The following is a 57,159-nucleotide window of genomic DNA, read 5'->3' as shown; positions in this document are numbered from 1 at the left end:
GTCCCGGAGCGTATTCCTCCGCACTGTATCCATTCGAGCGCCGGCACGTACGAGCTCAATCCGCTCCTGATCCTGGCAATCCTCAAGGTCGAGAGCAATGGCCGCACCGGGATCGTGTCCAGGAATACCAACAACACAGACGACCTGGGGCCGTCGCAGTTCAACACCCAGAGCTGGGCGAAGGTCCTGATCGAGAAATACAAGATCCCCCGCGAGGCCCTGATCAACGACATGTGCCAGGCGGTTCGCGCGCTCGGTTTCGCGCTGCGCACTGAGATCAACGGCGCCGGCGGAAATCTCTGGAAGGGTGTCGGCAACTACCACTCGCGCACGCCCAAGCATCACAACAAGTACATCAACCTGGTGTACGGCGCATACAAACAGATGACCACGAAAGGCAAATTCTGATGGCACGCAGTTCACAAACGCCCAACGCCGACGTCTCAGGGATTTTCGTCATCCCGCTGCTGATCATCGCCCTGTTCGTTATCTGCTGGTTCGCCATGGGGAACGGGCTGTTCTACGGCTCCGCGAAGATGGCCTACTACATGCTCTGGCCGTTTGACATGTTCGACGCTGTGCACGCGTATCGGATGGAGATCATCCGTGACGTGGTGCAGCCGCCGTCGGCTGGCAAATTCTTCGAGTGGACCAGTAATGCATGGCGCGTGCCTTCGATCCTGCTGGCTTGCGTTGCGTTTCGCTTTGCCTGGACGGCAGGGAAGCACCCGATCAGTAGGGAAGCGGGTGGCCTACGCGGGCGACTGACGGTTGACGCCTTGCTGCGCCACCAGGCAACGATCCACTCGCCTATCGCGCCGATCGTGCCGATCGCAAAGAAGCTCTACAAGAATGAAGACCCGCGCTTTCACCCGCCGTGGCATCCGCATGAGGTGGTCGAGCAGTTCGGGCTGGCCACGGAAAATGGAGACCTGGACCTGGAGAAGGCGGAGCGCTACCTCCTGTCGCAGCTGGGAACGCGCGTCTACCGCCCTGGGATCGACCCTTCCGACATGATTTTCGCGGACCGCTTGAACGACTGGGAGAAAACGGTCTTTGCGCTGCTGGCGCCGGCGGCCGTGCATGGTAAGGAAGGCCTGCGCGAGTACCGCGAACTGCTCGACAAGCTGAACTACTCGGCCGTGAACGAGACCCAGACTCCGGACCTGCGCCTGGCCAACGAACAGTACCAGAAGTACCGCGCGCACCCGCTGCTGAACAATCTCTGGCGCTCGCACCATTTCTCGGTCACGTATCTCATGCAGGTGTACAAGCTGTGCAAGCGCGCCGGCAAGGTTACAACCGCCGAATTTGTGGGCTGGCTCCGCCCGAACGCCAATCCCCTGTATGCCGCGCTCAACAGCGTGGGGCGGCAACGCACGGCGTTTGCCGAGTGCGCCGGCGCGCATGAGCACTGGGAGCACGAGCAGAAGTGCCAGCGCCTCAACAGGATCCCGATCCTGCCTGTGGTCGTGGCCTCGCTCAAGAGCCTGCAGGACGAATACGACTTCTGGCGGTCGGCAAACCCAGGTGAGACCCCTGAGACCCTGTGGGGGCGCATGACGGAAGAGCAGTCGCGACTGGATGGAGAGCTGTTCCGCCAGCACGTGGTCGACCTGCTCAACCCTGGTAACAAAAATTCTCCGCCTCCAGGCGCCGAAACCGAGTTCGACGCAGCTGAAGCTGTGGCGCGCCGCGATTTCGAGAACGAGCAGATCACGAAACTGATGTCCGGCGCGAAGGGCGCTTTCCCGCAACAAGAGGAGCAGCAATGACCGACATGACCCAGCCGCTGGCAGACGCCCAAGGCTCGCAGTTGAGCGCAACAATGTCGGGGCATCCCGACACGCGTGGTAAGTACGCGGCATCCGTTTCATACCACGATGGCATGGTGGCGCTCACGCTGCGATACGTCGAACGCCCATGGTTGCCGCTGGGGCTGTTCGGCCGCGTAATCCAGACCAGGCTCGTGCACCTGGGCGGCGAGGGCGTGCGCGAAATGAGCATGGTCAACGACGCACAAGGCCTGGTCTGCACGGTGGCGCGGCCGGGAGGCGTCGAGCGCATCACATTGCTCGGGGTGGAGTGGCCCGGTGCACTGCGCGAAGCGGTGCGCAGCGAGCTCGATGCGTCCCTGCACCGCAAGCCGCGTGGCCTCTCGCTCCAATTCAACAGACGCACGACGGTGGTGGCGACCCTGCTGATTGGCTATGCCGCAATCGTCAATATCTCGGGACCGAACTCGGCTCCGGCCACGGCCCCTGTGGGTGTGTCGTCGCCCGCTGGCGCTGCAGAGCCGTTGACGACCGCGCCGGTGCTCTCGACCATAGAGGCGGACGGGATGTCGTCGGCCGCGGTAGCGCAGGCGGCTGTCGATCGTCAGGCAAGCCCCATGAGCGTCAAGGAAGCGCTGTCGAAAGCGTCGTCGATCGAGCTTCGCGCCCCGGGCGCCGGCGGCAAGGGCCTGATCATCTGGTCCGATCCGCTGTGTCCGAACTGCCGTGATTTCGACCAGAAGGTGCTGGCCAAGCTGCCGGCCACGGTCGGATTGGCTGTCATCCCGGTCTCGTTCAAGAATGGCTCGCGCCCGCTGGTGTCGTACGCGAGCTGCGCCAGCACCGCCCAAGAGCGCGCCGCGCGCTGGGCGAACCTGATGGCCGAGACGCCGAAAGACCTGGACCTCTCACAGCAGTGTGAGGCGGGGCCAGCAACGGCCGACGGCAATACCGTCTTGTTCGCGCGCGTCGGCCTGACGCAGACGCCGACCCTGATGAAGCCCGATGGGCAGATCTTCGACGGCGACCTGCGCTCGGCCGAAGCGATCGCGAGCTGGTTGGCCAAATGAGCACCGGTACCGTATTCAAAGCAGTGACCGGCTGGTTCGCCAGTCGGACAGCGCGCGCCATTCGTCCGACCTATCTTCCGGCGTTTTGCGCGCCCGAGGGACACAAGCTGGGCGACGAGCTGCAGCTGGCCTACCAGCACTCTGTCGTCCATGGCTACGGGGCGATGCGTGAGCTGATGCAGCAAAAGCCGAAGAAGGGCGCAAAGACACTTCGCACCGGCGAGATCACGCGCAACGTGACTTCCGTGGGCGAGCAGTTTGCCAAGGCTGCGGCCACGATGGACCCGGACGGCCTGGCCAGCGAGATCATTCGTCTGTTCTGTGTCGGGGTGCCGCAGATGAACAAGCTCGACAACCAGCGCCGCGTCGCCACGGTCTGGTCGGCGCTGCTGGCGCCGGCCGTCGTACTGCGCGAAAAGCGCGGGCGTGAGATTACCGTCGAGGACCTGGTCGATTTCGGCGCGCAGTGGATGCGCTCCGGGACGACCGATCTTGCCGTCGAAACCCACGAGTCGCCCGATACGCGCTTCGTGAGCGCGCACCCGGCCAGGGTCTACGAGCTGCTGACGGATGCCGCGAGCCAGCACGAAGTCGACCACATGCGCTTGATGTCGAGCGTGATCGAACCGGTCGTCAAGCCGGTGGGGGAGTATGTCGGCGCGCGCCAGGCCGCCGGCAGCGTGGTGGTCACGGTCGAAGATGAACAGCCAGAATGCGAGGCGCCCAAATGAAGCACGGTCGTTACACCACCATCGAAGGCGGCCAGGAGGTATCGGCCAAACGGGTCATTGTCGACGTCCGTACGAACGGCCAGTTGATGAAGGACTGGATTGTCTACCCGAGCAATTTCAGCAAGGTCATGGTCGGCCTGGGCCTGGTCTGCCTCGTGTTCCCCTTCGCTCTCCCGATCATGCTGTTCGTGTTCCTGGCATTCCTGGACGAGTATCAGAAGACTGCCCAGTATGCCCCCATGCGGTACCCAGCATGGTGCAAAGTTCCCGATCCGGGCCTTCTCCACCCTGGTACCGACAAGCCGATGCAACCGACCGGGATCATGTATTTCGGGTTGATCGACGCGCGCGACCCGTATGAGCGCGGCAAGCAGGTCTTCCTGTCCGCCGACGACCTGACGCGCCATATGCTTGTGCTTGGGACCACTGGTAGCGGCAAGGCGCAGCCGCTCGACGCAAAGGTGCATACACCGTCTGGATGGCGAACGATGGGCGATATCGCAGTTGGCGACCAGGTGACGACTCCTGCCGGGGGAAGCGCCGCCGTTGTAGCCGTGTTCCCGCAGGGCGAGCTGGACATCTACAGGGTGACATTCGCAGATGGCCGCACGACGGAAGCTTGTGGCGACCACCTGTGGGAAGTGCACCATAAACATTGGAACGGCAAGTACAAGCCTGGCGTTTCCCGCGCAGGGAAGGCCAAACCGAGAACGCTGACGACGAAGCAGGTGCAGGAGCTCCTGCAGCGCAACAAGGGTACCTTCTGTGTGCCGCTGAGCGAGCCGGTAGAGAAGCCGCGCCAGGAGCTACCGTTGCACCCTTACCTCCTGGGCCTGCTCATCGGCGACGGTAACATGAACAAGTATTTGCGCATCTCCAGTGCTGATCAGGACATCCTTGACGCATGTGCGGAACTGCTTCCTGCGGAAACCGAACTCGTCCAGTACGAATCGGATGGTCCTTACAGCTACTGGATCCGGTCCAAGCCAGAGCACTCATTCGTCGGCCGGCACCCTGACGGAAGCTACGCACGCAACCCTGTGAAGGCGATCCTAGATGGTCTCGCTTTAATGGGGACGACGAGCGAGACAAAATTTATCCCTGACATCTATCGGGAGGCCTCGATCGAGCAGCGCAAGGCTCTGTTACAGGGGCTGATGGATACGGATGGCTTTGCTAACAGAGACTGTGCGAACGCCTCTTATACTACTGTAAGCGCGATCTTGGCTAGGCAGGTGCAAGACCTTGTCCGCTCCCTGGGTGGCATCGCATCAGTGTCCACGAAAAGACCTACATACACACACAAAGGTGAGAAGCGAACCGGGCGACTTGCTTACACGGTCAATATCCGGCACCCGGAGCCTGCAAGTCTCTTCAGGCTCGGCCGTAAGGTGGACCGAGTTCAGTCCTATCAATACAGTGACACGCTCAAGCTCAAGATTACGCAGGTTGAAAAGATCGGTCGCAAGGTGGCCAAGTGCATCATGCTCGACGATCCACGCCACCTTTACATTACCGACGATTACGTAGTTACGCACAACTCTGAATTCCTGAAGGGCATGACCTTCAATGTATTGTGCTGGGCGAGCGGCTTCTTCGTGGCCGATGCGAAGGCCGACAACAAACTGCCGACGGACATGTATTCCCAGGTGCGCATGTTCGCGCGCGACTACGACTACCTGGTCGTGAACTACCTGCTTGGCGGCCTGTCGCCAACCCAGATCGCCAGTATCCGTGAGCGCCTATCCAACGGCCTGCAGCCGGCAACCGCCGCCGACGCGGATACCCTGGTGCAGATGACCTCGAACATCATGGTCAAGGCATCGGGCGACTCGAAGACATGGCAAGACCGCGGCCTGAACCTGTTCCGCGGTATTTGCCGTGCCCTGACGCACAAGCGCGACCTGGGCGAGCTGACGCTGTCGATCGAGACGATGCGCGAGTACCTGGCGCTGGACAAAATCGAGGAGCTCTACGTCGAGGGTTGGAAGCAGGCGAACGGCGGGGCCTGGCCAACGCCTTATCTTGGCGTGAAGTCCTATCTCGAGGTCGGCCTCCCTGGCTTCCAGATCCAGAACATGCTGCGCAAGCACGGCTGCCTGAAAGAGGAGGCCGAGGATGAAGCTGCGGCCCTGAACCAGGCATTCGGCCGGCCTCCGGCGCCGACGAAGAAGCCGCCGACCAACCAGACCAACGAAACCTTCAACCAGCACGGCTACCGTGCCGACCAGGTGTACCCGGCGCTGTCGCTGCTGATCGACACTTACGGCCACATCTTCAAGCGCAAGCATCCCGAAGTGGACATGCAGGACGTGGTCGTCAACAACCGCATCTGCATCTCGCTGATCCCGTCCCTGGAAAAGGGCGCGCAGGAGCAGGAGAGCCTGGGTAAGCTGAACCTGGCGCTGCTTCGCGTCATGATGGCGCGCGCGCTTGGCTCCTCGATCGAGGGCGACGTGCACCAGAACGTCGACGCGAAAATTACCGCGTCGGACACTCCATTCGCGCTGTTCCTCGACGAATTCGCGTACCAGTTCGCGGAAGGCATCGCGCTGACCGCCGCTCAAGCCCGCTCGCTGAACTTCTTCCTCTGCGCCTTGGCCCAGGACTTGGAAAAGCTCACGGAAGGCGACCGCGCGGCCGAAGCCGGCGCCATGATGGCGAACCAGGCGACCAAGTTCTTCATGAAGATCGTCGGTTCCGACAAGACGCACGAGCTGGCCCAGAAGACCCTGGGTGAAGCCGAGGTTGCCGTCGTTGCCGGTTTCGAGACCAATACCGAGTCGCTTTTCAGTGGCGTGCGGCGTGACATCAACTACAAGATGGAAAAGCGCCCACGCATCGGCCGGAAGGTGCTGGAGGAGCTCGCGTCGGGCTTTGCGACGTTCGCCTACCGCGAGCGGGCGCACGTGATGCGTACCTTTTACCCGTCCCCTGAAGTGCCCCGCGTGCGGTACCCGCGGATCAACCGTTTCCTGCAGATCCACGACCTCGGTGAGACCAGCATGCTCACCAGTACCGTCGAGCTGGCACCGAATGCGGACAAGTGGGTGATGGAAAAGATCCGGGGGCTGCTCGAGAGCGGCACGGCGCCGGCCTATCCGGAGCAGGTGACCAGCGACATCATCCAAAGCATCTCGAGTGCCGCGGCCACGATGAACCCCCACACTCCAGCTGTGGAGCGTGGCATCGTGCTGTACCAGGCCGGCATTCAGGCGTTACACAACGCGCGCGCCGGCGCGTCGCTGCTGGGCGCGGCGGGCAGTCAGCGCCCGCCAGTCAATACTGCACCACCAGCTGCTGTGGCGTCGGCCGTGACCGACCAGGCGGTAGCTCCGCCCGTGCCCGCAACTGTCGTGCCAGCATCAGCAGGATCGGCTGGGATGTTCGGAGGCGGCGCCACTGATCCAGCTGCCCAGGTCGCAGCCGAACTCGAGGCGGCAAGTTCATTTGCCGGGGACGAGTTCGACTCGGTGAGCCTGTCCGCCGAGCTTACGGCCGAACTGGCGGCCGAGTCGACGTCCGATAAAGCTGGCGAGGATGTGGCCAGTGAGGAATCGCTGATCGGCTTCGACCCGTTCGACGAAATAATGCGGATCTCGCCTCCAATCATCCGCCGGCCGAAAGAAGACGTGTTTGGCGACGAGATGGGTGTTTCGGCACCGGAGGAGGGCGAGCCGCCAGTAGTCTTGGCCCAGGGCGTGATCGACGGCGATCAGCTTGAGGACGACGTGCAGCTCGACGCTGGACTGGTCGACCTGGAGGACGACGTCCAGCTGGTGATGGATACCGACCCAGCGGACGAGGTTTTGGGCGAGGCCTCTGGCGCCATCGACCAGGCAATCATTGCAACCACGCCTTCTTCTGTGGCGGGTGATGCTTCTACACTTTCGACCGAGGGCTCCGAGCAAATGCGCGCGGGGCTGGAAGCACTATCTCGAACGAAGGTTGAGGCTGCCCTGATCGAACGTATGGGGCCGGAGGTGATTGGACTGAAGGACGCGACCAAGGACGAACTGGTCGGCCTGGAGGTGACCCTTGGATCGACCCCGGAGCAGGCCGCAGACGCGGCCCAGCGAACGGAGAAGGCCGTAGCGAAGGGTCTGTCGCTTCTCGACAATAACAAGACCCAGACGTCCTCAACCGACATCGAGATCCTATTTTCAGAATTGACCAATCTGGTCGATAACAATTAATGGAGAGCACGATGTCTACCGCCACTCAAACTCGAACCGCGCAGCTGCTGTCAGCCCAGCAGTTGCGTGAGCAACAGGAAATCAGCGGCCGCGCTGGTTTAGAAAGTCTCCTCAAGGCTGTTCGCCGTATGCTTGACTGGCTTTTGCTGCCATTTCGTATGATAGGTCGGGTATTATTCAGACCGAAGGCCGGCGCAGAGGAAAATCCCGATGACGCCGGCGATGTTGCGGCCAGTCGTGCGGCCGCTTCGACACTTGCTTCTGACGATGAGATGTCCCTCGGTTCCGTGAATCTGGGGAAAGATGGTGATGCCGAGATCGCCCACCTCGCCAAGCAAGTGTCGGAGAACCCGAATGGGGAGCTCGACATCGAGGTGACCGGCAAATCGGACGACCTCGACGTAGTGGTACCGATGCTGATGCGTCAAATCGATCAGATCCTCAAGACCCAGCTTCCAGCCGACGCGCAGGAGGCGCAAGTTGCGTCCCACCTGGTCGGGCTGGCGGAATCGGCCGAGCGTTCGCGCTATGCGCATCGCCTGGTGTCGCGTGAAGTCGAAAGTGTGATGAAAACCCTTGCGGCTGACCAGGATTACGTGGGTTTGAGCGCAACGACGATCGAGGGCATGTTGCGCGCTGCAGCGAAGTCGCCAGGTGCAGCTGCGCAGATGGGTAACGGATCGCCTGAGCAGCGCCTGCTGGCGCGCCTGGCGGTACGGGACAAGATCGAGGCGGACTACGCGCAGCAGATGCGCCAGATCGCGGTGACCCTGGCGCCGATGTTGGGCAAGGCGAAATCGCTGGGCGAGCTCGACGGCCGTGGCAAGGATCTGCTCGACGCGGCGCTGCGCGCGGCCGAGGTGGCGGGCGCGAAGCTGCGTGTTCGCCACGCGGCACACGGCGAGCTGGGCGAGCTGCCTGAGACGCTGCCGACTGTGCACGATGCGGCGGCGAAGGCAATCAGTAGCGTGGCGATGTCGATCGAAGAAAAGGCCGCGCCAGTGGCAGTGGCGGCGCCGATGGAAGAGCCGCCTGCGCCGGCGGCGACGGCGACGCCAATGCCCGAGCAATCCGCACCAGCAGTGGTGATGGCGGCCGTAGTGCTCGATAAGCCAGCGTCCGACGAGATCCTGGTCGGCGAGGAGCTGGAAGGGGAGGAGTTCGCCGGTCTGGTCAAGGAGGGCGCTGAAGCAGCATCCGGTGTGACTGAGCAGGCGATGGCGCCGGCGGTTACCGTCCCATCCGCTCCGGTAGGGGCTATTAAAGCATTGGCCCGCAGCAGCGTTGGTATGTTCGGTAGCGTTGCTACAGCACAACGCACAGCAGCTGACCTGGAAGCGGAGAACGTGATCGACGACTTATTTGAGATGGAAGCAGGCGAGAATCTCGTCGGCGGTTAAAAAATTGGACACGAGTTGGTTACAATACCGCTCGTGTTGCAAATTATCAATAGGAATGGAATGGCCCGAGCAAAAGCAGCAAGAGAGCCAGCGGCAGGAAAATCGATGGGGAAGCACCCGGCCTTCCAAGCGCGGGCGCTGACTGGATACGACGTTGCAACGTGGCAGATGAAAGAGCATTTAACGAATTGGGACGCTGCGTTTGCGCTTGGGTTCACTTCGTATCAAGCTCTGCTTACTTTCTTGAAAGATTATCAGCAAGGTCCTGTAGACGAGTCGCGGGATATGCTGGTTCGCCTGTATCTGCTTGAGCCATCCTTTCCAACTCATTTCCGTCCGCCAGATATGCAGTCTCTGGTCGACTTTCTTTTCGGGCTTACTGTTTTTGAGCCCGAGTATGCTGCGGAGCGGCGCAAAAAATGCGCATCGCTTCTAGCAAAGCTCCTCGGGAAAAATCGTGGATCGGGCTATCGGTGGCTGCGCGCCGCCGAAAATTCCGAGCAGGCCGTCGCAACGCCGGTGAGAAGGCTTTCTTCAAAAGTATTTTCGATGGACCCCGCAACATCTCGTGCTACTTTCTGGAAAGCCGCGAATGCAATGGCCATCGGACGGGGTTTCGACATGAGCGAGATTTTACAATTCCTTAGAGAGCATGGAGTAGCCATTGACTAAGTCTCTATGCCTGACCACCCCAGTTGTGGGCGAGAATGATGCCTCTAGCGTTACACCAACATCCGAATGGATGTGCCTGGAGGGTACTCATCCTGATCTTATCTATGGTTTCCACGGTAGCACGACATCAAAACAACCATTCCTTTCGTCCGCCTATGACGCGGCTGATAAAAAAGGCGCGCTCACGAAACGTAAGCTGACTTTCTATCTGGTGGACCTGACCTATCGCGCCCCAGAGCCATCCGATTCACAAAGTCTTCTGTATGGCCAGTTGCCGCGAGATCTACTTGAAAAGACGCCCTTTATCGTTTCGCGCCGCCTGTCCGCGGAAGCAGCGCAGGACCTGGGCGAGATCTGGATGGAAATAGCGCGCGATCTCGTCGGTGTGCGAAAGATCAACGATGCAGACGTGAACTGGGCGCAGCCAGCCTCGTATATGCTGGCATACCCGCAGGTGGCCCCCGAGATTTTCGAACGCCTGCCGCTGCTGCGCTGCATGCTCATGCCGATGCGGATGAAAACGATGCCGGCCGGCTCGGACATCTGCCTGGTGGGCGTGGCGCCGAAGTCCAATTCCAAGGGCGTCCTCGCCGATGTTCGATTCAAGCCAGATGTGAAGGTGGACCTCACCTTTGCGTGAATCGCAAAGGCGATGAGCGCGTCAAAATAGAAAGATTGATCGTGATGGGATTTACGGCGAATCAGCTGTCCAGGGCCGGAGCCAGGCCTACGAGACGCATGGCGAAAGCATGCGACGTGCGTTTTGAACTGCAGGCTATCGCCAGTGCGGTCGATTTTTCGGTCTACGGCTACGAGTTCCTGTACCGCGGCGCCTCACGGCCGGAAACCCCGGCGGACTGGGCGCGCGTCGACGAAGGCGTCATTCGTTACCTGGGCGAAGTCGCAGTCGGCATCGAGCAGCCGTGCTTCGTTAATCTGTCTCATGAATCGCTGCTGGCGCTTCCCGAGTGCGCATTCACGGCCGCGGCCATGCTCAATGACCTGCGCTTCGAGATGAGCGAGGCCGTGGCCGAGGGCGATCTGTTCGACCAGGTGTGCACCAAGGTCAATCGCCTGTCTGCGAGCGGCATTCACTTCGCGATCGACGATTTCGGCGCGGGCCTGGACGGCAGCCGGCGCTTATATGCGCTGGACCGTGTAGAGGTGATCAAGGTCGATCGAGGCCTCTTGATCAGCGCCGCCACCCGGCCCCAGGCCGCCCGCATGCTCGCTGCATCCGTCGCGAGCTGGCGCGCCGCTCGCATTAAGACGGTCGCCGAAGGCGTCGAGACGCCAGAGCTTCTGGAGTTTGCGCGCCGCATCGGGTTCGACCTCGTCCAGGGCTGGCATGTTGACACCCTTGCGCCGGCCCAGCAGGCGATTATTAGTCACTCTTTTTTATAAGTGGTAGTTGTTCTGTTTTATGCACATACAACGGACATGTGCAACCACGCCGGTGCCGATCCGGTAAAACGGATGCTCGCCAGCATTCACACACCGTTATCTGGAGCCCTTAATGTCAGTCCCCCTTACCGCTGATCCGAACGTCCTTGCCCGCCTCGCGGTCAAGTCGGCGCCGCGACTGGCGGCGATGCTGATGGCATCGCACCATAGTGGCAAGCCGTTGACGGCCACGCCCCACTGCAGCGGCGCCGCGCCAGCAGCCTCGCTGATCTTGTCGCCGACGAACCCGCTGGCCCGCTGGGCATCGCTCGCAGTCGATGCGGTTGACGCTGCTCGAGCGCGGCATAAGGCCACGCTGCGCGCCGGCATCGTCGCACCGGCGGCGGCGCCAGCCCGGCCGACCGTGCGCACGCCGGTGAGCCCGATCGCGAACCTGTACAAGCGCCTGCTGGGGGAGGGGACAGCCACTTCCCGCCCGCGCGGCATCGACGAGCAGGTCGAGGCCGCGCGTCCGGCAGAAGCGGGGCGTACCGCGCCAGCGTTGGAGCAGGCTGACAACGCGCACACGAGCCGCACGGGCGAGCTGGTGGCGCTGGCCGCTGTCGTCATCGGCGTCGGCTACGGTGATCGAGTAGATCGTGCTGCCACTGGCGGGGAGTTCGACGTCACCGTGTTCCAAAACCTGATGCGCGCGGCTGACGTAATCGCGCCGGGCCAGTCGATCGCGTCGCTCGACCCGGTGCGGCTGCGCGCCGTTCTGACTGCGGGGCTGCAAAGCTCGAACGGCGCCTTCCTGCGGAACATGCCCGAGGGCGGGCGCGCCGTGCAGTCGATGGCGGCGGCATCCAAGTTGGTGCCCGATGGCGCCAAGGCGGCCAGCGAGTTCATCGTCGGGGGCAAGTTCAGCGAGTCGGCATTCCTCCAGAAGACCGCCGGCGTGCTCGTGCCGGCCGCGCAGTTGGCCAGCGCCACCCCGGTCGGCGCCAAGCTGATGCTGCTGCACGCTGCAGCTGAAAAGGCAAAGGATCTGGTCGACGAGCTCAAGCGCGACGACGGCCCGCGCAATGCCCTGCGCTCGCAGATCTTCCGTTCTATTTCCGACCGCCTGGATGAACTCGATACTCACCAGCCGCCCGCCGACAAACCTACTGCACCAGGAGTGCGCTAAATGGCCTTCGATACCCACGATTACGCACCCGACCTGGGTGCACTGCAGGACATGCTGAGCCAGCAGGTGCGTGAAGACGCCGTCGGCGTGTGCATGGAGATGAACTCGCCGGCAGTGAACCGGGTGCGCGCGGAAGTCGCTGAGCCGGCGTCGTATCGCCTCCTGGCGCTGCGCTCGTCCAGGATGAGCAGCGCGCGCCAGCTTATGCAACAGCGCATGCTCGCAGTGGCCGAGCACACCCTTCCGCTGGAAAAAGAAAGCCAGCGCCGCGTCCTGGTGACCGAGGTGGGCCGGGCGCTCGAATCGTGCCTGCGCGTGCTGGAGTCCACCGACTTGCGCGAAACCACCGCCCTGGTGGCCGAGAACGTCGAGGCGATGAGCCACAACATCGGCACCATGTCCACGCTCCTGGCCAACCGCTTCCCGGCGTTGAGCGAGCAGCTGGCCCAGGCATCCTTGCGCGCCACCGAGATCTCCGCCAACGTCGATGGCATCGCAGCTGAGATGCGCGCCGCTTATGAGCAGGTGCGTATCGAGCTGGCCAAGACGGGCCCCCGACTGGAGAGTCTGCCGACACCGGCACCAATCCGGAAGGATGAAGAAGCAGCAACCATGCGCCCGTAAGCGCCGGGAGTGCAGCAACAGAGACACCAGCATTCCGAGATGTCAGGCGACATCTCGGAATGTTTGTTTTATGATGCTGATACGTAACAAGATTCAACAGGAAATTTCATGCGCAAGCACATAAATTCGACGCACATCCGCACTGGCGCGGCCGCTCTCGCGTGTCTATTGTTGCCGGAGGTGGCGCATGCTGGCCTCCTGGATGACGTCACCGACCTTCTCACCGACATTAACCGAGAGACCGACGAATCGTTCGCTATGCTCCGGGCAGTGCTGGGCGACTTCGCACTCGATCCTTTCCGCACCCAAGACGGGTCGACCGGAACGCTGCTGGCGGCGATGTTCAAAGAATTCAACATGTTCATCTTCTCGGCCGCCTGCATCTGGATGGCCTACAACATGATCGCCGGCCTGGCCCAGACGATGCACGAGGGTGTCGTCCTGGGCAAGCGCATGTCGACCGTGTGGGTGCCAGTGCGCGTCGCCTTCGGTACGGCGAGCCTGATGCCAGTCTTCGGCGGATGGGCATTCTGCCAGGCTCTGATGGTCGTCGCCTGCCTTCTGGGCATCGCCGGCGCGAACCGGGTGCAGCAGACCGCGATCGACAGTACCGAAGCGTTTCACACGACCGTCAACCCGATGGGTAACATCAAGCAGGCGGCCCAGCTCAAGAATATGGAGCTGTACATGGCCAAGGCAGTAGCATGTCAGCGCGCCTCACAAGACATGGCCGCTGCGATGCAAACGGCTGGCCAGCCGACGCCAACGGACTTCCCGGTGACGCTCAATACCGATAGCGGAACGGCGATCGTGATGAAGTTCGCTGGGCGGCAGCCGAGTGGCCAGTTCGGTAGCTCGGCATGCGGCGAGATCACGATGAACTTCTCGCCTCGGTCCAACAGCATCACGCAAAGCACGTTCGGGCTCCGTATTGCGGACGTCAATTACGAGGGTATCCGCAAGACGTCGATGGATGCGCACGCTGCGACGCTGCAGTCCACGTACGCTGCGGCCAAGGACCTTATCACCGGCGTCTCGCCCAACAGCAACAAGGAGCAGTTCGACGCATCGGTCAAGACGATTGCTGATGGCTACTTCGGTATTTACACCAACACATTCCAGGGCAAGCTGGCCGCGCTCGCAGCCCAGGCGAACAGCGTCAGCAATTCCGGAGCCATCTCCGATCAGCTTACGCAGCGCATGAAGGATGGTGGTTGGATCACCCTGGGTATCTGGTACAGCGTGTATGCCGAGGTCGGCGAGGCGATGAATGAAATGCTCGACCCAGTCGTGACGTTCGAGAACATGCCGGACGACGAGGACATGCCTTCAACGACGCGAGAACTCCTGGCGGGCCTGGAGGCAGCGGTAGGCGTCGCCAGTGCGCAGAAGCAGGGCATCCTCCCCACCTCCTCCACCGGCAATATCTCGGTTGGCCAGTGGATCCTGGGTGGCGCGCTGAATGGCATGATCGGGTCAAGCTCGACTGGCGCCGGCGAGACTGTCAATCCGATCATCACGTTCAAGAACATCGGCGACAATGCGCTTGCTGCGGCGCAGGCGATGTACTTCGCATACCGTGCGGCCGACTTCGTTGCTGGGACACGTGTTGGTAGGGCTGTGATCGGCGCGGCTGAAAGTGTTGCGAATAGCTCGCTTGGGCAGAAAGTGCTCAGTGTTGTGCCTGGTGGTGGCATCGCCAGCACCCTTAGCAAGATTGCGAAGGATGCCGGCGGGCTGATGCTGCCAGTGCTCGGTCTGATGTTCGTTTCGGCCGCGGTCATGGCCTTCTACATTCCCATGGTGCCGTTTATCCAATGGTTCGCGGCCATCATCCAGTGGTTCACGTCGATCATTGAGTCCTTGCTCGGCTCCTCCCTCTGGGCCATGGCTCACTTCGACTCGGACGGTGAGGGCATGGGCCAGCGTACCAGCTACGGCTACACGTACATGCTGAACAATTTCGCGCGCCCGATCATCATGACCTTCTCGTTCTTCATCGCATCGGCTGCGGTGACGGTGATGGGTACCTTCCTGTTCCGCTACTTCGGCGCGGCCGTGGGCAGCGCCCAGGGCAACAGCCTGACCGGCCTGATGTCGATCGCCGCGTACATGGTGATCTTCACCGTAATGGGTATGACCCTGGTCAACTCGACTTTCTCTGTGATGCTGAACTTGGCTGACCGCATGATCGGCTGGATCGGTAACAACCAGAACGCCGTGACCGGTCACGAGGTCGAGAGCAAGGTCGCTGGCGTGTTCATCAATGCTGCGCGCGGTGGTAGTGGGGCGGTGTCGACCTCGATGAAGATGAAGATGGCGAAAGACCTGAAGAATAACGGGCAGCAAGGATTAGCCGCTGCGGTCATTGATCAGAAGAAGGACTACTAATGAAAACGCCCTGGATAACCAGGGCGTTTTCTTATCATTTACCGAGCGTGAATTCGTATATCTTCTGCGCGACCGGGTCGCTCGGCGCGAACTCGTGGAAGTCAGGGTCATCCGGACGGTTGGCCCGGTTGTAGTTGATCTTCGTCTGGGTTGCGATGTTACCCCGGACGGTTGGTGAAACGACCAGCGGGTGACGCGGGTTAAGCTTGCCCAGCTCGCGGAGAGCAACCGCTTTAACGCCGATGTGGCCGCCCATGTGGTCGATCGGGGCAAGTTTTTGATACTGAACAGGCATGACGCCGGTGCGCTTGGCCTCTTCAAGGGCTTTCGCGTAGCCTTCACGGAATTGCTTTTCTTCCCGCTTCGCTTCGCGCCGCGCGCGCAGAACGCCACCGATCTCGGCCATGTTATCGACCAGGCCGGCGGTGTCGACTGCCCTTTGCGAATCCCAGAAACTCATATGTTGCCTCTTTGTTAGCTTGGCAGAAGAACTCCTGCCCACATCTTCATTTAATCAAGGTGGGTTTGACTCTGTCAAATAACCGGTCGGAAGATGTCCGATCGGCAGGCTGGATCAGCATGGCGCCATCGAGCTCACTACCTCGTCATCGCTTTCTTCGTCATCGCAGTCGGCGGCGGCCGGCGCCGGCGCACTGTAGGAATACCAGATCGGGGCGTCACCGTTCATTCCGGCCAGGTAGGACGCGTGCGTGGCCAGTTCCTGGGCAGACGCGGGGACTATCAGGATCTCCGGCATGTCGCCAGCGATGTCGTTGAGCGCAACAGGTGAGGTGTCTTCGGCGAACACGTCGAGGAAGCTGCGCTGCTCCCTGTGCATGGCGATCAGGGCCTCGGCGCAGAGCACCGCATCGGTGAGGGCGCCATGCTTTTCTCGGTGCGCGGTCGAGACGCCGACGCGCTCGCACAGCGCGTCCAGGCTGGCGGCCTTGCCCGGCCAGCGCTTGCGGCTGTCTTGCATGGTGTCGAATTTGCCAGCGATGAACTGCTCCAGTGGCGGGTAGCGATGGCGCGCCAGCTCGGCGTTGAGCATGTCGACGTCGAACTTGAGGTTGTGGCCGCAGACGATCGACTCGACCATCAACTCGACGATCCTGAGCAGGTAGCCCTTGATGGGCGGCTTGTCTGCCAGGAACTCAGGCGTGATGCCGTGTACCTTCATCGCTTCCGGATTGATCGGCACGTCACCGGGGTTGAAGAACCACTCGATCTTCTCGGTGATCTTGCCGTCGACCAGGCGCACATGGCCGAACGAGATGACCCGATCCTTCTTCGGATCGAGGCCGGTGGTCTCCGTGTCGATTACCGAGCCGATGCCGGCCATCGGGTCGGAGCGTTTTTCGATTGCGCTAGTTGTAGGTTCCATAGCTTTATAACCTTCTGTATCATCTACGTAGTATGAGCATAAAAGAGAACAAAGGCAGGGCAAAGGCGTGATTGCAAATGGTAGTGACGCGACGACAGAAGGTGGGCTTGAAGGGGGCGCGCGCGTGAGCGCGGCGAACCCGGCCGTCCTGTGTCTGCCTCACAACAGGGTGGGACGGGACTTTATCGTCGGCGACGTTTGCGGCGCGTTCGATCAGGTTCTCATGGCCATGCGTGAAGCTGACTTCGAGCCTGGCCGGGACCGCTTGATCTCGGTCGGGCACCTCTTGTCCGGGCGCGAGTCGCTCACTGGCTGCATCCGGTTCTTGCGCACCCCCTCGGTCTTCGCCGTCATCAGCAACGGTGAGCAGGATCTCCTGGATCTCTTTGCAGACGGCCCGCCAGACGACGAGGCGGTTGCCGCGCTCGCCGAGCTGGACTATCACGGTATGGACTGGTTAGCTGGCGCCGGCGAGCAGCAGCGCCAGCAGCTCGTGGCCACCATGCGACTGCTGCCACTGGCGATTTCGATCGGCGACGGCGCGGCGCACCTGGGTTTCGTGCACGCAGGGCTGCCGCCGGCGACGCCGTGGAATGAGTTCCTGGTTGGCCTGCGCCGTGGCGACGAGTGGTGCACTCTCGCGGCCCTGCGCGGCACCGGGAGCGGCAACGAGCATGTCGAGGGTGTCGAACGGGTCTTCGTTTGCTATACGCCCGAGTGGGATCTCGTGCACCGCCGGGCCAATACGGTCGCCGTGCTGCCAGGTCCCGTCCTGCAGCTGGTCGGGGATATGATGGTGCCACCTAAGCTACTGGAGAGCCGTGAGGCTGCGCACACATGACCACCACCGAAACGCACCTGTTCGACAAGAAAGCGCACTGGATCGCAGACCCGATGACCGCGTTCGGCGGCTTCGTCGAGAGCGTGAAGTTCGTCGAGCTGGGCAAGCGTCCGAAACGCGTCACTGCCGATGGCAAGACGCAGGAGCCCCAGCCCCTTGGCGCGCGGTCAATCAAGGGCTACGTCGCCATGTTCTCGAAGTTCGTGCGCTGGATGCATGGCGAAGGTCTGTCCGTGGACCGGGTAACGAAGGACCACATCCTGCAGTTCCTGGACGCTGCGATGGAGCCGCCCAAGAAGGGCAGCACGAAAGACCTGAACAGCGAGATCCGCAACCGGTATGTGCGGCTCTTGGAGCGTGTCTACGACCACCTGCGCATTCAGCCGAACCCGGCGCGCGTGGCGTCAGTCGCGCTTGGGAAGATGCCTGGCGGCCGCGGGAAGGATTTGCCTAAGGAATGGCTGACGCTCGAGCAGCAGGCCGCTTTCATGCAGGCGCTGCCCGCTCGCTCGGCCCAGCTGGCGGAAGACTCCGCCCTGGTTTGGCGCCGCCGGCGCGACCGCGCCATGATGGCCTTGATGATCGGTGCCGGCCTGACGGTGAGCGAAGTCATCGAGCTGTACATCGAGAATATCGGCGCGCCAGATGACTCCGGCTCGGTGCCGGTGACGGTGTGGCCGGTGCCCGGTAGCCAGTTCGGTCGCAAGCACGTGACCATGCTACGGCCATTTGCCGTGCCCGAGGTCAAGAGCTGGCTTGCGGAGCGCGCCAAGATGGACGTGCCTGGCCAGATCCTGTTCCCGGCGATGCCCAGCGGCGGCAAGGTCAAGGCGTTCACTCTCTACCGCCAGGTGCGCACCACCTTCGCCGCGGCCGGCATCACCTTGAAGCGCGAGGGCGGCCGGACCTTGCGTAATACCTTTGCCCAGCGCGAGCTGGAGGCCGGCACGTCGCTTGCGGACCTGGAGGAATACCTCGGTCTGCACGATCGCCGCTCCGCCGAGCGCTACGCAGAATCTGCCCGCGTGCGTATCCCGCCGGCGCCTATCCCTATTACTTAAAACCGCCCGAATCAGGCGGCGCGCAGCGCCGTTGGGCACATCCAGGAAGTCAGATGAAGAAGCACGCAAAACTCGTAACAGCAGCATCCTTGGCCACCATGGTCGTCCTCACGGCATGCGGCAGGCAGGCCATCACTCCCCACGCGCCAGCACCGGCGCCAGCACGTCCGGCTACTGCCGCGGCCCAGGCCCAGGCCCCGGCCCCGGCCGCGGATGACGTGGCACTTTTCGGCTCGCTCAATGACGCTGACTGGTACATGGTCGTGAAGGGGAAGGATGCGGTCAAGCCCATCGTCATCCAGGCCGAGTCGAAGTCTGCTTGCGAGTTGAATGTTGCCGAGTTCAGTCTGAAGTCGATGGCTCCGCACGACGGCGCGGGGCGATCTGCCGCGCGTTGCCTGGTCGGCCGCGACGTGCGATCGCAGCTGGGTGTTTGACATCCCCCACGGTGTATCGAATCCTTAATGCCATAGTTTTCGGGGCGCCAGCGCGCTTTCCATAGGCCTCAACATGACCGATACATCTACCCTTTTTCCTCACGCCGTCCTGGCCGGTACCGGCCACCGGCCCGACAAGCTGGGTGGCTACGGCGCCGCCGTGTCATCGCGCCTGGTCGACCTGGCGCGCGCCGCGCTCACCAAGTACCGCCCGGAAGAGGTGATCTCCGGGATGGCCCTGGGCTGGGATACGGCGCTGGCGCTGGCGGCCATCGAGCTGGGCATACCCTTGACGGCCGCGGTTCCATTCGAGGGCCAGGAGCGCAGGTGGCGGCCCGAGCAGCAGGATCTGTTCCGCACGATCCTGGCGCGCGCCACCAAGGTCGTCGTCGTCAGCCCCGGCGGCTACGCTGTCTGGAAGATGCAGGTCCGTAACGAGTGGATGGTCGACCGCGCGACCGGCGTGCTGGCGCTGTGGAACGGGACCTCCGGCGGTACCGCCAACTGCGTCGAGTATGCGCGCGCGCGCCAGGTAGAGATCGTGAACCTGTGGTCCGCCTGGGAGCGCTATGCGTTCTCGCCGGCGACGCAGGCAGAGGACGAGGACCAGGCCCCTGACGGCACGCGTCCAACTTAGCCACCACCAGCACCATTCCTTGCGAGACCGCGCGGGTCATCCGTAACATGGGGTGATCAGTTGAATAAGGAACGCGCATGTCGACCATCAAAGAGCTTGGCCAGTATCCAACCCACCAATGGGCCGCCGAGGCAATCGTGGAGGGCTTCTTCCCATCGTTGGGTGCCGGACATCTTATCTTAGAGCCGAGTTGTGGCCCAGGCGCTTTCTTATCTGCAGTGCCAGCTGGCGTGAAGGCGATCGGCGTCGAGATCGACCCGTTCATGGCTGAACGCGCGCGGCGCAACACGGGCTGCCGGGTGATCGAAGGGGATTTCCGCACGGTCGAGATCGATGTAGAGCCCACGCACATCATTGGCAATCCGCCTTTCAACCTGAGCCTTATCGATGGGTTCCTCGACAGGGCGCACGAGCTGCTGCCGGACGGTGGCCAAGCCGGGTTCATCCTGCCGGCCTATGCATTCCAGACTGCTGCGCGGGTAGTCGGCTATGCCGAGCGCTGGGCGTTGTCGCAGTCGATGATCCCGCGGAACCTGTTCCCAGGCCTGAGCCTGCCGCTGGTCTTCGCTGCCTTCGAGAAGGGCAGGCGCCGCACGATGATTGGTTTCGCGCTGTACCGCGAGACTGCGGCCGTGCACAAGCTGTCCGGCGCGTATCGGGACGTCCTGGCCACGGTCGGCGGCCCAGTGTGGCCGCGCGTGATCCGCAAGGCCCTTGAGCGCCTGGGCGGGGAGGCCGACCTGCAGGAGATCTACCGTGAGATCGAGGGCACCCGGCCCACCAGCACCAGGTTCTGGCGCGAGCAGATCAGGAAGGTGATCAGGACGCCGGCGAGTGGATGCGCGGCGGTCGGGCGTGGGCGCGATGCGCTGACGCCGGCGGCGAACGATGTGCAGCACGCGATGGTCGCGTAAGCACACGCATGCATACACGACTTAGTTGTCACAGTCGTCATCGCGATCAAAGCGGTCGCTCGCAGAGGGGACCACAACCCCTTCCTGCCGCATCGTGTAAATAAAGCCTGGTCCCGTTCCAGTAAGGTGGCTCCCATCCAAGCTCTCCTGTCCGTAATCATAGCCTGCGGTAATCGGTGCGCCAAAACACTCTTTGTGAAAAATAAGGCACTCTCGCCCGAGCCCAATTCCACTACATTTTTCTAAAGACAGATGTGTTATATGGTAGTGATCCGGATCAGGCCAATCGAATTGAATATAATTCAGGCTTATTGTTCCGAGCGCATCGGCACCGCGGCTAACTATGATCTCGGTTCCGTCATCATCGATAGACAGCGTGTAATTCGCGCCATTTTTCGCGGTCACATTTTTTATATTCATGGGTCAAGCTTTGCGAAATATTTGGATGGCAACATCTGCACTTAGCCTAGTAGTCATCACTCGGTATCGTCAATCCTAGCTTGGCATATAAATGTTTATTCACGAGGTATTCTATGCCACTAAGAGCGATCTTCAAGTGATCCTCTGTATAAGTTCGAGACGTTCTCCCTTCAGTTAAATGGGCTACACCTTTGTTTGTCCATTCAAAGACGGCCATAAACGCGGCCCTCGCATCCTCTGGGTCGCCCGGATAGTCAGATAGAGCTTGTTCCGGCGTGAGCCGTTCCAGTGCGACACCGTTAGCCTTAAAATGCTCAATTGCGATGTCATCCGCTCGTCGCTTCCTTTCTATGGTTTTTAGTTTTCCTTCTATCAGGCTCAAGCCGAGAAATTCAAGAAGTGCTCGCGCGTGGATTAGACCAATTTCGCAAATTGGATTGGCGATCATCGAGACGTTTCCTACAAGCCTCGTTTTGCCGTCGACGACGATTTGCACTTCGCGGCCTTCCTTGGTTTCTTTCGCCAAATTCCAAACCGCTTGAAAGGTCTTGAGCGTCTCTAATCGATAGGGAATCCATTCTTCCAGCACATTGTCAAGATTAGTCATAATATTATCTTTTGCGACAAAACATTATCTGATCACGCGATTGATTTATAAGTACTGTGCTCGCCATGGTAACGCGTCTGTTGTGTCTGGTGGCGTACAGTAATGATCGGTCGCCACCGCGCAGACACGTGCATGCTGAGCAACGCTCGCATAGATACGCTTGCTACCACGCCCTCCGCGCCCAGGTAGCATCGGTGCATGACTACTTCACCTCTTCCAGCACTGGCGGCTGCCGAGCTTCCCCTCGCGGCCGCTGCGACCTCGCCGGTCGCGTTCCCCCGGTTTCTGCAGCTGCTCAATGACAGCGTCGCTGCTGCTGCCCTCGCCAATGTCACCCACAACGAGCTGAAACAGCACTTCGGCCGCGCCCTGGAGAATTCCTGGGAAAAGCACGTGTCGGCCCCGTTCTTCTACGGTCAGCGCGAAACGGTTCCCGGCGAGCTGCTCGACCTCTATTACGGCGACAGCACGGCCTTGCATCGCGTCGAGGCGACGCTGCGCAAGGTGAACGCGTGCGGTAGTGATCATCCAGCTGTGGACGCCATGCGCCAGGTCCTGAGCGAATTCGTCCCAGTGGCGCAGCGCATGACGGCCCTGAAAGAATGCATCGTGAAGCGCCCGGTGAAGTCGGCGGAAGAGCGCGCGGCCGCACAGCGCTTCGTACCGACCCCGGCGACGCCGGCAGCGACCAGGCACCTGTGGACGGTGCTGGTGCAGGTCACCGAGCGCAATCAAACCCAGCTCGTCGAGCACTTCACCAGGGAATATGCCAGGCGCCTGGACTTCTTCATGGCCGGGAGCCCGACGCTGCGCATGAAGCTGCTCAAGGATCCGGAAAATCGCGCCGCCGTCGACGCCGGCGCCGTGCCGATCAACGTGGCGCGCGGCGAATACGAGCTGAAGCTCGACTTCAAGGATGGCCTGGTGGCGCTGGCCAAGAAGGATGCGACAGCGCTGCGCGACGAATTCATCTTCAAGGTGATCGAGAAGATCGCGCCGATCGTCGAGACCAAGGGTAACCTGGCCGGCGCGCGTGAGGTGAGCAACACGATCCACGTGGGCCGCCTGAGTGGCATGCTGGAGGTGGAGTTCGCCGACGGCGCCAGCTTCGCGGTCGATAACAACGTCGTGTACTCGCATAGCGAGCGCGGCCGGCAGTTCGCACGGTTCCCGTTGACCTTCCATAACGTCATTCTTCCAGGCGGCGGCCGGATGAAGCAGCCGTCCGAGGAGCGCATGCACGAGATCTTCTGTGCCGCAGCAGCACCAGCACTAGCACCAGCACCAGCACCAGCACCAGCACCGGACGCCGAGCTCGAGGACGACGAAGAGGGCGAATCGGGCCCGGCCCCGCGTGGCTGACCAGCGTCACGCTGACGGCGCGCCGCGGCGCGCGCCGATCGCTGTGCGCATCGCCTCGCCCGAGTGGGAGCCGGCCGTCGGCCCAGTGGGTACCGTGAAGAAGCAGTTCACGGCCCATGTCGACGGTGCCCAGATCGGCCGGCTGCTGCTGTATCGCGAGGTGGATGGCCGCTTCGACATCTCAGGCATAGGCGTCAAGGACGAATACCAGGGCCGGAGGGTGGCCACGCAGCTGCTCGACTTCGCTTTCGTGGAAACCGGCGCCGACCATTTCACGCTCTCTACCGGGACAACTGGTGATGGGACGGCATTGGTGAGCTCCTATGGGGAGGGCAGGCGCGCCGGGAGGCGAGTCGTTGAGCGGCCGGCGCGGCTCGGGCTGGCGCCGGCCGACGATGAGCACGACGTCGAGCGCGATGAGGCGGAGGAAGCTGGCGAGGTGTACAGTGCGCCGCGGTAACGCACCCGTAAGACGCAGGCCAACTCTCGCCCGAAAGAATGTTGCCTGAAGGTTGAGGCTGCCGAATATCGTTTGTCGCGACGGCGCGACTAGACCGAATATTATTCTTCGGTGAGGAGGGTGAGCTGACGCGGATCGATGTCGTCGAGACGGTCTTGCTCGCGCGCGTCGCGGCCAGCCTCGGTCACGCTGAAGCATTGTCGATCTCCGACTGGTGTCGAAGCGACGTACCCGCGATCCACCAGGCGCCGGAGAATCCCGTTCACCGCGCACGCTGCGCCCTGGGGCTGCATTTCGCGGTCCGACCAGAGCCGGTGTCCCACTTCAGCCGCGCCAGTGATCGGGCCTTTCTCCAGCAGCGCCACCAGGTCGTTTTCGATCAGCGAAAGCCGCTTCCGGTTGACCGTATGCTCTTGCTCCTGCTCTTCTCCCAGCCGCGCCTCTTCCGCTTCGCGATCTGCTTGTTCCTGGGCCTGCGCAGCCGCCCTTTCCTCGGCCGCTCTTTGCTCCGCGGCCAAGGCAGCAGCTTCAGCTTCACGGGCCGCCTGTTCGTCGGCCAGCAGCTGCTCGAGCACGTCGGTGCCGCCGGCGGCAAAAATCAACGCGTTCTCGATCGCAGCACGCTGCTTGCCGTAGACGTCGCCTTCGCGCTCCATGAGAATCGTCAGCGCCCGAGCTGCAATCGGACGCAGACGCAGCCGGCTGACGATCGCACCACCGGCTTCAAGCAGGGCCTTGTCGGCGGCCGAACCGCGCTCGGTCGAGGTCTTGGTCGCGCGCTGTTCCTTCGGCGTGCTCGCCGCAGCGTCTGTCGCACCAGTGGCGCTTGCGCTCGATGCTTCGGCGATGTCCTGGTGCTGGTCTGGGGTATCCCCGGTCGGGCTTTCGTGCTTCATGCTTGGGGCGGGTGCGGCGGGTGTAGGTGAAGGTCTGGTCTTGGAGGCGCTCTGCAGGTGCCGAACGACATTATATGCAGCAGGATGTTGAGTGCAACATTATTTCGGCGGTGCCGGCAGCCCGCGCGCGAGGCCGGGCAGGGCGCATGGTGATCGGAGCTACGCGGCCGGCGCCAGAGCGTGCACGAGATCCTCTCGGTGGATCGAGGTAAGGCAGTCGTTCGCGTCGTCGCACTCCAAGACGTTGTCGATCACCACGACCCGGCCAATGACCGCTTCCGTGTGATCCTCGTTTTCAAGAAGCCATTCTTCGGCTGCCGATTCGGCCTCGCCCTGCGAGGCGAAGTTCGACTCGAACGGGTTCCAGGGGTGGCAATGGCCGTCGGTGACGTTGACGCTGTACTCCTCGATTCGGTAGCCGGTCAAGCCGTGCCCGTCGTCGACCAGCTTGGCCAGCTCCACCAGGTCGATGACTTCAGGCTTTTGGCTTGGGAGGAGCGTGTGCTCCTGGAACCAGGCATCGACACCTGCAGCTGGCGCGCCAGCGCGCGCAGCGAGCGCCGAGACCAGGGCATGCATCTGCTCGCCCAGTGGCGCCGCGGCCGCCGGCGCCGGCAGGCCCAGCTCGTCGCCCAGTGCCGCGGTGTGGGCAAGGACGCTGTTCCACGTGGCGGTCGACTCGCCAGAGAAGGGCAGGGTGTCATCCGACTCGCTGGCGCCGGCCGTATCCAGCGCCAGCGCGCCGAGAAGTGCCCGGATAGTCGGTGTAAGGCGCACGCCCTGGGCGAAGTTGAGCATGCCGGTTGCTTTGTCCGGGTCGAAAGTAGTGGCGACCATGGTTCCTCCGTTGTCTGTGAGCGGAGGAGTGTAGGGCGAGTGCTGCGCCGTGGTTGCAAGGTGGCGCTGGCGGCCGGGCGCGGGGCGGTTCTGCAACCACGCCCGCGCCGGCTCCATACCATCGGGTCTTCACCAATTCGATGGAAATAACTATGACCCAGCACCGCGAAGAACACGTCTTTATGCGCTCCCAGAAAGATGGCGCTGACAAGGACTACAACCTGCACCTCGAGCCCGACGCCGCCGGCACGGGCCTGTGGCGCCTGTTCTACGAGAACGGCAAGCACGGGGCCGCGCTCAAGCGCAAAGAGAAGATTGAAGGCGCCGTGCCCTACGAACACGCCAAGAAGGTGTTCGACCAGACCATGAAGGAAAAGACCTCGGCCAAGGGCGGCTACGTGCCCCAGGGCGCCGGTGTCGAATACCAGAGCGCCGTGCCGGCCGAGCGCGTTTCCGGTCTGGCCCCGCAGCTGCTCGGCGCTGTCCCCGCGGCCGTGGTCTATCAGCGGATGGAAGACCCCGCCTACATGTGGCAAGAAAAGAAGGATGGCGAGCGCCGCATGATCCGGAAGACGACCGAGGGCGCCGGTCCCGACGCGGTGGTGACCGTGATCGGTACCAATCGTGACGGCCTGATCGTCCCGATCCCGAAGGTGCTGGCCGACTCCGTTGCGGCGCTGCCGGTACCGTTCTGCGTACTCGACGGCGAGGACATGGGCCAGGGTCGCTACGCTGCGTTCGACCTGGTGGCCACGAACGAGGATCCAGCCGGCGCGCGGCCGTGCGAGGCGCGCTGGATGGCGCTGCAGCAGCTCCTGCACTCGGCGCCGTCGCCGTGCTGGGTCTCCGTTGCGGTGGCGAGTACACCGGCGGAAGCACGCGAGCTCGATCGCGAAGTGCGCGCGCGCGGCGGCGAGGGCCTGGTCGGAAAGCTCAAGTCAGCGCCGTATAAGCCCGGCGTGGGCGAAGACCAGTTCAAGTTCCCCTACCTCGATCGCGTGACCGCATTCGTGGAAGGTCATGATGCCGGCAAGCGCAGCGTCCACATTGCCGTCTACGGCGCCGATGGCCAGCCGATGTCGCTCAAGAAGGTGACGATCCCGGCCAACTACGACATCCCGCCGGTGGGCGCCGTAGTCGTAGGGGATAACGTAAGAGTTTTTTGCGAGGACGCCGACCTTGCGGATGTATGGGCATTCATCAATCACCATATGACCGGAGCGAGCGCGATGCGTCCTATAGTACTGCGTGATGACAGTGGCGCGACCATCGGTGAGCTGTGGGACTGTTCGCTCTACTGCGCCCATTGGGAAAGCCCGGAGAAAATGCGGTCATACCTGGATCTGGCCGGTTTCGATCTCCCTGAATAGTGACTCTCCTTTCGCAAATGGCATTAGACCACCTGGTGCAGACTGCACCCCGAAGCGGCCGGCAGCCGAGTAACAATACCCTGATGCGTTCGATTTCCGTTTCGTTGGCCTTGCTCTCGTTGGCCGCATACTCAGTATCCGCCGTGGCCGCTGACTTGACTGTGTTTAAATGCGTCGACGCCCAAGGCCGTGTCGAATTTTCGGACGTTGCCCGGAAAGGGTGCAAGGCACTGGATCTGCCAAAGCCAAAGCCGTTGACGATTGCCCGCGCCAAATGGAGCATCGAGGAACGCTTAAACGATCCTGAGTCTGCGCGCTACAAGTCGACATACCTGGTTCGACGTACGGGCGCAGTGTGTGGTCGTGTAAATTCAAAGAACCGCATGGGCGGGTACGACGGCTTCAAGGGTTTCGTCGTTTCGGACGGTGAGGCGGGTGGTGAGGTCCGGATCGAGGGCGAGCCCGGCTTCCACGAGGCGTCCAGGAAGTTCTGCAGCGAGACACCACTCCCGGCCCGGCCATGAAGAAGGACTCGACATGACCTATATCCTTGCTACGACCGAGACGAAGGTTCGGTGGTATGTGGTACCCCTCAATCAGGCGGCCGACATTCGATCACTGCAGCCTGGGCAGTTTTCCCTTCTTGAGCATCTCGACTTGAGCGCAGTGCCGGGCTTTGGGAGCAAGGAAACGGCAAAGCAGGTCGCAAAGGCGATCGGCCTGACGACATGGCGCTACGTGAAGTTCGATGGACCCCATCACGTGTATGAGCTCGGATAGAAAGCTACTGCCTGAGCCGATTGCGACCCCAGTGCCTGTCGACGAGAATAGGGCAGCAGACTGGCACCTGGTGTGGGGCTGGTGGCCCATGCCTTCCTTCGTGCGTGATCTCCTGGGCGAGGAACGGTGTCGCGATCTGGTTGTGTCGAACAATGAGCGCGTGGTCGAGAATCGGTTCCTGATCCCGTTTGCACTGGAGCTGGAGCACCGGCGCCAGGCGATCAGTTCCGAGGCGGAGCTAGATGCTGCGGTCACGAGGGTGTGCGCCGTTGACTTCGATCTCAGGCCAGCTGCTGCGTTCTACCGCTCGGAGAGTGATGCGCGGTGGTCGCGGCTCGCGCGAGAAAGCGAGGCAGCACTGGCCAGGCTGCCGAAAGCGGCAGACCACCCTGAAGTATTCCGCCGCGAGCTCGAAGCCAAGCGGCTGCCAGCGGGCCGGTCAGAAAATATCGCCCGAATGCGCGAAATCCTGTCGCGCCACAGTAAGTGAAATGAAAGGTGATCCCATTGCTTGAACTCTACAGCACCAGCGAATCGACCACGGCGTGGCGCACGACTGAGCGTGACGCCCCTGGCCTGTTTGCCATCATCACCGACGAGAAGGGGCTGGCAGTGCCGGCGGCGCCGACATCGACAACATGATCATCGCGATCTTCGACGAGGCCCTTCCTGAAACGATCGGCTCGTTCGAGATCGACGGCCGGGAGGGGCTCAACCGATGGTACCTACTGAACGTAGGCCATGAGCCCGATAAGGAAGGTGATGGTCCGCTCCCCATCATGGATCTGATCAGCAACGTGGCAGGGCACCTCATGCTTCGGTATTACGAAGGCGATGCGGTGGCCGATATCGCGGCGAACAGGCCGTGTTGAGCGTTTGAAGCATGAGCACTGAATCGCGTGGGCGAGATCCCGTGAAGTCGGCTTACTACTCGCCGAAGGTTTTTCGCAGAGCGCACATGCGCGAGGAAGCGAGTGCTCCGCCGTTTCGCAGTATTCCTCGGTGGACGATTGTGGTGGTGCTGGTCGCCGCTGGCCTTGCAGCTGCGCGCTATTGGCCGCTTCACCTATCGATTTCCGGTGAGCCGAAACTGGCTGTTGCACTTGAAGCTGTCTCGGGCGACATGCCTTCCACCGGGATTCTTGTAGCGGCAGCGTTTTATGGGGCGACGAACGAGATGGCGCCGGTCAGGTTACAGGCCCCAAGGACGGGAAACACTGTATTTTTGAAATGGTGCAGTGGGAGAGCAAGCAACTGCTACTGCAGGTCTTTGTGCGGAGCCGGGAGACCGTGGAGGCGCAGCTGCCGCTTGGTCGATACCGTGGCGTGATCACATGCGGATCACAGTGGTACGGTGCCGCCAAGTTCGGCGTGATGGGATCTAAAGAGCTGGTCGCCCTGCCATTCGTTCTCCAGCGAAACGCCACGGGAGCTCTGCAAGGGGTCACCGTTGATTTAACGCGCCGCGTCGGCGGCAACTCGGCAACGATCCGCCCATGAGCTGGCTCCTGCCGCAGGCGCAGGCGTTGTAAGGTCAGCCACGGAAGAACATGTCCTCATGCTCCTGTTCGCAGAACAGCATGCCCCCGCCTCGGGCTAGCACGGTGATCCGACCAGGGCGCAGGGGCATTTTATAGCTGATCCACTGGATTTTGCCCTTCGCAAGAAGGGTGGTCATCCTGATCACGCGCTGGCCATACCTTACTGTTGTATCGAGCATTGCATTCCTTCCTCAGCTGTCGGTAAACGGTTAAACTGCACTCCGGAGTTTCTACGCGACAATGTCGATCGTCAAGTAAGGTCGTTTGCAACCACGACGCGCCCTGTAACACCCCCCATTCGCCCTTCTACGGATGCGAACCACGGCTCAGCATGACTAATTGTTTCCGGAACGTGCTTGTCCGACTGACAAACATTTAACAACTTGGTCAATGCGGATCGGATATACTGTACATTCATACAGTATAAATGCATTTGCGAAACTTTATGCTTTGCCCACCCCTTATACCAGCTCAGGGCGTCGACGCCGCCTTCGATCCGGCTCGGCTGCCCGATATCTGGAGGGCGAGCGAGTTGGCGGTGTCGCGCGCGGTAACGATCTCGAGTGGTCACCCATTGTTGGATGCGGAGTTGCCTAACAAAGGGTGGCCACGTTCCTGTTTGACGGAGCTGCTCCTGCTCGCCGGTGGAATAGGTGAGCTTCAGTTGTTAAAGCCTGTGCTACAGGCGCTGTCGGCCACGCGCCGCGTCGCCCTGGTACAGCCGCCGTATATCCCGCACGCGATGGCATTCCAGACTTGGGGTATCAAGACGTCGCGGCTGCTATGGATGCGCGCGGCAAGCACCGGCGACGCACTATGGACGACCGAGCAAATTCTCAGAAATGGCTCGTGTGGCGCCGTGTGTAGTGGATGAATAAAATCGTCACTACGCTAGCGCGTATCTCCTTGATTTCACACGTGCACATCGGCACGTCAGGCCAAGAAAATCTTCACTAGGTCCGGTGAATATTCGTGCAGGCAACTGAGCCGCGGACAAATAAAACTGTCACTAGGTGCGAATGGCACTGTCCGCTATCGACCTTTTGTGTTGAAAAACTTCTGGGCAAGAACTGCGCTGCAAGACTCGCCCATGAAATTAAGTACAAACTATGCCTGCTGAAGCTGAGCTCAGACATGCTCGTGCACTTGATCTTGTATCTTTCGGGCTGGCTGCAGGGGCTTACCTGTTCTACTGTCGCTTGAAGCCAAGACCACGATGTCCAAAAACGGCTGAAACGGTGCTTTATGCCCGCGGAAGTACCTTCCGGACGCAGGCACGGGTGTTCTGCGGTCGGCTTAGTTGTCAGCACTTCCAAAGTCGGCGTGGCAATAGGCGCAGCCCATGCCGCGTCGTACTGGTGCAGCTACCGCGAGCGAATGATGTAGCAGAAGAAGCTCTTTCGCCGGCCTGCCGCGCCCCCGCTATCAAGGCTGGGGGGCGGTCAGCAGCATCTTCACTTCAGCTTGAGAATTCGACGCGCGCCAGTAAGAACGATCACAGCGATGACAGTGCCAACGATCAGATCCGGATAAGGCGAACCGGTCCAGGTGACAAGCGCCCCGGCCGCGATCACACCGAGGTTTGCGATGACGTCGTTCGCAGAGAAGATATAGCTTGCCTTCATATGTGCTCCGCGATCGCGCTTCTTGGCGATCATCACCAGGCAAGCAACGTTCGCAACGAGGGCCACCGCGCCGACACCCATCATCAACGCCGATTCGGGTTCACTGCCGAAGAAGGCGCGGCGAAGCACTTCACTCAGGGCGCCCAGGGCCAATACGAGCTGCAGCCATCCAGCCACGTGGGCGGCACGGGTCTTCAGCGCAGCCGCACGGCCAACCGCGTACAAGGCCAGGCCGTAGACAGCAGCGTCGGCGAACATGTCCAACGAATCAGCCACCAACCCGGTTGATTCTGCAATCAATCCCCACACCAGCTCGACCACGAACATCACGGCATTGATAGCAAGCAGCAGTCGAAGCGTTTTCGCCTCCGACGCGTCACCTGCCTTGTCGGTACCAGGGGCCGCGTCAGACAAATCAGGACGGGATCCGATCAGATGGGTGCCGAAGTTGAGCGGGGCGAGCTTCGACAATACGGGATAGATGTCTGCCGTGTGCAAGACGTGGAGCTGCCGCTGGGAGAGATCGAAGTCGAGCGATTGAATGCCGTCGACATCGGCCAGTGCCATGCGAATCATGTTTTCCTCGGACGGGCAGTCCATCTTCGGAATTCCAAGTGTGCTAATCGTGCGTTGGCTGGCTTGCTCTGGCTTGGCCGGGCGCGATCCGCGCAGTTCGACGCCGAGTCGCAGGGGGTGCAGCACGTCGACAAGGGCATCTGCATTCCCATGGTGCAGCACAGTGACAGTGCGGGTATTGAGGTCGAAGGCGATGTGATCGACGTCGTCGACTTTGCCCAAAGCGATCCGGATCAGGTTTTCCTCCGACGGGCAGTCCATTTTGGAAACGAACAGTTCGGTTTCAAGGCGGGTTGCCGCTGTGGTTTGATCTTGTGTCATGACAATGAACCTATGGTGACTGGTTATCGGAGGATAAACCTTCAACCAGCTTCAAGGTCAAGTGTGTTCAGGGCCAGCGATTGGCACCAGTCTGAGTAAGCTATCCGGCTTGTTCCGGCGGCGTAAGGGCGTCAATGATCCGGCAATCGGCAAATCGGCCGCCCCGGCATGAAACCAGCAGGCGGGAAAGGTGTTCTTTCAATACGTTGAGGTCTCTGATCTTTTGCTCGACCTCGGCAAGGTGTTGTTCTGTCAGCGCAGTCACGGCGCAGCAGTCGCCGTCTCGCTGGTCGGAGAAGGCCAACAGGCTTCGAACCTGGTCAACCGTGAATCCGATCTCCCGTGCACGGCGAACAAAGCTCAGGCGGGCTACATCCTCGCTCCCGTACAGCCGGTAGTTGCTGCCGGAGCGGGATGGAGAGTCGAGCAACCCAATTTTCTCGTAATAGCGAATCGTCGCTGGCGGCATCTCCGCCGCAGCGGACAGCTGTCCTATCGTAAATGTGCGTGACATGTGCTTGACATTAAAGTGGCTTCAAGGTTTATAAAGCTCATTTATTAATCCGTCAAGCAAATCCAATCATGCGCATCAAGATGAACGCTTCCGTCGCCACGGCCCTGCTGGTCATGTGTATGGCCGCAGGCTCTGCCTTTGCTGAGGGCACTCCACTGACGCTTGCCGAGGCCGTCACACGGGCTAGACTCCAGGCACCGCAATTGCAGAGCGCTGACGCAGCCTTGCGCGTCGCCGATGCCAACGTGCGGCAGTCTGGACTTCGACCGAACCCGACACTTTCCCTTGAGGCTGAAAATGTCCTGGGATCGGGACGCTACTCCGGTTTCGGTGGGGGAGAAAAGACGGTTGCGCTGTCGATGCCCCTGGAGCTCGGTGGTAAGCGCGGCGCGAGGATGCGCGTGGCACAGGCTGAACGGGCCGCCGCCGGTATTGGGGCGCGCTCCGCGGAAGCGGAGCTGACATTTCTGATTACCGAGGCGTTCGTTACCCTTGCTGCCAGCGAGCGCTATGTCGCGATCGCAAAGGCTGCTCATGAACTGGCCGCGCGTGCTCACCATGCAGCACGTGAACGGGTACGCGTCGGAAAAGCATCTCCGATAGAGGAGCAAAGGGCGGACGTGCTGCGAATCAATGCCGAGGTTCGGCTAGGCAAAGCAGTGCGCGCCGTCGAACTGGCGCAGAAAACGATCGCACGACTGACAGGTATGGCGATGCCGTTCACGATCGCGTCCACGTGGTTCGAGCAGATCGAACGCAGCGAGATGACGCCGCCGGCAGGGCAGGGGCTGGCGATCGCGACAGCAGAGGCCGAAGTGGCCGCTGCGGAAGCGCGCGTCGATGCGGCCAGGCGCGACCGGATACCGGACGTAACGCTGACTGCAGGCATGCGCCGTTACGGCGAATCGCCCGACAAGGCCGCTGTGCTCGGCCTGTCGGTCCCGCTGCCATTGTTCAATCAGGGCACGGCCGCGCTGGCGCGCTCGCGGGCGGAATACGATCGGGCTTCCGCCGCGCGCCGTGCCGTCGCACTGGAATTCGAGCAGTCCAACGCGCAGGCCGAAGTAGAGGTGGCCGACGCATTGGCGGCCGCACGGGCCGCCAATGGCCCTGCGCTCGCCGCCGCAGAAGAAGCGGCGCGCATCGCGAGGATCGGCTACGCCGAAGGAAAATTCCCGCAACTCGAATTAATCGAGGCCGAGCGCTCTTTAGCCGAAACCCGCGAAAGCTCAGTCGACGCGCTCGCTGCACTACATACTGCCCGGGCACGTCTGGCTCGGCTACAAGGTTCCAACTCTCCAATTTATAAGGATTGACCCATGCAAGCGGTATTCCGATCGGGCCTGTGCGCCGCGATGATCCTGTTGGGCGCATGCTCCCCCAAGCCAGAAACAGCCCCTAAACAAGCTGCCGAACAGGGTGAAAAAACGGCGAACGCCTCAGGCGAGAAAGCCGAGAATTCCGAAAAGGGCGAAAAAGCCGAGAAGGCCGAGAAGTCCGAGAAGAGCGGCGAAGCCGGCGAGCGGGGCGAAGCTGCGGAGAGGGAAGGCGAAGCCGAAGGCAAGGAAGATTTTGTAGCGCTGTCGGACCAGCAAATCAAAGCCGCGGGTATCGAGATCATGCCGGTTCGACAGTCCTTCGCTGGGGCGGTCGAGGCGCCTGCAGTCATCGCGGCAGACCCGAAGCATGCAGCTGTCGTCTCGAGCGCAGTTGGCGGCCGAGTTGTCGAGGTCCGGCGCAACCTGGGCGACCCGGTCGCTCGGGGCGACGTGCTGGCTGTAATCGAAAGCCGTGACGTAGCCCAGCTCCGGGCGGACGTCGAAATTGCCAAGCGGCAGTACGAGCTCTCGCAAGCCACGTTCGCGCGCGAAGAACGTTTGTTTGACGAAAAAGTCACCTCGCGACAGGAATTCGAGATTGCGCGCAACGCGGCGCAAGAAGCACGCACCCGCCTTCGCCTGGCCGAGCAACAACTCGCCGCCGCCGGGGCAACGGGCGGTGGGCAGCTTAACCGGCTGATGCTGCGCTCGCCGATCAAGGGTAACGTCACGGCACGGCAGACCGCACTGGGCGACATCGTCGCGCCGGACGCACATCTGTTCGAAGTGGCCGACCTCAACGAACTGGCCGTCGAGCTTTCGCTGTCGCCGAACGACGCGGCTCGCGTCACGGTTGGTACGGCGGTGGACGTGTCGACTGACGGTCGAACCGGTGCAGGCCGCATCACCCACGTATCGCGCGTCCTCGATCCCGCCACCCGCCAGGTACGCGCCATTGCACGGCTGTCGAACGGGCAGGGGAGCTGGCGCATCGGCGAAACGGTCAGGGCGTCGATCGCGCTCGAGGGCAGTGCCGGCGGCGCTCAACTGGCCATTCCACGGACCGCCGTGCAGACGGTGGAGGACAAGCCGAGCGTGTTCGTCCGGGAGAAAGAAGGATTCGCGATCAAGCACGTCGTCCTCGGCGGTAACGCGGCCGGCTACGTCAAGGTGATGTCCGGCCTCGACGGCAAGGAACAGATTGCGGTCAGCAATACTTATCTGCTGAAGGCGGAGCATGGCAAGGGAGAGGCAGGGGACGATGACTGATTTCCTCGTTCAACGGCTCCTGAAGGATACCCAACCATGATTGCTCGCATCGTCAACTTTTCCGTTGCGCGGCGGTGGCACGTCCTCATCGCCACCATCCTGCTGTCGATCCTCGGCGCATTCGCACTGACGCGCCTGCCGATCGACGCGGTACCGGACATCACCAACACGCAGGTGCAGATCAACGTCGTCGCACCGGCGCTCGCGCCGGCCGACGTCGAACGGCAGGTCACCTATCCGATCGAAACGGCGTTTGCCGGCATTCCCGGACTGGAATCCACGCGCTCGTTGACCAGGCATGGATTTGCACAGGTCACGACAGTCTTCAAGGATGGCACGGATATCTATTTTGCTCGCCAGCAGATGGCGGAGCGGCTGCGCGCCGTCGAGCGCAACTTGCCCCCGGGTGCTGTCGCGAGCCTGGGCCCGATTGCGACCGGGCTTGGCGACGTTTACATGTGGACGGTGGAGTATGCATCCAAGCCGGCCCAGAAAGCCGGTACGTCGGCTGGCACGTCGGCCGGCTTGCAGGCGGACGGCAGCTATATCACCCCGGAAGGGGAAGTGCTGCGCAGCGCTGCCGAGAAGGCCACCTACCTGCGCACGGTGCAGGACTGGATCGTCGCACCGCAGCTCAAGAATACAGAAGGGCTGGCGGGCGTCGACGTCATCGGGGGCTACGTCAAGCAGTATGTGGTCACGCCAGATCCGCAGCGGCTCGCGGCCCTGGGTATCAGCCTGACGATGCTGGGCGAGGCGCTCGAGCGCAACAACACGAGCGCCGGCGCCGGCGTCGTCGTCCAGAACGGAGAGGCCCTCACCGTCAAGGCCGATGCGCGCATAACTTCGTCCGAAGAACTGGCGAAGACCGTCATCACCACCCGTAACGGCACGCCAGTGCTGGTGTCGCACGTTGCTAGCGTCGGCCTGGGACAGGAGATGCGTTTCGGGTCGGCGTCTGAAGGCGGCCAGGAGGTCGTCGTCGGTACGGCCGTGATGCGCATTGGCGAGAACAGCCGGACCGTTGCCGCGGCCGTCGATGTCCGACTGAAGGAAATCGCACGTTCCCTGCCGCCGGACTTGATGATCCGGCCAGTCCTCGATCGGACACGCCTGGTCGATGCCACCATCAAGACCGTGGCAACCAATCTCACCGAGGGCGCACTCCTGGTCATCGCGGTGCTATTTGCGCTTCTCGGAAACCTGCGCGCGGCGCTGATTGCCGCGGCGGTCATCCCGGTCACCATGCTGATGACCTCGGCCGGCATGCTCGAGGCGGGGCTCTCCGCAAACCTGATGAGCCTTGGCGCGCTGGACTTCGGCCTGATCGTCGATGGCGCCGTGATCATCGTGGAGAACGCGCTGCGCCGCATCGCCGAACGCCAGCACGCTACCGGCAGGATACTCACCAAGGCGGAGCGTCTCGATACCGTTGCCGCCGCCGCGCGCGAGATGATCCGGCCGAGCGTCTATGGCCAGGCGATCATTATTCTCGTCTACGTCCCCCTGTTGACGTTCCAGGGCGTGGAAGGCCGGATGTTCGCACCGATGGCGGTAACGGTGATTCTGGCCCTGGTTTTCGCTTTCATCCTCTCGCTCACGTTTGTGCCGGCTGCGATCGCGCTGTGGCTTTCGCGCCATGTCGACGAAAAGGAGAACAAGCTGGTCAAGGCCGCCTCGTCGTCTTACGCGCCCTGGCTGGACCGCGCGCTCGCCAAACCCAAGCTGGTCGGCGTGCTGGCGGCTGCCGGTTTCGCGGGCGCGCTCGGCCTGTTCACGACACTCGGACAGGAGTTTCTTCCGACACTCGACGAGCAGGACGTGCTGCTGCAGGTCGCCCGCATTCCCGGCACCTCCCTGGACCAGAGCCAGGCGATGCAGTTCGCGGTCGAGAAAGCTGTCGGCAAGCTGCCCGAGGTAAAGCTGGTGTTCTCCCGAACAGGTACGGCCGAACTGGCCGCCGACCCGATGCCGCCGAATATCACGGACACCTTTGTCATCGTTAAAGACCGTTCGGAATGGCCGGAACCCGGGATGAGCAAGGCCGAGCTGGTTGAGAAGATCGAGAAGGCGGTTGCAGGCATCCCGGGCCAGAACTACGAGCTGACCCAGCCGATCCAGATGCGCTTCAACGAGCTGCTGGCGGGCGTACGGGGTGACATCGCGGTCAAGGTCTACGGCGATGATTTCGACGCCATGATCCGCACCGCCGAGCAGGTTGCCGAAAAACTGCGTGCGGTCGAGGGCGCGGAAGACGTCCGGGTAGAGCAGGTGCAGGGGCTTCCGCTGCTCGATGTCCGCCTGGACCGCGACGCCATGGCCAGGGTCGGGCTGACCGCCCAGGACGTGCACGACACCCTGGCGGCAGCCGTTGCGGGACGTGAGGCCGGCTCGATCTACGAGGGGGACAGGCGCTTTGACGTCGTGGTGAAACTGGGCGAGAAGACCAGGAACGATGTCGAAGCCTTGCGCCTGTTGCCGGTGCTGACGCCGGGCGGCAGCTTCGTGCCGCTGGGATCGGTGGCCACGCTGGAGACGGCCAAGGGACCGAACCAGATCAGCCGCGAGAACGGCAAGCGCCGGGTGGTCGTTCAGGCCAACGTGCGCGGACGCGACATCGCCGGCGTGGTCAGCGAAGCGCGCGCAAGCATCAACGCGGACATACGGGTGCCCGCCGGCGTATGGCTCGCCTGGGGCGGGCAGTTCGAGAACCTCGAGCGTGCGCGGATGCGCCTGGCGGTCGTGGTACCGGCCTGCTTCGCGCTCATCGTCCTGTTGCTGTATTCAGCCGTGGGTTCCTGGCGCGCTGCCGCGGTCGTGTTCACGGGCGTGCCTCTCGCCCTGATCGGGGGGATCGCCGCACTCTGGCTGCGTGGCCTGCCATTTTCGATTTCGGCGGCCGTCGGATTCATCGCGCTGTCCGGCGTTGCCGTCCTCAATGGGCTGGTGATGGCGGGTTCGATCGACGACCTGGCCAAACAGCTTCCGTGGGCTCAAGCGGTGCGCGAAGGTGCGCTTCGGCGCCTGCGCCCCGTCTTGATGACGGCACTGGTCGCGTCGCTGGGCTTCGTCCCGATGGCATTAGCAACCGGTGCCGGCGCCGAGGTGCAGCGGCCGTTGGCCACCGTCGTGATCGGAGGCCTGATCTCCGCCACGATCCTGACGCTGTTCGTGCTGCCGACGCTTTACCAGCGTTTCGCCCGTCCGCCCGAGAGCGTGGCGGAGGGAATTTGAACAATCCAGTAGAGTGAACGCAACGACTCGGACATTGGAAGGAATCACATGAAAGCGCAATACGACCTGGTCATTGTTGGCGCGGGTTCAGGCGGGTACATCGCTGCAATCCGCGCTGGACAACTCGGCTTGTCCGTGGCCTGCATCGAATCGAATCCCTACGCCGCACCACACGGCCAGGCGCGCCCAGGAGGAACCTGCCTGAACGTGGGATGCATCCCATCGAAGGCATTGCTTGCGTCGAGCCACCTGTACGAGCAAGTCGTGCACCACACCGCCGAGCACGGGATTACCACCGGCGGCGCGGCGATCGACATCGACAAGATGATCGACCGGAAGGACGGGGTGGTCACGAAGATGGCCAAGGGGATCGAATACCTGTTCAAGAAGAACAAGGTAGATTTTATCAAGGCGCGGGCGCGCTTCGTCGGGATGCAGGACGGGGTGTATTCCCTGGAAGTCTCGGCGGAGGATTCGGTGCAGCAGATCAGCGCGCGTAACGTGATCATCGCCACCGGGTCGAAGCCGCGCCAGCTGCCGGGCACCCGGATCGACAATTCGATCATCTGCGACAACGCCGGAGCACTCGATTTCCGCGAGGTGCCGAAACGCCTCTGCGTGGTTGGTGCCGGCGTGATCGGTCTCGAGCTGGGGTCAGTGTGGCGGCGCCTGGGTGCGGATGTCACCCTGCTCGACGCCATGCCGGATTTCCTGCCGGGCTGCGACACCGCCGTGTCCAAGGAAATGCTCAAGCTGATGTCTGGCCAGGGGCTGAAATTCGACCTTGGCGTGAGCATCGACAGCATCGCGCACAGCGGCGATGGGGCGCACATTTCGTATCGAGACCGTACCGGCGTCTCCAGGGAGCTCGCTTTCGACAAGGTGATCGTGGCGATCGGGCGCGTGCCCAATACGGATGGCTTGGGAATCGAGGCGATTGGCCTGGAGGTCGACCAGCGCGGCTATGTTCCGGTCGATGAACACTGCCGGACGACATTGCCGAACCTGTTCGCCATCGGTGACGTCGTGCGCGGGCCAATGCTTGCGCACAAGGCCGAGGAAGAGGGAATCATGGTCGCCGAGATCGTCGCAGGGCAATCCGGGCATGTGAATTACGCCGCCATCCCCTTCATCATCTATACGAGTCCGGAAGCCGCATGGGTTGGCAAGACGGAGCAGGAACTGGCCCGCGAAGGACGCGCATTCAAGTCGGGACAGTTTCCTTTCTCGGCCAACGGGCGCGCACTCGGTCACGGCGACGCACAGGGGTTTGTCAAGGTCCTGGCCGATGCCCAGTCGGACCTTGTGCTGGGCGTGCATATCGTCAGCTCGCTCGCGTCGGAAATGATCGGTGAAGCGGCAATGGCGCTCGAGTTTTCGGCGTCTTCGGAGGACATTGCCCGGATCTGCCACGCGCACCCGACATTGTATGAAGCAATCAGGGAAGCGGCGCTCGCTGTCGACAAGCGTGCGCTGAACATCTGACCGTCAACTGTATAGGAACGAATAGTGGCTAAACCCTTTTCACCGCTCGCTGCCGTATTGGTCGCCGGGCTTATCGCCCTTGCCGACCTGGTCACCAAAGCCGCGATCGTGGAACGTCTGGCCTACGGCCAGCAGATCGAGTTGTTACCCTTGTTGAACATCGTCCATGTGATCAATCAGGGAGCGGCGTTCGGTCTTCTGGCCACGGCTGGCGGCTGGCAACGCTACCTTTTCATCGTTGTAGCCGTACTCGCGTCGATCCTGATCGTTCGGATGATCCGGAAACCGGAAACAGGCTCCGCGGAAAGGATCGCTCTGGCGATGATCCTTGGCGGAGCGGTTGGCAATCTCGTTGACCGAACTGCGCGGATGGGCGTCGTTGACTGGATCGATGTGCATGTAGGAGCGCATCACTGGCCAGCTTTCAACATCGCCGATATCGGGATCACGATCGGCGCCGTGGTCATCGTGTTGCACGCACTGTTCGGTGTCCGCGCAGCGCCTCCGGTATCCGACAAGACACGGTAGTCATCGCCCCCCCGGGAGCGCACTGCCGCCAGAAGCCTGGCCAGTTGCGCGGCGCGGTCTGAACAGGGCGACGATCCGGCTCCAATAGAACAAAGATAATCAGATCTACAACAATTCGAGACCCATGTTTTTGCCCGGCGGGCGTTGTAAAATTTGCCATACTCCAGTGTTCTCTTCCGTGACCAAGCAGTCAACGACTCCATGAAGCGCCTGTTTCTGATTATATTGCTCGCGCTTTTGCCGCTACAGACTGGCTGGGCGGCAGGATGGTGCGTGATTTTCGACGAAGCGCCGGCCACCGCAGCGGCATCCGACGTCACCGGTTCTGAAAATTCAATACAAGTGCTGTTCGAAGCTGGCTGCAGCGCAACTTGTGTATCGGCATGCGACTTGCAGCCCCTCGGCAGCGGTTCTTCGGTGATCGAATGGTCGGGGCAATCGCGCTCCGTTCCCGCCAGTCTCAGTCAACTGAATTACCAGTCTCCAATACTGGATGGCCCGATTCGGCCGAAATGGCTCTGATCATCGAAGCCGGCAACTACCGCCTGCGCTTGATGGGTAATCGTGCGCAAGCACTGTACGACTCCATCCGTCTTTACAAATCAAGCAGCCGCACCTGACCGAGCCGATGCACAGTTGTGCGAGTTACGGGCCTTGCCCGTGCAGTCGCAATTTACGCTTCCCGGCAATTCAGGTGCATCGCGTGCATACGTGCCTTACTCACGACCATAGCGGCCCACAATAGCCCACGTCGAGAGTCAGTGCCCTTGAAAAATCAAACGTTTAACAGGAAAATTCAATGAAGACTCACATCAACTTCGTATGCGCGGTACTCCTCGCATGCATGTTCGTTCCACTCGACTCCCGAGCCAATGAGGGGGGAGTGCCCGTAGGGAGCGCGACAGAAGCGAAGTCAGGGCGGGCAGCACCGTTCGGATACTCCTCGAGTGCAGTGCCCGACCGCATTATCACAATAGTGGCAGGCAAGACCAGATCGATTCACGTCAAGCGACTCGAGACTGTCCGTATCGTGGACGGCTCCAGAAGCGTTACCTGGACGTTCGATACGCTTGGCGTACTGCCGATCCCGTTGGCGAACATCCTTCCTGACGCATCGAAGGTAATGATCTATGTTGAGGAAAGTCCAATGTACGCCAACTAAGCTTTGTCATTTGGCGTTTTGGTAGCGCACTATCACCGGTTCGATGCCGCCCGCGGCGTCGAACTGAACCGCCCCGGATTTTGTAGAGGCTCTATTGTTTGAGAAAATGGAATCATCGGAAGCAACCCAAGTATTCCCACGAAATCATCGAGCGCGCTGTGCGCATTGTCAGCCGGTCCGGCATCGAGCCGTCTGTGGGCAGCAAGGGCGATAGATATTGACGACGCCCTAACCGAGACCATCAACGGACTTGACAAAACTGAGCTGATCCACCGCGGTCCCTGGAAGACGCGGGAGCTCCCCGAATTGGCCACGTTGGAATGGGTATCTCGTTTCCAGCCACCATCGCCTGCTTGAGCCACTCGGCTATATACCGCACACCGAATCGGAGGCAAATTATTATAAGCAGCTGACCAGTCCGGCCGTATCGGCCTGGCTCACATAAACCGACCTCACGAAAGCTGCGGCGGTTCAAGTCGCTTGATCATGAGCACGACACATGTCGCTACGCTGCTCGAGTCTCCTTCGCTTCGGAGAGGATTTCATATCCTCCTTTTGCAGCAATAAACGAGACCACTGTTCCAAGCAGCAGATCGGGAATGTTGGATTTTGTCCACATCACCAACGCGCCAGATAACACGATCGCGCCGTTCACGATCGAATCGTTATTCGTGAAGATAGCGGAAGCTTTGAAGTTCACGTCCTGGCCGCGATGTTGCTTCAAGAGGCGGATGCAATAAATATTAAGAAGCGCATTTGCTGCGGCCATCCCCATCATGGCAGGTCCCAACGGGGCTTCACCGCCGAGGAAGCGACGGACAACCTCTATCAACAACAGGCAGGCAAATCCAATGAGGAGCCATCCGGATAACAGTGCCGCACGTGTCTTGATCGCCGCAGACCTGCCGACCGCGTACAAACTCACGCCGTAGACGGCGGCATCCCCCAAGTTATCGAGGCCTGCGCCGATCACCGCGGTTGAGGATGCCCAGGTGCCGCCTACAACGCCGGCCAGGCACTGCCCCAGATTGATCAGTAGGACCTTCCATAGAATGTTGCGATCGCGTTCGTTAGCAGCATCCAGGCTTGGTTCGTCAGAACTATCGTTATTGCTACCCTTCATTTAGATCTCCGTAAGTATCAGCGGGAGTACGTGCGGTCGGACATTGCAAGGACCAAGCGCTGCAGACTGGATTCGGATGAGCACAGAAAGGCCCAATCGACGGCAAATACTCACCGTTCTTGCGGGATTGGTTACCTGTCTCTTTGTGTGGAATGCTTCAGCACCTGCACGACTTTCGGCAAGGCCCCGTTCTGACATGAGGGCGGGGATATCTCGACCTTATCGTGAAGGTGAACCTCAATTGAATCAGGTACCAATACGCTTATATGTTTATATGATCGGAGATAATAGTACCTAAATAAGGCGTATCGTTGGCTAGCAATGTCTACGTCGCTGAGATTTGCCAGGCAGGCAGGGCGGTCCGCCGCAAGCCTCTCTGCCGTATAAAATTCAGTAACCCAGCCAGTTCTGCTGTTTCGTCCAAGACTTGGGTCGGCACAGCCACCCAAGAGCACGAGAGCTGCCAATGGAATGGTAATAACTGTCTTGTTTCTCATGATTGCTCCTTGTCAGCTGACTATCTGCGAGCTTTTACCAAGTTAAATCCAAAACCAAGGCCAGCTGCCAGAAGCAGGGCCAGTTGCGCTCCATAGGTCTGTATGGTCGGGTAGATCCCAAGCACGGGCACGCGCAGTCCCGTGACCGGCGTGGCCGTCAGCCATCCGGCTTCCTGCAGCCCTGCGATCCCTTTTCCGACCAGGACAACTGCTAGGGCAGCGACCAGCACGGAGCTGAACGAGAAAAATTTACCGATCGGCATGCGCGCACTGGTACGCAGGAAAATCACAGCAATTACCGACAGCAGGACGAGGCCTGTCACGAATCCTCCCAATAGGGCAGGGCCGTTGCCGTCGGCTGCGAGCGCCGAGTAGAACAGGACGGTTTCAAAGACTTCCCGGTATACCGCGATGAAAGCCAAGGCAAACAAGGCCCATGCGGAGCGTTTTTCCATCGCCGCGGTCAAATGCTGCTTGAGATAGGCCTGCCACTGTCCGGCCTGGCTTTTCTGGTGCATCCATAGCCCGACCGACAGCAATACCGCCGCGGCGAAGAGCGACGACAGGCCTTCGGTCACTTCGCGGCTCGCGCCACTGATGCTGACCACATAGGTGGCCACCACCCATGTCAAGGCGCCTGCAGCCAACGCCGAAATCCAGCCTGCGTGCACGTAGTGCAAGGCTTCTGGACGCTCCGCTTTGCGGAGGAATGCGACCATCGCGATCACGATCAACAGGGCTTCGACACCTTCGCGCAGGAGAATCGTCAACGCGCCCACGAACACCGTCGTCGCGTCGGTCTTGTTCGCGCCGGTGAGCTCCTCGACACGTACGAAATACGCGTCGAGTTGCCCGGCGTATTCGGTCGCACGCAGCACATTGCCTTGTGCAACCGCGCCCCGGTACAGCTGCATGGTTCGTTCCACGTCCACCAGGAGCTGGCGGTCGGTCGCATCGAGCCTCGCCTCGAGCGGCTCGAAGCCGTCCAGGTAGGCCGATAAAGCAAGCTCGGTGGCCTTCGCGCGCTGGTTACTCTTCAAGGCATCCAGACTATCCTGCAGCAGTTTGCGCGCAAGGACGATGCCCTTGCGTTCCTGCTGCTCCCGTACCACCTCGGGGTGGGTCCGTGCGTACGCCAGAACCGCCCGGGCGGTCGACGGTGCGCTTGCCTTCGCCAGTTCTTCTTCGGTTACCGTCACGAGCGTGTTCATGTCGGGAATCGTGGCGGACGCGGTGTTGTTCTGTACGAATGCAGACTCTCCGGCTGCGATGTCCGTGTCCTTGAATGCCAAGCTGCCGACATAAAACGCCAGGGACCAGCGCTCATGCTCGGGCAAGCCTGCAAACGCCGGCATCGATGTGCCCTCGACACCCTGGCTGATTACCTGATACAGGGCCATGAGAGAACGGGAGCGGGCTCTTTCCTCATCGGTAAATGCGATCGGTTTGGGTTCGAGCTTGGCCGCGAGTGCGCCATCGCCGGCGCCGGCCGATCCGTGGCATGAAGCGCATTGCGCCTGGTACAGCGCTGCACCGCGGGCCAGGTCGGGCAGGGCGCGCGGCGCAACCGGGAAGGGGTAGGCCCGCAGCAGCAAACGGTTTGCCTCTCGCGCAAGCCGGGAAACCTGTTGCGGTGATTCCTTGCGCTCGACCGCCTGCTTCAGCCTGGTGGTAGCAGCTGCAAGTTCTGCATGTAAGGGATGCGGAGGCAATGCGTTCACCTGGTTCTGCGCGCGCGTCGAGAACTCCTGCATTTCGCCATATTCCAGTTCGCTGACAATCGCTCCGTTCTGGACCGCGCCGGCGTAGTCGACGGCGACATAGTCGAGCAGTTGCCAGAGCTGGCGGACTTCCGCTTCTGATGATTTGGGATTTGCGTGTGTTGTACCGATCACGCAGCAGCAGAACATTACGAAGGCTATCAGCCGACGCCAAATGGGGTACGTCATATCAGGGTACTTGTCTTCAGGTTCGAGAACCTGACATTTAACACCTTCTAGCTACTTGAAGGTCAAGCGTATTGCCGGCTGTTCGCTGATCCGGCAATGTCAGCAGGCCAATGGCATGAACATCGAGGGTTCGTTACGGCCTGGCGGTGCAGTGATGGCGCGGAAGGTTCAGGGCTAATCAATGGCGCCCAAGCCGTGTTGGCTCGTCGCAAGCATCCACAGTGCCGAGCGCCTGCAGGATTTCGCACGGGTTTGTGCTGTCGGTGGCGGCGCAACGGCTCCTGAGGTCTCTGAGCTGCGTCTCCAGTACTGACAGGTTTGCTATACGGTCGACGATGTGCCCGATGTGCTTGTCGAGCAGCGCGTTGACGCCCTCGCAGTTTTTTCCCGGGGCCTCGCGAAAATCGAGCAGCGTCCGGATCTCATCGAGTGTCATGTCCAAGGCGCGGCAATGCCGGATGAACAGCAAGCGCTCAGCGTGAAGCTCATTATAGGCTCGATAGTTGTTCGCGGACCGCTCAGGCGGGGCGAGCAATCCAATGCGCTCATAGTAGCGGATGGTTTCAACCAAGCAGCCTGAGCGGTCTGCCAATTCGCCAATTTTCAAGAGAAATCCCCGTACGTTAAGTTAGTGCTTGACCCCGTACCCGCTACAGGGTGTTTAATGCAGACTATACACAGTTCTCAAGGAGTCGTCATGTCGGAATGCCAGACCAAATCATGTTGCGAGAAGTCCGCAGTGATCGAAACCGCGGGTACTTCGCCTGCGGCACTGGACCGGTCCCTTATCATTCGCATCGACCAGATGGACTGCCCGACAGAAGAGGGACTGCTGCGACAAGCGCTCGGGCGCGTCGCAGGCGTCGGAAGGCTCGAGTTCAATCTTGTCCAGCGCCGTTTGCGGGTGGAACACAGCCTCGGCGATCCACAGGCGATCCTTGCAGCAGTACGGGCGGTCGGCATGGACCCGGTGGTTGAACAAACCGATGAGCAGAGCGGGTCAGCAGCCGGCACTGTTTTCCGAATCGAGAACATGGATTGCCCAACCGAAGAGGCGCTCATCCGTAATAAGCTGTCCGGCCTGCCGCAGGTTGAACAGCTCGACTTCAATCTCGTCCAGCGTCGTTTGGTCGTCAGGCATAGTGGGCCAGCAGCGGCGATCCAGGATGCACTGACGTCCATCGGTATGCAGGCGGTGCTCGTTGCGGCTGGACAAGGACGAGCCGAGGCGGTGCCACCCGCCTCCCGAAAGCGGCAGTATGCAGTCCTTGCACTGGGCTTGGTCGCAGCAGTCGGTGCCGAAGTCGTCGCATGGACGACGGGCGATGAAAACTGGTGGCCGGTCATCCTGCTATCGCTGCTTGCGATCGTGACGACGGGCCTGGGAGTATACAAGAAAGGCTGGATCGCACTCAAGAACCGCAACCTTAATATCAATGCCCTGATGTCGATCGCGGTGACTGGCGCGGTATTGATCGGGCAGTGGCCGGAAGCGGCAATGGTCATGGTCCTTTTCGCGCTTGCCGAGATGATCGAGGCCCGCTCGCTCGACCGTGCGAGAAACGCCATCCAGGGCCTGATGGCACTGACACCCGAGCGGGTCAGCGTACGTCTTGGCGACGGTAGCTGGAGTGAACAGGACGCTACCACGGTCGCGATCGGCGCCCTGGCCCGTGTCGCGCCCGGCGAGCGGATCGCCCTGGATGGGGAAGTGAGCACTGGCCAGTCTTCCGTCAACCAGGCGCCGATCACGGGCGAGAGCATGCCGGTACCAAAGACGGTCGGCGACAAGGTGTTTGCGGGCACGATCAATGAAACCGGCTCGTTCGAATACCGCGTCACCGCCGGCCACAGCAACTCGACCCTGTCGCGCATCATCCGCGCGGTCGAGGACGCACAGGGCAGCCGCGCGCCCACGCAGCGCTTTGTCGACCGCTTCTCCAGCATCTATACGCCTATCGTGTTCGCCATCGCGCTCGCCGTCGCCCTGGTGCCGCCGCTCATGCTGGGCGCCGAATGGATGCCATGGATTTACAAGGCACTCGTCCTGCTGGTGATCGCCTGCCCCTGCGCCCTGGTGATCTCGACCCCGGTCACCGTCGTCAGCGGCCTGGCGGCAGCAGCGCGGGCCGGCATCCTCATCAAAGGCGGTGTCTACCTGGAGCAGGGCGGCAAACTGCGCTCGCTGGCACTGGACAAGACCGGCACGATCACCCAAGGCAAACCCGAGGTGACGGACGTGTTGCCCCTGCAAGGCGATGCACAAACTCATCTGCAACTCGCGGCCGCTCTCGCGGACCGCTCCGACCATCCGGTATCAACCGCGGTGAGCCGCTACTGGCAAAACTCGGGCCTGGACCTGCCCCTCGCTTCCGTGACCGAGTTCGAGGCCCTGACCGGACGTGGCACGAAAGGGCGGATCGACGGGAAGTGGTACTACCTCGGCAATCACCGCCTGGTCGAGGAGCTCGGCATCTGCAGCACCGCGACGGAAAGCGTCTTGTCGAAACTGGAGGGTGAAGGCAAGACCGCGGTTGTCCTCTGCGATGAGACGTCGCCACTGCTGGTGATCGGGGTGGCCGATACCATTCGTGAAACCAGTCGCGAAGCGCTGGCCCAGCTTCACCAGTTGGGAATCCGGACGGTCATGCTCACCGGTGACAATGCGGTGACGGCCACGGCGATCGCACGGCAGGTGGGCATCGATGACGCCCGCGGGAACATGCTGCCCGAGGATAAGCTCTCTGCCATCAATGATGAGGTGGCGCGATTCGGCACCGTCGGCATGGTAGGGGATGGCATCAACGATGCCCCTGCGCTGGCCAAGGCCGATATCGGGTTCGCAATGGGCGCAGCGGGCACCGACACCGCCATTGAAACAGCCGACGTTGCGCTGATGGATGACGACCTGCGCAAGATCCCGCAGTTCATCCGCTTGAGCAGGCAGGCTGCCGCCATCCTGAAGCAGAACATAGTCGCAGCCCTGTCGATCAAGGCGGTGTTCCTGGTGCTTGCGATTGCAGGGTCGGCTACCTTATGGATGGCCGTGTTCGCGGACATGGGGGCGAGCCTGCTCGTGGTTTTCAATGGGCTGCGACTGCTCAAGAGCCAGGAGAAACGTGGCCACGCATAGTGGGGGCGTATGCCGGCTCACGTGGCAAGGATGCTCAGCGGCCGCCTCGCAAGCCGTAGTGGCCGGTCATTCGGCCATTGCCCCGACCTTAAGGTTCTACGGCATAGTTCGCTGGTTGCAGGGCACGCTCCACCAGTTCGATCAGGATGTGGATCACCTTGATGTGGAGTTCCTGCACCCGGTCGGCATAGCGTCCAGCACTCGTGCAGATGCACACGTCGGCAGCATGCGCAAGCTGCGACCCGGGTCGCCCGGTCAGACCGATCACCTTCATTCCTTTTGAACGGGCGGCTTGCGCAGCGAGGACCACGGACTGGCTGCTGCCGCTCGTGCTGATCGCAAACAGGACGTCACCGGCGACGCCGTTGCCCTCGACGAAGCGAGCGAACACTTGTTCGTAACCATAGTCGTTGGCCACGCAGCTGATGTAGCTCGGATCGCTGATGGCTACCGCCGCCATGGCAGGGCGATCCTCACGGAATCTCCCTGACAGCTCTTCCGCCAGGTGCATCGCATCGCACATCGAGCCGCCGTTGCCGCACGAGATAATGCGGCGTCCGCTTTGCAACGCAGCGATGAGCAGGGTCGCGCCGGTCTGGATATTGCCCAGCTGGGCATCGTCACTGATGAGGCGGTCAAGTGCATCCCGCGCTTCGACGAGATTGTTCCTGATATGGTCGATCATCGTTTTTCTTCCTCATGTTCATCGTGGCCGGCATGGTCGGCATGGTCGTGGGCTACAGCTGGATCGAAGCTGTGTTCGTCGGAGGCCTGTTCGCACGGCGTCGTCTCGATCTGGATGGTGCTGTGGTGGATATCGTACTTGCTCGCGACGAGCCGGCGGATATCCAGCAGCAGGGCCTGCGGGTTTGTGACCTCCTCTCGCTGTACCACGTGGGCTGTCAAACTGGCTTTTCCGCTTGTGATGGACCATACATGCAGATCATGCACGCTGGCCACGCCGGGGACGCGTGCGATGGCATCCTTCACCTCGGCGAGTCCGATGCCTTCGGGTACGCCTTCGAGCAGCACGTTCATGCTCGCCTTGAGCAGCGTCCAAGTGCGCGGCAGGACCCACAAGCCGATGGCAACGGCGATCGCAGAATCGACCCAGCTCCAGCCGATGTAGCGTATGACGAGAGCGCCAATGATGACGCCGACCGAGCCCAGCATGTCGCTCCATACTTCGAGGTAGGCACCCTTGACGTTCAGGCTGCTGTCCTTGCCGCTCGATAGCAGCCGCATGCTGATGAGGTTGATGACCAGGCCGAAGGAGGCGACCAGCAGCATCGTCCCGGACTGGATTTCCGGTGGGTTGTTCAGGCGCTGGTAGGCTTCGTACAGGATGTAGATCGCTACCAGGAACAGGAGTATGGCGTTGAAAGCGGCCGCCAGGATCTCGAAGCGGTAGTAGCCGAACGTGCGTTCGCTGTCGGCCGGCCGCTTCCCGATGCGGATAGCGGCAAGCGAGATCGCCAGCGCCGCGGTGTCGGTAAACATGTGCGCCGCATCTGAAATCAGCGCAAGGCTGTTGGTGAGAATACCACCGATGATTTCGGCGACAAGAAAAGCCGTCGTGAGGATGAGTGCTATCCAGAGCGGGCGTTCGTTCTGTCCCGGTTGCGCAGCATGAGAATGTCCTGAACCCATCGTGTTCCCCCTTGCATTGTGATTGTCTGCTTGCCTGCCTTATCCTACTTTTGCTTGGTTTTGTCCTTTGCACGCTTTCGGGACTTTGGTCCCGAAGGCTTGTTCCGGTCCCTGTACTTCAGCCAGCCTAGGAACACCATAATCATCCCGGCCAATGCCAAGCCGATAATGCCAAATACCTCAAAGAGATTTTCGTGCAGTGGCTCTGGTGGCTGCTGTGGCAGTCTCATGTCATCTCCTTTCGTGGTTATTCATCTGGTTCGGAAAACAATCTGTCAGTCCCGCGTCTCCCGCAGATTGATCACGGTGCGCACACAAAGCACCAGTACGGCGGCAAGTCCCGCAACCGCGTCCAACCTTCCTGCATTGACACCCAGATCGCAAAAAGCGACACCGAGCACGAGTGCGATCGGTGCAGCTGACAGAAGCGCATCGGCTTTGTCATCGCTGTCGCCGGCCTCAACTGGCCTGTACGCCAAGCCGATCGTCGTCGCGCTTGCAAGCGCTCCAGGTAGGGCAAAACCTGCCATGGCCATCACATCGAGTGACGATGCGTGAACGATGCGATGCGTACCCATCGCTATTACGATCAAGCCCAACACCAGGCAGCACAGGCAGAGAACGATTTGGACCACTGAGTACGCTACTTCAATGCCAGGCCGGGCCTGCTCTGTCCGCCGTTCAATGAATAACAACCGGAACAAGATTGTTGCCGCATGATGCGAGGCGGCCGCCACCAAGGTGACGCTTTCGACAATGATCGCTCCCGCTGCGCAACTCGCCAAAGCTGCTCCGTGCGCAGCGAGATCCAGCCTCACAAGCCCTTGCCTGCTCCGAGAGCGTCCTGCATTGTATCGATGCATACTGTCCTCCTCAGTTCGGTTGGGGCCGCAAAAAGTTCCTGCGGCCCATACGCTCACTGGACGACCACTTTCGCGGGCTGCACCGGTACTTCATCGCTGTCATTACGATGCGCAAGCCGGTAGAGCAGAGGAAGGACCAGCAGCGTCAACGCGGTCGAGGAAAGAATCCCACCGATGACAACGGTTGCCAGCGGCCGCTGTACCTCGGCGCCGGTGCCGGTCGCGATCGCCATCGGCACGAAGCCCAGCGATGCGACGAGCGCGGTCATGAGGACTGGCCGCAGCCGCGTCAGTGCACCATGCCTGATCGCCTGGTCCAGTCCCATGCCTTCTTCACGCAAGGTCCGAATGTAGGAGAGCATCACCAGGCCGTTCAGGACGGCTACGCCCGACAGTGCGATGAACCCCACTGCTGCGGAAATCGACAGCGGAATCCCCCGCAGTGCCAAGGCGACCACGCCGCCAGTCAGGGCGAATGGAATGCCCGTGAATACCAGCAGCCCGTCCTTCACGTTATTGAACATCGCGAACAGCAGCGTGAACACGATGAACAAAGCCAGCGGCACGACGATCTGCAGGCGCTGGGTCGCTGACTCCAGCTGCTGGAAGGTGCCGCCCCAGCTGGTCCAGTAACCCGCCGGGACCTTGACCTTGGCTGCGATGGCCGCCTGCGCTTCAGGAACGAAGGTACCGATATCGCGGCCGCGCACGTTCGCACTCACGACGATGCGCCGCTTGCCGTTCTCCCGGCTGATCTGGTTCGGCCCTGGCGTGAAGTTCAGGGTGGCGACTTCGGCGAGGGGAATGTAGGCCATTGCACCACCCTGCTTGGCTGGCAGGGGAATCGGCAGCTGCCGCAATGCGTCGAGATCGGTACGCATCGCTTCGGGCAGGCGGACCACGATATCGAAACGGCGGTCGCCCTCGAACATGGTGCCGGCTTCGCGCCCGCCGGTGGCAATTGCCAGCGCTTCCTGCACGTCACCGATGTTCAGGCCGTACCGCGCCGTTTTTTCACGGTCGATGTCCACCGTGAGCATCGGCAGGCCGCCAGTTTGTTCCACCTTGACCTCGGCCGCACCCGGTACCCGTTGCAGGACCTCGGCAATTTCTTTACCGGTTGTTTCCAGCACGGCCATGTCGTCACCGAAGACCTTCACGGCGACGTCGCTGCGTACACCCGAGATGAGCTCGTTGAAGCGAAGCTGGATCGGCTGGGACAGTTCGTACGCATTGCCGGCATACTTCTCCGCTTCTTCCTCGATCGCCTCGACCAGCTCGGCGCGGGTCTTCTTCGGCGCGGGCCACGTAGACTCGGGCTTGAGCATGATGTAACCGTCCGAGATGTTGGGCGGCATCGGGTCCGAGGCAATCTCGGCGGTACCCGTGCGGGCGAACACGCGATCGATCTCCGGGAACTTCGCCTTCAGGCCGGCCTCGAGCTTCTGCTGCATCTCCACCGACTGGCTCAGGCTGGTTGCAGGGATGCGAATCGCCTGCAGCGCGAGATCGCCTTCATTCAGGTTGGGGATGAATTCGCTTCCCAGCCGTGTAGCCAGCAGTCCCGACAGGAGCACCAGCACGACGGCGCTCGTGATCACCAGGGCGCCGTTACGCAAGACCTTTTCGAGGGCCGGGGCGTAGACGCGCTTCGCCGAGACCATGATGCGGTTTTCCTTTTCCGTGACGCGCTTGCCGATGAACAGGGCGACGGCGGCGGGAATGAAGGTGATCGACAGGATCATCGCTCCAAGCAGCGCGGCGACGACGGCGAAGGCCATCGGATGGAACATCTTGCCTTCGACGCCTGAAAGGGCAAAGATCGGCAGGTACACCACCATGATGATGAGCTGGCCGAACAGGAGAGGGCGGCGCGCTTCTTTCGCGGCCGCGAACACCTCGTGGAAGCGTTCGGCAAGGGTCAATTGGCGCCGGTGATGTTCCTGCGCGTGCGCCAGGCGCCGTACGCAGTTCTCGACGATCACGACGGCACCGTCGATAATGATGCCGAAGTCGAGCGCACCCAGACTCATCAGGTTCGCGCTGACCCGGTAAGTCACCATCCCGGTAAAGGTGAACAGCATCGCGAGCGGAATGACCAACGCGGTAATGATCGCAGCACGGATATTGCCGAGGAATAGGAAGAGGATTGCGATCACGAGGACGGCGCCCTCGAGCAGGTTCTTCTTGACCGTATTGATCGCCTTGTCCACCAGTGTCGTGCGGTCGTACACGGGAATCGCCACAACGCCTTTCGGCAGCGAACGGTTCACCTCGACCATCTTGCTCGCCACCGCCTGGGAAACGGCGCGGCTGTTCTCGCCGATCAGCATGAAGACCGTGCCCAGAACGACTTCCCGCCCGTTCTCCGTTGCCGCGCCGGTACGCAGCTCGCGCCCGACGTCGACCGATGCAACGTCGCGTACCCGGACGGGGACACCGTCGACGTTGCTGAGAATGGTGTTGCGGATGTCGTCCAGTGTGCGAACCTGCCCGGGCGCCCGCACGAGGAACTGCTCACCGCGGCGCTCGATGTATCCCATGCCGACGTTATTGTTGTTGCGGTCGATCGCGTTGACGACGTCGGACAGCGACAGTCTGTAGGAGCTGAGTTTCGCGGGGTCGGGGGCAATCAGGTACTCCTTGGCAAAACCGCCAATCGAATTGATCTCGGTAACCCCGGGCACCTGGCGCAGCTGCGGCTTGATGATCCAGTCCTGGATTTCGCGCAGGTCGGTGGGCGTATATGGTGTGCCGTCGGCTTTTTTCGCGCCCGGTTCGCTTTCCACCGTCCACAGGTAGATCTCGCCAAGGCCCGTCGAGATCGGGCCCATCATCGGGGTCACGCCGGCAGGCAGGTTTTCCCGTGCTTCCTGGATTCGCTGGTTGACGAGCTGGCGTGCGAAATAGATGTCGGTGCCATCCTTGAAGATGACGGTCACCTGTGATAGGCCGTAGCGCGAAAGCGAACGGGTCTGTTCGAGGCCGGGCAGGCCGGACATCACGGTCTCGATGGGAAAGGTAACGCGCTGCTCGACTTCGAGCGGCGAATAGCCGGCCGCCGAGGTGTTGATCTGCACCTGGACGTTGGTGATGTCGGGCACCGCGTCGATCGGCAGCTTCTGATAGTTGTAGATCCCTACGGCCGCCATCGCAATGACGGCGAGCATGACCAGCCATCGGTGTTCGATGGCAAAGCGGATGATGCGCTCAAACATGTCTGGATCCCCGTTCAATGTTCATGTTCGGCGCTGCCCTTGCCTTGCTCGGCCTTCACGACAAAGCTGCCGGTCGTGACATAGGGCGAGCCAGCCGGGAGGCCGGTGAGGATCTCGGTCAGCTTCCCGTCGCTCACGCCGGTCGTCACTGGACGGGCTTCGAAGCCTTTCGCATTCTTCATGAACACGACGGTCTTGCCTTCAAGAGTCTGAATGGCGTCGGATGCGACGGCGACGGAGGCGTCTTTTTGTCCGCTGACGACCGAAACATTGACGAACAGGCCGGGGCGCCATGCCAGTCCGGGATTGTCGATCACGACGCGAGCACTCGCGCTTCGGGTCTCCTCGCCGAGCAGGTTGCCGACGTAGCTGACCTTTCCCGTGACCGACGGGCCGCCGGCCGCCGACCTGACCGTGACCGGCTGACCGACCCGGACGGCGGCTAGGTCTTTCGGCGTGACCGCGATGTTGACCCACACGGTCGACAGATCCGAGACGAGGAAGACGTTGGCATCCTCTTTCACTGCTTCACCTTGCGCCAGGTGCTTTTCCACGACAACGCCGGTAAACGGAGCGCGAAGGACAAAGCGATTCACCGAGCCTGCCGATACGTCGGCACCGAGTGCGGTCAGTTTCGCGCGGGCGGCCTGGGATTCGATCTGGGCTTCGCGGTACGCCTGTTGGGCCTGGAGGTAATCCTGCTCGGCAGAGATTTTTTGTTCCCAAAGCTTCCTTTCGCGCTCGTGCGTGATGCGCGCGAGCTCAAGTCTCTTCCCGGCGGAAAGCGCGGCGCTGCGCAGGTCCGCCAGTTCGGCGCTGGCGATGACCGCCAGGGACTGGCCTTTCTTGACGTCCTGGCCAAGCGAGGCGGCCACCGATTCGACGACGCCGGCGACCCGCGGCACGACGTGTGCTGTGCGGTCTTCATTGAAGCGCACTTCGCCCGGAAGGACGAGTTCGGTGCGAATTGCCGCCGACCCGGCCGTTGCCGTCGCGATGCCGGCGGCCTTGATTTGCTCCGGGCTCATTTCGATGACGCCGGGCTCTTCGGCATGTCCTTCTTCCTTCTCGTCGCCGTGTTCGGTCTTTACCTCGGCGGTTTCCTCGGCGTGCTCGCCGCCCTCCTGGGCCGGCGTGCTGCCGCCTTTCCAGAAAACGATCAGCAGGGCCAGTATGATGCCGACCGCGATCACAGCCGCGATGGAAAGCGCTGATTTTTTGTCGATAGTGAACTTCATGGAGTCATCCTGTTGTTATTGGTGGCGCCGGCGCCGCTATCGGCAAAACGGCCGAGCTCCGCGCTAAAGCGGTAGCTGTCGTAGACGGCCTGGACGTATTGCGCGCGGCTTTGCAGCAGGGTGCGCTGGGCATCGAGGACATCCAGGAAGTTGAACTTGCCGGCCTCGAACCCGATGACCGCGGCATCGAAGACACGCTGCGCTTCCGGAAGGATTTCCTGGCGCATGGTTCGCACCTGCTCCCTGGCGAGTTGCGCCCGTTGGTAGGTACTGGACAAGGCCTGATCAAGCCGCAGGCGCTGCGCATCGCTTTCGGCGCGTGCCTTGTCGGCCCGGGCAAGGGAGGCCTGCAGATTCCCCTGGTTACGGTTGAACAGCGGAAGTGGGACCGACACACCGAGCACAGTCTGCGAGCGCCCCATCTCCTCATCCTTCTGGCGGCCGACGACGAGGGTGATATCGGGCATGCGCTGTGCACGGTCGACCGAGACCTGGGCCTCTTCGCGTTCAACTTGCAGGCGTGCGCGTTGCAGCTGCGGTGAGCCGGCCAGGCGTGTGCGCAAGACATCGAGGGAAGGGATGGCCCCGAGGTCGTCCGCCGGCTCGATCAGGGCGAGATTTCCTGGCTGGGCCTGGCCCCAGTACGCCGCCAGCAAACCGTGCGCGATGCGCAGTTCACCATCGGCCTGGGACAGGTCGAGGCGGGCAGTTGACTCGGCCACGGTGGCGCGCGAGAGCTCAACCGGGGATACGCGTCCGGCGGCAACCCGTTTCTCGGCCGCAGATCTGGCCTTCGAAGCAATGTCCAGCGAGGTTTGCGCAAGCTTCACGCGTTCCTGGGCGCCCAGCGCATTGAAATATGCTGCAATGACGTCGGCGCGCAAGTCGGCCCTGGCCACACTTGAGGCAGCGAGCGCAAGCCGGCTCTCACGCTCGGCCAATTCAATGCGGGCGCGCCGCTTGCCGCCAAGCTCGACCAGTTGGCTGAGCTCAAATGTGCGAGTGCGGGTGCCGCGCTGTGTTCCCTCGGTCATGTAGGAAATCGAGGGGTTGGGTAGCAATCCGGCCTGGCGACGCTCCGCGCTGGCAATGACGACGTCCAGGGCGCTGGTCCGAAGAGTTGGATTGACGGCGAAGGCCATGTCGACCGCTTTTTCGAGCGTCAACGGCGTATCGACGGGCTGTGCGATTGTGCCCGAGCCTGACTGATTGCTTTGTGGACCGCCAGCGAGCTGGGCGGCCGCAGGGAGCGCCCATGCCAATAGCACGAGCGACCCAACAAGAATACGTTTGGGGTGCATGAATAAACTCCGAAAACAATAGGCGAAGAATATTCAGCGGCGATCCGCATCAGGCGCGTTGTGCCAACGCCCCTGGAAGAAGATGAACTTGATTAGCTATGAACCGCCGCCGAATCAGACGACGGCAGCCCATTGAGGCCGCTCTGGCGGGGCCACATCGATGGAGGAGAGATGATGCAGGGGAGAGAACGGTGCAAGGCGCAGCGGCTCGGACACGGCCACTACGACCGGCAGCTCTTCGATCGTCAGGGGCGTGTGAGCACAGGAAGTACAGTGCGAATGCAGGGTTCCTGCTTTCGATTTGGATGGCTGGTCTAGCGAACTGAAAGTCTCTTGAGCAGGATCGTCGTGCGACGCATGATGCCCAAGGTGCTGCGCAGCGCGGCCAGTTTCGTGCTCGCAATACTCCGCCACGACGCTCCAGCTAAGCTGCAGCATCATGATTGTTAGCAAAGCATAAATAAACCGGCGAGTCATGGGAAAAGTATAGCACGGCCTCTTGGATGGGACTGCACCGTCCTCTTCCTTCAGTCCTGCCGTCTTTGTCGGATCTTGGACGCCGTGCCTGTTTCCTCTTCAGTACCGTCCATCGGCGCCTCAATGTCGATCGCAATATGTTCGAAAGCTTTGTCGCGAATGAGTGTTTTCACGTGCGACTTGATCGACATGACATTGTCGGGTATAGCTTCGGGCGAGACGACGACATGGGTTGTTAAGCATTAGGCTGTGCCAGAACGAGCGGGGCAATACCAGTTAACGTCATGCATTCAGTATCAAATTTTCTTGAACCACTGTTTGAGGAGACTGGTTAGAATTCGATTTCTTTCGCGTGGTTTACGGATAACGTGGTATCTCTACTGTTAAATCCGTACCGGCAACGATGGCTTGACACGAAAGTCGGTATCTCTGTTCGGCTTTGTTGCATAAATCAATTGAGCGCGTAGTACCCCAAACCCCAGACGGATTTACGGCATGGTCACCGCTACGGTCGTGGGCGTGCCCAAGCGCGTGAAGCGATTGAGGATGGCGGCACGGACCTGCAACTCGGCGACCTGACGGTCGAAGTCGCGCGCCATGACGCGTTCACCAAGCAGCTTGAAGCAACGCATTTTGGTCTCGACAAGGCTGCGCCGGTGATACCCGCTCCACTTTTTCCAGATCTTCCGGCCAAGCCGG

Annotated in this window: 53 protein-coding genes and 2 pseudogenes (1 of these 55 only partly in view); 34 read left to right on the top strand and 21 right to left on the bottom strand. The window is 61.4% G+C overall.

Features of this window, described 5'->3' with window-relative positions:
• The 12 genes from YWC_RS29705 to YWC_RS0116025 all read left to right on the top strand — a co-directional run.
• Positions 1-408, top strand: partial view of a lytic transglycosylase domain-containing protein gene (locus YWC_RS29705; RefSeq protein WP_051306507.1) — the 3' portion only. 147 nt of this gene lie to the left of the window's left edge; only the last 408 of its 555 coding nucleotides appear in the window; its start codon lies off the left edge, out of view; its stop codon occupies positions 406-408.
• On the top strand, positions 408-1,775 hold the full coding sequence (locus YWC_RS0116075) for a secretion/conjugation apparatus DotM-related subunit (RefSeq protein WP_027866297.1): 1,368 nt from the start codon (positions 408-410) through the stop codon (positions 1,773-1,775). The genes YWC_RS29705 and YWC_RS0116075 overlap by 1 nt, the downstream gene beginning before the upstream one ends.
• Positions 1,772-2,845: a thioredoxin domain-containing protein gene (locus tag YWC_RS0116070; protein ID WP_027866296.1), complete on the top strand. Its 1,074-nt coding sequence runs from the start codon at positions 1,772-1,774 to the stop codon at positions 2,843-2,845. Before YWC_RS0116075 ends, YWC_RS0116070 begins: the two co-directional genes overlap by 4 nt.
• Complete coding sequence (locus YWC_RS0116065) at positions 2,842-3,576, top strand: hypothetical protein (protein ID WP_027866295.1); 735 nt, start codon at positions 2,842-2,844, stop codon at positions 3,574-3,576. The genes YWC_RS0116070 and YWC_RS0116065 overlap by 4 nt, the downstream gene beginning before the upstream one ends.
• Positions 3,573-7,772: an LAGLIDADG family homing endonuclease gene (locus tag YWC_RS31640; RefSeq protein WP_051306506.1), complete on the top strand. Its 4,200-nt coding sequence runs from the start codon at positions 3,573-3,575 to the stop codon at positions 7,770-7,772. The genes YWC_RS0116065 and YWC_RS31640 overlap by 4 nt, the downstream gene beginning before the upstream one ends.
• 11 nt (positions 7,773-7,783) lie before the next feature.
• Entirely contained in the window at positions 7,784-9,172 is a 1,389-nt protein-coding gene (locus YWC_RS0116055) for a hypothetical protein (RefSeq protein WP_156923726.1), read from the top strand.
• 60 nt (positions 9,173-9,232) lie between these two features.
• A complete protein-coding gene (locus YWC_RS32865; RefSeq protein WP_156923724.1) occupies positions 9,233-9,844 on the top strand; it encodes a hypothetical protein in 612 nt (203 codons plus the stop codon).
• Positions 9,837-10,484: a hypothetical protein gene (locus YWC_RS29695; RefSeq protein WP_156923722.1), complete on the top strand. Its 648-nt coding sequence runs from the start codon at positions 9,837-9,839 to the stop codon at positions 10,482-10,484. The genes YWC_RS32865 and YWC_RS29695 overlap by 8 nt, the downstream gene beginning before the upstream one ends.
• Positions 10,485-10,582: 98 nt before the next feature.
• Positions 10,583-11,248, top strand: coding sequence for an EAL domain-containing protein (locus tag YWC_RS0116040; RefSeq protein WP_027866290.1), 666 nt, complete (start codon positions 10,583-10,585; stop codon positions 11,246-11,248).
• Positions 11,249-11,360: 112 nt separating this feature from the next.
• A complete protein-coding gene (locus YWC_RS31635) occupies positions 11,361-12,416 on the top strand; it encodes a hypothetical protein (RefSeq protein ID WP_027866289.1) in 1,056 nt (351 codons plus the stop codon).
• Positions 12,417-13,040, top strand: coding sequence for a hypothetical protein (locus tag YWC_RS0116030; RefSeq protein WP_027866288.1), 624 nt, complete (start codon positions 12,417-12,419; stop codon positions 13,038-13,040). It abuts the gene before it with no gap.
• Between the two features lie 108 nt (positions 13,041-13,148).
• Positions 13,149-15,431 (top strand): DotA/TraY family protein, encoded by a 2,283-nt coding sequence (locus YWC_RS0116025; RefSeq protein WP_027866287.1) that lies wholly within the window; start codon positions 13,149-13,151, stop codon positions 15,429-15,431.
• 34 nt (positions 15,432-15,465) lie between these two features.
• On the opposite strand, the gene YWC_RS0116020 is transcribed toward YWC_RS0116025, so the two are convergent.
• Positions 15,466-15,891 carry a hypothetical protein gene (locus tag YWC_RS0116020; RefSeq protein ID WP_027866286.1) on the bottom strand — a complete coding sequence of 142 codons (426 nt, stop codon included), beginning with the start codon at positions 15,889-15,891 and terminating at the stop codon, positions 15,466-15,468.
• 114 nt (positions 15,892-16,005) lie between these two features.
• Complete coding sequence (locus tag YWC_RS29680; RefSeq protein ID WP_084416459.1) at positions 16,006-16,815, bottom strand: 3'-5' exonuclease; 810 nt, start codon at positions 16,813-16,815, stop codon at positions 16,006-16,008.
• A gap of 124 nt (positions 16,816-16,939) precedes the next feature.
• Between YWC_RS29680 and YWC_RS0116010 the strand changes: the two genes are divergently transcribed.
• From YWC_RS0116010 to YWC_RS29670, 5 genes are all read left to right on the top strand, one after another.
• The gene (locus YWC_RS0116010) at positions 16,940-17,656 is read left to right on the top strand and encodes a metallophosphoesterase family protein (RefSeq protein WP_027866285.1); all 717 of its coding nucleotides are present in this window, start codon (positions 16,940-16,942) and stop codon (positions 17,654-17,656) included.
• Positions 17,653-18,717: a tyrosine-type recombinase/integrase gene (locus YWC_RS0116005; protein WP_027866284.1), complete on the top strand. Its 1,065-nt coding sequence runs from the start codon at positions 17,653-17,655 to the stop codon at positions 18,715-18,717. The genes YWC_RS0116010 and YWC_RS0116005 overlap by 4 nt, the downstream gene beginning before the upstream one ends.
• Before the next feature lie 53 nt (positions 18,718-18,770).
• Positions 18,771-19,154, top strand: a complete 384-nt coding sequence (locus YWC_RS0116000; protein ID WP_027866283.1) for a hypothetical protein — start codon at positions 18,771-18,773, stop codon at positions 19,152-19,154.
• A 73-nt stretch (positions 19,155-19,227) separates the two neighbouring features.
• On the top strand, positions 19,228-19,791 hold the full coding sequence (locus YWC_RS29675) for an SLOG family protein (protein ID WP_051306504.1): 564 nt from the start codon (positions 19,228-19,230) through the stop codon (positions 19,789-19,791).
• 77 nt (positions 19,792-19,868) lie between these two features.
• Positions 19,869-20,705 carry a TRM11 family SAM-dependent methyltransferase gene (locus tag YWC_RS29670; RefSeq protein WP_051306503.1) on the top strand — a complete coding sequence of 279 codons (837 nt, stop codon included), beginning with the start codon at positions 19,869-19,871 and terminating at the stop codon, positions 20,703-20,705.
• 21 nt (positions 20,706-20,726) lie between these two features.
• Here YWC_RS29670 and YWC_RS32860 read toward each other — a convergent pair whose 3' ends face one another.
• Both YWC_RS32860 and YWC_RS0115985 read right to left on the bottom strand, forming a co-directional pair.
• Positions 20,727-21,125: a hypothetical protein gene (locus YWC_RS32860; RefSeq protein WP_156923720.1), complete on the bottom strand. Its 399-nt coding sequence runs from the start codon at positions 21,123-21,125 to the stop codon at positions 20,727-20,729.
• Positions 21,126-21,171: 46 nt separating this feature from the next.
• Complete coding sequence (locus tag YWC_RS0115985) at positions 21,172-21,732, bottom strand: hypothetical protein (RefSeq protein ID WP_027866282.1); 561 nt, start codon at positions 21,730-21,732, stop codon at positions 21,172-21,174.
• Between the two features lie 198 nt (positions 21,733-21,930).
• On the opposite strand from YWC_RS0115985, the gene YWC_RS0115975 reads away from it, so the two are divergent.
• Both YWC_RS0115975 and YWC_RS0115970 read left to right on the top strand, forming a co-directional pair.
• Entirely contained in the window at positions 21,931-23,094 is a 1,164-nt protein-coding gene (locus YWC_RS0115975) for a hypothetical protein (RefSeq protein ID WP_156923718.1), read from the top strand.
• A 94-nt stretch (positions 23,095-23,188) separates the two neighbouring features.
• Positions 23,189-23,554, top strand: a complete 366-nt coding sequence (locus YWC_RS0115970) for a GNAT family N-acetyltransferase (RefSeq protein WP_156923717.1) — start codon at positions 23,189-23,191, stop codon at positions 23,552-23,554.
• A gap of 101 nt (positions 23,555-23,655) precedes the next feature.
• Here the strand turns inward: YWC_RS0115970 and YWC_RS29655 are convergent, their stop codons facing one another.
• Both YWC_RS29655 and YWC_RS0115960 read right to left on the bottom strand, forming a co-directional pair.
• Positions 23,656-24,450 carry a hypothetical protein gene (locus YWC_RS29655; RefSeq protein WP_036214637.1) on the bottom strand — a complete coding sequence of 265 codons (795 nt, stop codon included), beginning with the start codon at positions 24,448-24,450 and terminating at the stop codon, positions 23,656-23,658.
• A 159-nt stretch (positions 24,451-24,609) separates the two neighbouring features.
• Positions 24,610-25,287 (bottom strand): hypothetical protein, encoded by a 678-nt coding sequence (locus YWC_RS0115960; RefSeq protein ID WP_156923715.1) that lies wholly within the window; start codon positions 25,285-25,287, stop codon positions 24,610-24,612.
• A 182-nt stretch (positions 25,288-25,469) separates the two neighbouring features.
• Between YWC_RS0115960 and YWC_RS0115955 the strand changes: the two genes are divergently transcribed.
• The 6 genes from YWC_RS0115955 to YWC_RS0115935 all read left to right on the top strand — a co-directional run bounded on the left by YWC_RS0115955 (position 25,470) and on the right by YWC_RS0115935 (position 28,309).
• Positions 25,470-26,657 carry a hypothetical protein gene (locus tag YWC_RS0115955; protein ID WP_156923713.1) on the top strand — a complete coding sequence of 396 codons (1,188 nt, stop codon included), beginning with the start codon at positions 25,470-25,472 and terminating at the stop codon, positions 26,655-26,657.
• 83 nt (positions 26,658-26,740) lie between these two features.
• On the top strand, positions 26,741-27,181 hold the full coding sequence (locus YWC_RS32130; protein WP_169728123.1) for a DUF4124 domain-containing protein: 441 nt from the start codon (positions 26,741-26,743) through the stop codon (positions 27,179-27,181).
• A gap of 13 nt (positions 27,182-27,194) precedes the next feature.
• A complete protein-coding gene (locus YWC_RS29645; RefSeq protein WP_169728122.1) occupies positions 27,195-27,437 on the top strand; it encodes a hypothetical protein in 243 nt (80 codons plus the stop codon).
• Positions 27,438-27,525: 88 nt separating this feature from the next.
• Entirely contained in the window at positions 27,526-27,927 is a 402-nt protein-coding gene (locus tag YWC_RS29640; RefSeq protein WP_027866276.1) for a hypothetical protein, read from the top strand.
• Between the two features lie 17 nt (positions 27,928-27,944).
• Positions 27,945-28,079 (top strand): hypothetical protein, encoded by a 135-nt coding sequence (locus YWC_RS34045; protein ID WP_267872170.1) that lies wholly within the window; start codon positions 27,945-27,947, stop codon positions 28,077-28,079.
• Positions 28,076-28,309 (top strand): hypothetical protein, encoded by a 234-nt coding sequence (locus YWC_RS0115935; protein ID WP_027866275.1) that lies wholly within the window; start codon positions 28,076-28,078, stop codon positions 28,307-28,309. Before YWC_RS34045 ends, YWC_RS0115935 begins: the two co-directional genes overlap by 4 nt.
• A 2,123-nt stretch (positions 28,310-30,432) precedes the next feature.
• Here YWC_RS0115935 and YWC_RS0115915 read toward each other — a convergent pair.
• On the bottom strand, positions 30,433-31,500 hold the full coding sequence (locus YWC_RS0115915; protein WP_084416458.1) for a cation efflux transmembrane domain-containing protein: 1,068 nt from the start codon (positions 31,498-31,500) through the stop codon (positions 30,433-30,435).
• A gap of 100 nt (positions 31,501-31,600) precedes the next feature.
• A complete protein-coding gene (locus YWC_RS0115910) occupies positions 31,601-32,014 on the bottom strand; it encodes a MerR family transcriptional regulator (RefSeq protein ID WP_027866271.1) in 414 nt (137 codons plus the stop codon).
• 68 nt (positions 32,015-32,082) lie between these two features.
• On the opposite strand from YWC_RS0115910, the gene YWC_RS29630 reads away from it, so the two are divergent.
• The 8 genes and pseudogenes from YWC_RS29630 to YWC_RS32125 all read left to right on the top strand — a co-directional run.
• Complete coding sequence (locus tag YWC_RS29630) at positions 32,083-33,330, top strand: TolC family protein (protein ID WP_211238977.1); 1,248 nt, start codon at positions 32,083-32,085, stop codon at positions 33,328-33,330.
• 3 nt (positions 33,331-33,333) lie between these two features.
• A complete protein-coding gene (locus YWC_RS29625; protein ID WP_036214628.1) occupies positions 33,334-34,602 on the top strand; it encodes an efflux RND transporter periplasmic adaptor subunit in 1,269 nt (422 codons plus the stop codon).
• Positions 34,603-34,638: 36 nt separating this feature from the next.
• Positions 34,639-37,836, top strand: coding sequence for an efflux RND transporter permease subunit (locus tag YWC_RS0115895; protein ID WP_027866270.1), 3,198 nt, complete (start codon positions 34,639-34,641; stop codon positions 37,834-37,836).
• 48 nt (positions 37,837-37,884) lie between these two features.
• A complete protein-coding gene (gene lpdA / locus YWC_RS0115890) occupies positions 37,885-39,321 on the top strand; it encodes a dihydrolipoyl dehydrogenase (protein ID WP_027866269.1) in 1,437 nt (478 codons plus the stop codon).
• A gap of 24 nt (positions 39,322-39,345) precedes the next feature.
• On the top strand, positions 39,346-39,849 hold the full coding sequence (gene lspA / locus YWC_RS0115885) for a signal peptidase II (protein ID WP_027866268.1): 504 nt from the start codon (positions 39,346-39,348) through the stop codon (positions 39,847-39,849).
• Between the two features lie 201 nt (positions 39,850-40,050).
• Positions 40,051-40,371 carry a hypothetical protein gene (locus YWC_RS32855; RefSeq protein WP_156923709.1) on the top strand — a complete coding sequence of 107 codons (321 nt, stop codon included), beginning with the start codon at positions 40,051-40,053 and terminating at the stop codon, positions 40,369-40,371.
• Positions 40,372-40,648: 277 nt separating this feature from the next.
• A complete protein-coding gene (locus YWC_RS29620) occupies positions 40,649-41,011 on the top strand; it encodes a CzcE family metal-binding protein (protein WP_051306500.1) in 363 nt (120 codons plus the stop codon).
• Positions 41,012-41,178: 167 nt separating this feature from the next.
• A pseudogene (locus YWC_RS32125) lies at positions 41,179-41,456 on the top strand (IS3 family transposase); the annotation flags it as partial.
• 60 nt (positions 41,457-41,516) lie between these two features.
• Here the strand turns inward: YWC_RS32125 and YWC_RS0115875 are convergent.
• The 3 genes from YWC_RS0115875 to cadR all read right to left on the bottom strand — a co-directional run bounded on the left by YWC_RS0115875 (position 41,517) and on the right by cadR (position 45,187).
• Positions 41,517-42,134, bottom strand: a complete 618-nt coding sequence (locus YWC_RS0115875) for a cation efflux transmembrane domain-containing protein (RefSeq protein WP_027866267.1) — start codon at positions 42,132-42,134, stop codon at positions 41,517-41,519.
• 517 nt (positions 42,135-42,651) lie between these two features.
• On the bottom strand, positions 42,652-44,580 hold the full coding sequence (locus YWC_RS0115870; protein WP_027866266.1) for a cytochrome c/FTR1 family iron permease: 1,929 nt from the start codon (positions 44,578-44,580) through the stop codon (positions 42,652-42,654).
• Between the two features lie 178 nt (positions 44,581-44,758).
• Positions 44,759-45,187: a Cd(II)/Pb(II)-responsive transcriptional regulator gene (gene cadR / locus YWC_RS0115865; protein WP_027866265.1), complete on the bottom strand. Its 429-nt coding sequence runs from the start codon at positions 45,185-45,187 to the stop codon at positions 44,759-44,761.
• A 90-nt stretch (positions 45,188-45,277) separates the two neighbouring features.
• On the opposite strand from cadR, the gene YWC_RS29615 reads away from it, so the two are divergent.
• Positions 45,278-47,713 carry a heavy metal translocating P-type ATPase gene (locus tag YWC_RS29615; protein ID WP_036214626.1) on the top strand — a complete coding sequence of 812 codons (2,436 nt, stop codon included), beginning with the start codon at positions 45,278-45,280 and terminating at the stop codon, positions 47,711-47,713.
• A gap of 88 nt (positions 47,714-47,801) precedes the next feature.
• Here YWC_RS29615 and YWC_RS0115855 read toward each other — a convergent pair whose 3' ends face one another.
• From YWC_RS0115855 to YWC_RS0115815, 10 genes and pseudogenes are all read right to left on the bottom strand, one after another.
• On the bottom strand, positions 47,802-48,398 hold the full coding sequence (locus tag YWC_RS0115855) for an SIS domain-containing protein (protein ID WP_027866264.1): 597 nt from the start codon (positions 48,396-48,398) through the stop codon (positions 47,802-47,804).
• Positions 48,395-49,363, bottom strand: a complete 969-nt coding sequence (locus YWC_RS29610) for a cation diffusion facilitator family transporter (RefSeq protein ID WP_051306499.1) — start codon at positions 49,361-49,363, stop codon at positions 48,395-48,397. Before YWC_RS29610 ends, YWC_RS0115855 begins: the two co-directional genes overlap by 4 nt.
• A gap of 44 nt (positions 49,364-49,407) precedes the next feature.
• On the bottom strand, positions 49,408-49,593 hold the full coding sequence (locus YWC_RS0115845) for a hypothetical protein (RefSeq protein WP_027866263.1): 186 nt from the start codon (positions 49,591-49,593) through the stop codon (positions 49,408-49,410).
• Positions 49,594-49,638: 45 nt separating this feature from the next.
• Positions 49,639-50,181, bottom strand: a complete 543-nt coding sequence (locus YWC_RS0115840) for a hypothetical protein (RefSeq protein ID WP_027866262.1) — start codon at positions 50,179-50,181, stop codon at positions 49,639-49,641.
• Positions 50,182-50,279: 98 nt separating this feature from the next.
• A complete protein-coding gene (locus YWC_RS0115835; protein ID WP_027866261.1) occupies positions 50,280-53,444 on the bottom strand; it encodes a CusA/CzcA family heavy metal efflux RND transporter in 3,165 nt (1,054 codons plus the stop codon).
• A gap of 14 nt (positions 53,445-53,458) precedes the next feature.
• Positions 53,459-54,682: an efflux RND transporter periplasmic adaptor subunit gene (locus tag YWC_RS0115830; RefSeq protein ID WP_027866260.1), complete on the bottom strand. Its 1,224-nt coding sequence runs from the start codon at positions 54,680-54,682 to the stop codon at positions 53,459-53,461.
• Positions 54,679-55,983, bottom strand: a complete 1,305-nt coding sequence (locus YWC_RS0115825) for a TolC family protein (RefSeq protein ID WP_027866259.1) — start codon at positions 55,981-55,983, stop codon at positions 54,679-54,681. The genes YWC_RS0115830 and YWC_RS0115825 overlap by 4 nt, the downstream gene beginning before the upstream one ends.
• 114 nt (positions 55,984-56,097) lie before the next feature.
• Positions 56,098-56,424: a cobalt-zinc-cadmium resistance protein gene (locus YWC_RS32850; RefSeq protein WP_156923708.1), complete on the bottom strand. Its 327-nt coding sequence runs from the start codon at positions 56,422-56,424 to the stop codon at positions 56,098-56,100.
• Positions 56,425-56,510: 86 nt separating this feature from the next.
• Positions 56,511-56,651: a hypothetical protein gene (locus YWC_RS32845; protein ID WP_156923706.1), complete on the bottom strand. Its 141-nt coding sequence runs from the start codon at positions 56,649-56,651 to the stop codon at positions 56,511-56,513.
• A 297-nt stretch (positions 56,652-56,948) separates the two neighbouring features.
• Positions 56,949-57,159: pseudogene (locus YWC_RS0115815) on the bottom strand (IS5/IS1182 family transposase); the annotation flags it as partial.

Source organism: Massilia alkalitolerans DSM 17462, assembly GCF_000427785.1.
In the GTDB taxonomy this organism is placed as follows: Bacteria; Pseudomonadota; Gammaproteobacteria; order Burkholderiales; family Burkholderiaceae_D; genus Telluria; species Telluria alkalitolerans.
The sequence above is the reverse complement of the archived record's forward strand: the minus strand, read 5'-3'. Positions and strand labels throughout refer to the sequence as shown.

Coding starts and splice junctions, on each gene's coding strand:
- YWC_RS32865 (WP_156923724.1), top strand. CDS start 9,233: ATGGCCCGAGCAAAAGCAGCAAGAGAGCCAGCGGCAGGAAAATCGATG.
- YWC_RS0115975 (WP_156923718.1), top strand. CDS start 21,931: ATGACTACTTCACCTCTTCCAGCACTGGCGGCTGCCGAGCTTCCCCTC.
- YWC_RS0116005 (WP_027866284.1), top strand. CDS start 17,653: ATGACCACCACCGAAACGCACCTGTTCGACAAGAAAGCGCACTGGATC.
- YWC_RS0116075 (WP_027866297.1), top strand. CDS start 408: ATGGCACGCAGTTCACAAACGCCCAACGCCGACGTCTCAGGGATTTTC.
- YWC_RS0115825 (WP_027866259.1), bottom strand. CDS start 55,983: ATGCACCCCAAACGTATTCTTGTTGGGTCGCTCGTGCTATTGGCATGG.
- YWC_RS0115935 (WP_027866275.1), top strand. CDS start 28,076: ATGATCATCGCGATCTTCGACGAGGCCCTTCCTGAAACGATCGGCTCG.
- YWC_RS32860 (WP_156923720.1), bottom strand. CDS start 21,125: ATGAATATAAAAAATGTGACCGCGAAAAATGGCGCGAATTACACGCTG.
- YWC_RS29615 (WP_036214626.1), top strand. CDS start 45,278: ATGTCGGAATGCCAGACCAAATCATGTTGCGAGAAGTCCGCAGTGATC.
- YWC_RS0116065 (WP_027866295.1), top strand. CDS start 2,842: ATGAGCACCGGTACCGTATTCAAAGCAGTGACCGGCTGGTTCGCCAGT.
- YWC_RS32855 (WP_156923709.1), top strand. CDS start 40,051: ATGAAGCGCCTGTTTCTGATTATATTGCTCGCGCTTTTGCCGCTACAG.
- YWC_RS29625 (WP_036214628.1), top strand. CDS start 33,334: ATGCAAGCGGTATTCCGATCGGGCCTGTGCGCCGCGATGATCCTGTTG.
- YWC_RS31635 (WP_027866289.1), top strand. CDS start 11,361: ATGTCAGTCCCCCTTACCGCTGATCCGAACGTCCTTGCCCGCCTCGCG.
- YWC_RS0116040 (WP_027866290.1), top strand. CDS start 10,583: ATGGCGAAAGCATGCGACGTGCGTTTTGAACTGCAGGCTATCGCCAGT.
- YWC_RS31640 (WP_051306506.1), top strand. CDS start 3,573: ATGAAGCACGGTCGTTACACCACCATCGAAGGCGGCCAGGAGGTATCG.
- YWC_RS32130 (WP_169728123.1), top strand. CDS start 26,741: ATGCGTTCGATTTCCGTTTCGTTGGCCTTGCTCTCGTTGGCCGCATAC.
- YWC_RS0115845 (WP_027866263.1), bottom strand. CDS start 49,593: ATGAGACTGCCACAGCAGCCACCAGAGCCACTGCACGAAAATCTCTTT.
- YWC_RS0116070 (WP_027866296.1), top strand. CDS start 1,772: ATGACCGACATGACCCAGCCGCTGGCAGACGCCCAAGGCTCGCAGTTG.
- YWC_RS29655 (WP_036214637.1), bottom strand. CDS start 24,450: ATGAAGCACGAAAGCCCGACCGGGGATACCCCAGACCAGCACCAGGAC.
- YWC_RS0115910 (WP_027866271.1), bottom strand. CDS start 32,014: ATGTCACGCACATTTACGATAGGACAGCTGTCCGCTGCGGCGGAGATG.
- YWC_RS29680 (WP_084416459.1), bottom strand. CDS start 16,815: ATGGAACCTACAACTAGCGCAATCGAAAAACGCTCCGACCCGATGGCC.
- YWC_RS0115835 (WP_027866261.1), bottom strand. CDS start 53,444: ATGTTTGAGCGCATCATCCGCTTTGCCATCGAACACCGATGGCTGGTC.
- YWC_RS0116000 (WP_027866283.1), top strand. CDS start 18,771: ATGAAGAAGCACGCAAAACTCGTAACAGCAGCATCCTTGGCCACCATG.
- YWC_RS0116055 (WP_156923726.1), top strand. CDS start 7,784: ATGTCTACCGCCACTCAAACTCGAACCGCGCAGCTGCTGTCAGCCCAG.
- YWC_RS0115855 (WP_027866264.1), bottom strand. CDS start 48,398: ATGATCGACCATATCAGGAACAATCTCGTCGAAGCGCGGGATGCACTT.
- YWC_RS0115895 (WP_027866270.1), top strand. CDS start 34,639: ATGATTGCTCGCATCGTCAACTTTTCCGTTGCGCGGCGGTGGCACGTC.
- YWC_RS32845 (WP_156923706.1), bottom strand. CDS start 56,651: ATGTCGATCAAGTCGCACGTGAAAACACTCATTCGCGACAAAGCTTTC.
- YWC_RS0116030 (WP_027866288.1), top strand. CDS start 12,417: ATGGCCTTCGATACCCACGATTACGCACCCGACCTGGGTGCACTGCAG.
- YWC_RS29675 (WP_051306504.1), top strand. CDS start 19,228: ATGACCGATACATCTACCCTTTTTCCTCACGCCGTCCTGGCCGGTACC.
- YWC_RS32850 (WP_156923708.1), bottom strand. CDS start 56,424: ATGATGCTGCAGCTTAGCTGGAGCGTCGTGGCGGAGTATTGCGAGCAC.
- YWC_RS0116020 (WP_027866286.1), bottom strand. CDS start 15,891: ATGAGTTTCTGGGATTCGCAAAGGGCAGTCGACACCGCCGGCCTGGTC.
- YWC_RS0116025 (WP_027866287.1), top strand. CDS start 13,149: ATGCGCAAGCACATAAATTCGACGCACATCCGCACTGGCGCGGCCGCT.
- YWC_RS0115915 (WP_084416458.1), bottom strand. CDS start 31,500: ATGACACAAGATCAAACCACAGCGGCAACCCGCCTTGAAACCGAACTG.
- YWC_RS0115960 (WP_156923715.1), bottom strand. CDS start 25,287: ATGGTCGCCACTACTTTCGACCCGGACAAAGCAACCGGCATGCTCAAC.
- YWC_RS29610 (WP_051306499.1), bottom strand. CDS start 49,363: ATGGGTTCAGGACATTCTCATGCTGCGCAACCGGGACAGAACGAACGC.
- YWC_RS29640 (WP_027866276.1), top strand. CDS start 27,526: ATGCCTTCCTTCGTGCGTGATCTCCTGGGCGAGGAACGGTGTCGCGAT.
- lpdA (WP_027866269.1), top strand. CDS start 37,885: ATGAAAGCGCAATACGACCTGGTCATTGTTGGCGCGGGTTCAGGCGGG.
- YWC_RS0115870 (WP_027866266.1), bottom strand. CDS start 44,580: ATGACGTACCCCATTTGGCGTCGGCTGATAGCCTTCGTAATGTTCTGC.
- YWC_RS29630 (WP_211238977.1), top strand. CDS start 32,083: ATGCGCATCAAGATGAACGCTTCCGTCGCCACGGCCCTGCTGGTCATG.
- YWC_RS29645 (WP_169728122.1), top strand. CDS start 27,195: ATGACCTATATCCTTGCTACGACCGAGACGAAGGTTCGGTGGTATGTG.
- YWC_RS29620 (WP_051306500.1), top strand. CDS start 40,649: ATGAAGACTCACATCAACTTCGTATGCGCGGTACTCCTCGCATGCATG.
- YWC_RS29670 (WP_051306503.1), top strand. CDS start 19,869: ATGTCGACCATCAAAGAGCTTGGCCAGTATCCAACCCACCAATGGGCC.
- YWC_RS0115985 (WP_027866282.1), bottom strand. CDS start 21,732: ATGACTAATCTTGACAATGTGCTGGAAGAATGGATTCCCTATCGATTA.
- YWC_RS0115955 (WP_156923713.1), top strand. CDS start 25,470: ATGCGCTCCCAGAAAGATGGCGCTGACAAGGACTACAACCTGCACCTC.
- YWC_RS0115875 (WP_027866267.1), bottom strand. CDS start 42,134: ATGAAGGGTAGCAATAACGATAGTTCTGACGAACCAAGCCTGGATGCT.
- YWC_RS0115830 (WP_027866260.1), bottom strand. CDS start 54,682: ATGAAGTTCACTATCGACAAAAAATCAGCGCTTTCCATCGCGGCTGTG.